Below are 55,747 nucleotides of genomic sequence, written 5' to 3' on the forward strand. Positions count from 1 at the left end.
CCCCGGCTCAGGCCCCCGCGGCGGCCCGGCCGGCCTCCAGCCGCGCGACCGGAACCCGGAAGGGGGAGCAGGACACGTAGTCGAGCCCCACCCGGTGGAAGAACCGCACCGAGTCCGGGTCCCCGCCGTGCTCCCCGCAGACGCCGAGCTTGAGGTCGCCGCGGGCGGCCCGGCCCGCCCGCGCCGCCGTCTCGACCAGCGCCCCCACGCCCTCCACGTCGATCGTCTCGAAGGGCGAGACCTGGAAGACGCCCTTCTCCAGGTAGGTGGCGAAGAACCCGGCCTCCACGTCGTCCCTGGAGAAGCCCCACACGGTCTGGGTCAGGTCGTTGGTGCCGAAGGAGAAGAAGTCGGCCGCGGTGGCGACCCGGCCCGCGGTCAGGGCGGCCCGCGGCAGTTCGATCATCGTGCCGATCGGGATGCGCAGCGCCAGCCCCCGCGCGCGGGCGACGCCGGCGACGGTCTCCTCGGCCTCCGCCCTGACCAGCTCCAGCTCCCGCACGGTGCCCACCAGCGGAATCATGATCTCCGGCAGGGGGGTGCCCCCGGCGAGCGCGCGGTCCGCGGCGGCCTCGGCCACGGCCCGCACCTGCATGGCGAACAGGCCGGGCACCACCAGGCCCAGGCGGACCCCGCGCAGCCCGAGCATCGGGTTCTGCTCGTGCAGCCGCCGCACGGCCGCCAGCAGGCGCGCGTCCGCCCGCCCCGCGGCGTCGCCCGCGCCCCCGGCGTCCCCCGCCCCGGCGCCCTCTCCGGCGCTCCCGGCGTGCCCGGCCTCTCGCGCCCCGCGCAGGGCGACGCGCACCGAAAGGTCGGTGAGGTCGGGCAGGAACTCGTGCAGCGGCGGATCGAGCAGCCGCACGGTGACGGGCAGCCCGTCCATGGCCTCGAACAGGCCGGTGAAGTCGGCGCGTTGCAGCGGCAGCAGCTCCCGGAGCACCTCGCGCCGCTCCGCCTCCGTCTCGGCCAGGATCAACCGCTCGACCAGCGGGCGGCGTTCACCGAGGAACATGTGCTCGGTCCTGGCCAGGCCGATGCCCCGGGCGCCGAACCGCCGGGCGCGGGCGGCGTCCTGCGCGGTGTCCGCGTTGGCCCGCACGTCGAGGCGGCGCACCCGGTCGGCGATGCCCATCAGCCGGTGCACCGCTGCCACCAGTTCGCCCGCGCCCGCGCCGGCGCCCGCGCCCGCGCCCGCGCCGGGCGCCGCGGCCTGTGGCGCCCGGGACGCGGCGGCGCGCCCCGCGCTCCCGGCGCCCGCGGCCTGCCCGGCGCGCTCGAAGTACTCCATGACCTCCGAGGGCACCACCGGCACCTCGCCGCGGTAGACCCGGCCGGTGCCGCCGTCCACGGAGATCACCTCGCCCTCGCGGACGACGCCGCCCCCGGCCGTGGTCAGCCGCCGGTTCGCGGCGTCCACCTCCAGGGCCTCGGCGCCGCAGACGCAGGGCGTGCCCATGCCGCGGGCGACGACGGCCGCGTGGGAGGTCTTGCCGCCGCGGGAGGTGAGGATGCCGCGGGCGGCCAGCATGCCGCCGAGGTCGTCCGGGCTGGTCTCGCGGCGCACCAGGATCACCGCCCGGCCGGCCTCGGCCCATTGCGCGGCGGTGGCGGAGTCGAAGACGGCCGCGCCGACGGCGGCGCCGGGGGAGGCGCCGATGCCCCGGGCCAGGGGCGCGGGGGCCGCCTCCTCGTCGAAGCGGGGGAAGAGCAGCCGCGCCAGCTGACCGCCGGTGACCCGGCGCAGCGCCTCCCGCTCGTCGATCAGCCCCTCGTCGAGCAGCTGGCAGGCGATGCGGAAGGCGGCCGCCGCGGTGCGCTTGCCCACCCGGGTCTGGAGCATCCACAGCCTGCCGCGCTCGATGGTGAACTCGACGTCGCACAGGTCGCGGTAGTGGTTCTCCAGGACGGCCGTGATCCGCCGCAGCTCCGCGTGGGAGGCGGGGTCGAGACGGGCAAGCTCGCTCAGCGGCACGGTGTTGCGGACGCCGGCGACGACGTCCTCGCCCTGGGCGTTCTGCAGGTAGTCGCCGTAGATGCCCCGCTGCCCCGTGGCCGGGTCGCGGGTGAAGGCCACGCCGGTGCCCGAGTCGGGGCCGAGGTTGCCGAAGACCATGGCGCACACGGTGACGGCCGTGCCGAGGTCGTCGGGGATGCGCTCCTGGCGGCGGTAGAGCCTGGCGCGTTCGCCCTGCCAGGAGTCGAATACGGCGCGGACGGCGAGGTCGAGCTGCTCACGGGGCTCCTGCGGGAACGCGCGGCGGCCCTCGGCCCGCACGAGCTCCTGGAACTCCCCGGCGAGGTCGCGCAGGGCGGCGGCCGGGAGGGCGGCGTCCGTGGGGGCGTGGGCGGCGCGCCTGGCCCGGCTCAGGCGCTCCTCGAAGAGGCCGGAGTCCACGCCGAGCACCGTCGCGCCGAACATCTGGATCAGCCGCCGGTAGGAGTCCCAGGCGAACCGCTCGTCGCCGGCCCAGGCGGCGAGGGAGTGCACGGAGGAGTCGGTGAGGCCGACGTTGAGGACCGTCTCCATCATGCCCGGCATGGAGACGGCGGCGCCGGAGCGGACCGAGACCAGCAGCGGCGCGGCGCCCCGGCCCAGCCGCCTGCCCATCCGCTCCTCCAGGGCGGCGAGGTGCGCACTCACCTCGCCGCCGAGCGTGGCCGGTTCCGCGCCGGTGCGCAGGTACTCCCGGCAGGCCGCGGTGGTGATCGTGAAGCCGGGGGGTACCGGCAGGCCGAGTCTGGTCATCTCGGCGAGGTTGGCCCCCTTGCCGCCGAGCAGCGCCGCCTGCTCCCGGTGGCCCTCGGCGAAGTCGAAGACGTGGCGGACGGCCGCCGGGCCGGGCGGGGGAGCGGCGAGCGCCGCGCCCGCGGCGGCGGGTGAGGGTGCGGCGGCGGGGGCGGGTGAGGGGTCATGTGGGGTGAGGGAAGGGGTGGTCTGTGTCTCCGGCACGGGAACTGCTCCTCGTGTTCGGCTGCCCTGATGGACGGAGGCTATCCACCCAGGCGCTCATGTGAGCGTCCCGCGCATCATCTGTGAGCAGTCTCACCCGCCGCCCGCGTCGGCGACGCGCGGGCGCGGGGGAGGGGCCCGGGGGCTGGGCCCGGGCCGTTGGGCGGGGGCGCTCGGGTGCGGCGGCAAGCCGTGGGTGCTCAGGCGGCGGCAGCCGGGGCGCGCAGGGGGCGCAACGCCGCGGTCCAGGCCAGCAGTTCGTCCACCAGCTCCTTGACGGTGGCCTCGTGGTGGTCCTGCGGGGCGAACTCCGTGAAGTTCCGGAAGTCGGTCCTGATCGAGAGCACCACCTGCGGCCCGATGTCGGCCATCCGCAGGGTCCCGGCGATGGCGCGCAGGCCGTCGACGGCCTGGAGCGCGCCGTACGCCCCGTACCCGACGAAGCCCACCGCCTTCCCGGCCCACTCGTGCGCCAGGAAGTCGATCGCGTTCTTCAGCGCGGCGGGCGCGGCCCGGTTGTACTCGGTGGTGACGAAGACGAACGCGTCGAGTTCGCCGACCCGCGCCGCCCACCGGCTGGTGTGCGGCTTCCCGGGACCGGTCCGCCCGAGCGCCGGCTCCGGCTCGTCGAGCAGCGGCAGCTCGAAGTCGGCCAGGTCCACCAGCTCGAAGCGCGCCGCGTCGGTGTGCGCCACGGCCAGGCCGTGGAACCAGCGGGCCACCTCGGGGCCGACCCGGCCCGGCCGCGTGCTGCCGATGACGATGCCCACCCGCGGCTTCCCGCTGCCGGTCGTGTGCCGCTCGCTCATGTGAGGGTCCCCTCGTTCTCGCGTCGATCGTGCCGCCGGCCGGCGACACGTTCACGCTAGGCAGCGCCGGGAAGACGATCCATGCGTCACGCGCTCGCGTTCCGCAGTCTCCGTCTCGCCGGTGGCTCCGCGGCGAGACCGGGGCGGGAGGGGGCGCACTAGCCTGGAGGGGTGGACGTACTCAGCAGCGTGCTCGACGCGATGCGCACCGGGCGCTCCGTGTCCTACCGGGTCGAGGGCCACGCGCCCTGGGGCCGCGCCTTCCCGCCGCAGCCGGGGGTGGCCCTGCACGTCGTGGTGCGCGGCAGCTGCTGGCTGGTGCCGCCGGGCGACGCGGAGCCGGTGGCGCTCGAGGTGGGGGACGTGGCGCTGCTGCCGCACGGCCACGCGCACGGCATGGCCGACCGGCCGGGCCGTCCGCTGCTGCCCACCGGGCCCGGCGACCCCGAGGACTGCGCGCGCAACGGCGGCTCCACGATCGTGGCAGACGGCGAGGGAATCCACGAGGGAACCGGCTTCGGGGGCGGCGGTGAGGGCCGCGAGCCGAGCGGCGCCGGGGGCGGCTCCGCCGGCCGCGAGCCGTCCTCGGTGCTGCTGTGCGGGTTCTACGCGCTCGACCAGCAGCGCCGCCACCCCTTCCTCACCGGCCTGCCCCAGGTCATCCTGCTGCGCGGCCGCCTCGGCCGGCACCCGGAGCTGCGCGCGGCCGTCGACCTGCTCGCCGGCGAGCTGACCGAGCCGCGGCTCGGCGGGGACGCCCTGCTGGGGGCGCTGTTCGATGCGATGCTGCTCTACAGCCTGCGCGCCTGGTACGAGGAGTCGCGCTGCGTCGGCGGCGGCTGGGGCTCGGTGCTCGCCGACCCGGCGGTGGGCGCGGCGCTGCGCGCGATGCACGAACGGCCGGGGCGGCCGTGGACGGTGCGGGAGCTGGGCGAGGTGGCCGGCCTGTCGCGGGCGGCCTTCGCGCGCCGCTTCGGCTCGATGGTCGGGCAGTCGCCGATGGCCTATCTCACCTGGTGGCGGATGTCGCTCGCCGCCCGCCTGCTCCTCGACACGGCGGAACCGCTGAGCGTGGTGGCCGAACGCGTCGGCTACGCCTCGGAGTTCGCCTTCGCCGGCGCCTTCAGGCGCGAGTTCGGCATCCCTCCGGGGCGCTACCGGCGCGCCGGGGCCGCCGCGGTCCCGCCGCCCGCCGGGCCGCGGCCGGCCGGGGCGGCGCCCCGGGCCTCCGGTGCGGCCCGGGCCGGAACCGGCCCCGAGACCCCGGCCGTCCCGTGGCGCGAGGGTGCCCCGTGGCGCGGGGGTGCCCCGTGGGGCGAGGCGGGCCCGGGGGGCCGGCCCGGCCCGGGGCGCTAGCGGCGCGGGCCCGGGGGCGCCGGCCGCGCGGGCCGGGCCGCTAGCCGCGCAGCTCGGCGAGGACGGCGTCCGTGAACGGCGGCCAGCACTCCGCGGCCCAGGGCCCGAAGTCGCGGTCGGTGAGGGCGACGCAGGCCGCCTGGGCGTCCGGGTCCACCCACAGGAAGGTGCCCGACTGCCCGAAGTGCCCGAAGGTGCGCGGCGAGGAGGTGGCCCCGGTCCAGTGCGGCGACTTGTGGTCGCGCAGCGAGAAGCCGAGCCCCCAGTCGTTGGGGCGCTGGTGCCCGAAGCCGGGCAGCACGCCGTTGAGCCCCGGGAAGGCCACCCGCGTCGCCTCGGCCAGCGTCTCCGGCGCCAGCAGCCGCGGCCGGAGCAGCTCGGCGGCGAACCGCGCCAGGTCGGCCGCCGTGGACACGCCGTCCTTCGCCGGGGAGCCGGGCAGCCGGGTGGCGGCCATGCCCAGCGGCTCCAGCACGGCCTGCCGCAGGTACTCGGCGAAGGGCATGCCGGTGGCCTTGGCGAGGTGGTCGGCGAGCACCTCGAAGCCGGCGTTCGAGTACAGCCTGCGGGTGCCGGGCTGGGCCATCGGCCGCGGCTCGTCGTAGCCGAGGCCCGAGGCGTGCGCGAGCAGATGCCGCACCGTGGAGCCGGGCGGGCCCGCGGGCTCCTCCAGCTCGACGGCGCCCTCCTCCACGGCGATCAGCACCGCGTAGGCGCTCAGCGGCTTGGTGACCGAGGCGAGGGCGAACGGCCGCTCGATCGGTCCGCGGAAGGCGGGCTCGCCGCCCGCGGTCAGCACGGCCGCGGCAGCGGTGCCCACCGGCCAGCCGTCGATCAACTCCAGGCTTCGCATGCGCCGAGCGTATCCCGGCCCCGGCCGGTGCCCGCCGGGCCCCGGGGGCCCTTGCCTGGAGTGCACTCCAGCCTTTTAGCGTGGAGGCATGACCGTGACGGAAACCCTGGCAGCCGGCGAGGACCTGGCCCTGACGGAAGAGGAGCGATCCGCTACCGAGAGTGCCGACGACTGTGCCTCCGTGGTGCGCCCCCACCCCAGGCCCGACGGGGAGGACCAGTACACGATCAGCGAGGTGGCCGCGCACACCGGGCTGAGCGTCCACACGCTGCGCTGGTACGAGCGCATCGGGCTCATGCAGCACGTCGACCGCTCGCACACCGGGCAGCGGCGGTACTGCAACCGGGACCTGGAGTGGCTGAACCTCGTCGGCCAGCTGCGGCTGACCGGCATGGCCGTCGCCGACATGGTGCGTTACGCGGCTCTCGTCCGCGCGGGCGAGCACACCTACGCTGAACGAAGCGCACTGCTGCGCGCCACACGTGAGAGCGTGCTGCGCCGCATCGCCGAGCTGCAAGGCACGCTCGCCGTACTGGACTTCAAGATCGGCATCTACGCTGACGCCCCCGCGGCGTCGGAAAGGCTCTGAGCTCCCAGATGAGCGGCACACGCATCGACACGGTCACACTCGGCACCGACGGTCCCCGGGTGGGGGTCCAGGGACTCGGCTGCATGGGCATGAGCTTCGCCTACGGCCCAAGCGACGAGGCGGAGTCCCGCGCCACCCTGGAACGCGCCCTGGAACTCGGGGTCACCCTCTTCGACACCGCGGACTACTACGGGCAGGGGGAGAACGAGAAGCTCCTCGCCCCCTTCGTGCAGGCGCACCGCGACCGGCTGACCCTCGCCACCAAGTTCGCGCTCTCCCCCGACCCCGCGGACCCCGCCAAGCGCGTCATCCGCAACGACCGGCCCTACCTGCGCCGCTGCGTCGAGGCCAGCCTCCGGCGCCTCGGCATCGAGGTCATCGACCTGTACTACCTGCACCGCCGCGACCCGGCCGTGCCGATCGAGGACACCGTGGGCGCCATGGCGGAGCTGGTCGCCGAGGGCAAGGTGCTCCACCTCGGCCTCAGCGAGGTGACCGGGCCCGAGCTGCGCGCCGCGCACGCCGTGCACCCGATCGCGGCCGTGCAGTCCGAGTGGTCGCTGTTCTCCCGGGACGTGGAGCGCAGCGTGGTGCCGGCCGCCGTGGAGCTCGGCGTCGGCTTCGTGCCGTACTCGCCCCTCGGCCGGGGCTTCTTGACCGGGGCCTTCCCGGCCTCGACGGACGGGCTGGCCGCCGACGACCTGCGGCGTTCGATGCCGCGGTTCCAGGAGGCGAACGCCGAGCGCAACGCCGCCCTGCTGCGCCCGGTCCGCGAGATCGCCGAGGCGCACGGCGTCACGCCGGGGCAGGTGGCGCTCGCCTGGGTGCACCACCGGGCGCAGGTCCACGGCCTGGCCGTGGTCCCGATCCCCGGCACGCGCAGGCGGGCGCGCGTGGAGGAGAACGCCGGCGCCGCCGCGCTGTCCCTCGACGCGCGGGAGCTGGCGGCCCTGGAGGGCATCGCGGCCTCCGTGGCGGGCGAGCGGTCGCCCGACCTGAGCTTCGTCTCGGCCGGGCGCGAGTAACCGGGCCCCCGGGCGGTCCCCGGCCGGTCCCCGGCGCGGCTCACCCCGGCGCCCTCGCACGGCGCGCGGTGGGCCGCGCCGCCTCGTCTTCCCCCGGATCACCCCCGCCCCTTCCCGCCTCCCCACGCGCCCCCGCGCCGTTCCCCTCCCCGGTCGCCTCCCCGCGCCGTTCCGCCTCCCCGCGCCGTTCGGCCTGACCGGGTGCCCCCGCGTGCGGCGGCCTACAGCTCCGCGAGGAGTTCGGTCTTCTTCGCGGTGAACTCGTCGTCCGTCAGCAGCCCCGCCGAGTGCAGCTCGCCGAGGTGGCGGATGCGGTCGGCGATGTCCGCCGGATTGCCGCGGTGCCCCCGCGGGCGGGGCGCGCCGGCCGACTCCGCGGCCCGGACGGCCTCCAGCACCGCCGCGGCCAGCGGCAGCGACTCGTGGACCAGCCCGTAGCCGAGCCCGAAGACGACGGCCGCCGGGTCCTGGTCGGCCGGCCCCTGCCCGGGCTCGGCCTTGCCGTCCGCGCCCCGGCGGCGCAGCCGCAGATGCCCGCCCGCGATCTCCGGCGAACGCCACTCCACGTCGGCCAACTCGCCGACCGGAAAGGACTGGTCGCCCGCCTTCCACTTCGCGGAGGAGGCGCCGGTCCAAAACCAGCGGAAGGACACCACCTTGCCGTCGAAGGAGACCTTGGCGTCGAACGCCTTGAACTGCAGCGGCGCGGGCGGCGCCGCCACCAGGTAGCCCTCGGCGTCCTCCCCGGCGCGCGGGCCGAGGGCGGAGCGCAACTCGGTGGCGTAGTAGTCGGCGAGCGCCTCGCGCTCCACCGGGAGCACCAGACGGTAGGGGTCGGCGGCCTGCCGCAACTGGCCCGCGGCGGCCTCGAGCAGCGGATCGGCCCCCGGCCGCGGGACCGCGTGCAGCACCACGGTGCCCTTCCTGGGGCCGGGCGCGAGGTCGACCGTGCTCAACGCCTCATACGGGATGCGGCGCTCGCCCAGCACCTGGAACAGCTTCGGCGTGCGTATACCCCGTTCGAAGCGGATGAGCACGGAGTCGGTGTCGAACTCCCAAGTGGAGTGGATTCCGGCCAGCACATCACCCATGCGGGTCATCGTAAGCGCCTGCACTGACGAAAGGACTTCGCCCGGATGGGTGTGTTCCTGTCACAATCCGCCGATCAAGGCACAGGGGTCCAGCGGGGCGCACGACTCCACGCCGGGGGCGCACGACACCTCGTTGACCGAACCCGCGCCGATGAGCGCCATGTTGCGCAGACTGTCCGCCCCCGGCGTGAAGTACCCGCTGTGTCCCTCGGCGCCCTCGGAACTCAGCAGCCTGGCACCGAAGTCCGCGTCGTAGGGGTCGTTTCCGTGCCCGAAGGGGCCGATCTCCAGGTGCGGCACCTCGCCGATCCAGTCGTCCTCGTCCCGCATCGCCCACACCCGCGCGCCGGTTTCCAGATCGGCCACGTCCGAGGCGCGCATGCCCGGGCTGCCGGCCACCGCGATGTCGGTGACGCGCGCGGGCAGGTCGGGGGCGGCCACCCCGCAGACCACCGAACCATAGGAGTGGCAGAAGAGCGAGACCGGCGCCCGGCCCGGCAGCCCGGCGACGGCCGCGAGCAGCCGGTCGGCGCCCGCGCCCGCCAGGTGCGCGGTGGCCGCGGACATCCCGAGCCCGGGCGGCGTCTCGTAGTCGGCCCAGGCGATGACGGCCGTCGACTCCCCGGGGCCGAGCGCCTGTTCCTCCTGGTAGAGGGCCTCGGCCATGCCGGAGGGCGCGGTGTACTTGCGCTGGGTCTTCTCGAAGGTGAGGAGTTCGGTGTCCACCCCGGGAACGACCAGCGAAATCCGCCGCGCCGTCGCCAGGTCGCCGAACACCTCGGCGGCCCGGCCGCGTCCGGTGGGATCGAAGGAGAGGATCTGGCGCCCCGGCGCGAGCATCGACTCGAAGCGGTGCATGAGGCGCCCCGCCTCCCGCTGGCCCGTCGCGGACAGCCGCTCGTCGTGCATCCGCTCCCGCTCGGCATCCCTCGCCTCGGCGAGCGCGCGGCGGTTGGCGCGGTAGCGCAGGGAGACGGGCGCGCCGGGCAAATTGCCGACGACGAGCGGGTAGTCCCGCGCCAGGCCCTCGCGCTGGCCCGCGGTGAGGCCGGCGAAGAAGCCGGCGATCCGCTCCGGCGGGGCGTCGGGGGAGGGCAGCGGCCGGCCGGCGAGGGAGGCGCGTTCCCAGCGGCCGAGTTGGAGTTCGTAGACGTCGGGGCTCGCGGCGGCGCCGCTGACGATCCAGCCCGCGGTCACCAGCACGAGGAACACGACGGCGAGGGGCAGCGGAACCCGCCGGCCGGCGGCGGCGAGGCGCTCGGACGTACCTTGAGGAAACGGACGAAAGTTCAGCACTGCCGGGACATGATACGGGCCCGGTTGCCCACCCCCCTCCCGCCGCCCCCCACCTCCCCGCCCGCGCCCCGGGGCGCGAGGGCGGGCGCGCAAAGGCGAAGGGCCCCGCCCCCACGCCACGCGGGCGGGGAGGCGGGGCCCGTCAGGCTCCCGGCGGGACTAGGCGTCGCCGCCGGCGGTGCCCGGGTCGGCCGCGGCCACGTCGAGCAGCTGGTACTTGTCGACGGCCTGCTTCAGCACCGAGCGGTCGATCTTGCCCTGCTTCGCCAGCTCGGTGAGCACGGCGAGGACGATCGACTGCGCGTCGATGTGGAAGAAGCGCCGCGCCGCGCCCCTGGTGTCGGCGAAGCCGAAGCCGTCGCCGCCCAGGGACTGGTACTGCCCCGGCACCCAGCGGGCGATCTGGTCGGGAACCGAACGCATCCAGTCGGACACGGCCACGAACGGACCCTGCGCGTCCTGGAGTTTGCGCGTCACATAGGGAACGCGCTGCTCCTCCTCGGGGTGCAGCAGGTTGTGCCGCTCCACCTCGACCGCGTCCCTGCGCAGCTCGTTCCAGGAGGTGGCCGACCACACGTCCGCCGTGACCTGCCACTCCTCGGCCAGGATGCGCTGCGCCTCAAGCGCCCAGGGCACCGCGACGCCCGAGGCCATGATCTGCGCGGGCACGCCGCCCTGGCCGCCGGGGCGCAGCAGGTACAGGCCCTTGAGGATGCCCTCGACGTCCACGTTCTCCGGCTCGGCCGGCTGCTGGATCGGCTCGTTGTACACCGTCAGGTAGTAGAAGACGTCCTCGGAGTTCTCGCCGTACATCCGGCGCAGGCCGTCCTTGACGATGTGCGCGATCTCGTAGCCGTAGGCCGGGTCGTAGGCCACACAGGCCGGGTTCGTCGAGGCCAGCAGCTGCGAGTGCCCGTCGGCGTGCTGGGTGCCCTCACCGGTCAGCGTGGTGCGGCCGGCGGTCGCGCCCAGCACGAAACCGCGCGCCATCTGGTCGCCCATCTGCCAGAACTGGTCGCCGGTGCGCTGGAAGCCGAACATCGAGTAGAAGACGTACACCGGGATCAGCGGCTCGCCGTGCGTGGCGTACGCCGAGCCCGCGGCGATCAGCGAGGCGGTGCAGCCGGCCTCGGTGATGCCGTCGTGCAGCATCTGCCCGGACTCCGACTCCCGGTAGGAGAGCAGCAGCTCGCGGTCCACCGACTCGTAGGTCTGGCCCACCGGGCTGTAGATCTTCGCCGAGGGGAAGAAGGAGTCCATGCCGAAGGTGCGGTACTCGTCCGGCGCGATCAGCGCGAAGCGCTTGCCGATCTCCTTGTCCCGCATCAGGTCCTTCAGCAGCCGCACGAAGGCCATCGTCGTGGCCACCTGCTGCTGGCCCGAGCCCTTCTTGACGGCCGCGTAGGCCTTGTCGTCCGGCAGCCGCAGCGGCTTGGCCCGTACGACGCGCCGCGGCAGGTCGCCGCCGAGCGCCTGGCGCCGCTCCGCCATGTACCGCATCTCGGGAGAGTCCGCGCTCGGCAGGTAGTACGGCGGCAGGCCCTCCAGCTCGCTGTCCGGGATGGGCAGTTCGAGCCGGTCGCGGAAGGCCCTGGCGTCGGCCTTCGTCAGCTTCTTCATCTGGTGCGTGGCGTTGCGCCCCTCGAAGCTGGGCCCGAGCATCCAGCCCTTGATCGTCTGGGCCAGGATCACCGTCGGCTGCCCGCGGTGCTCCACGGCCGCCTTGTAGGCCGCGTAGACCTTGCGGGCGTCGTGCCCGCCGCGGCCCTGGCCCAGGCGCACCAGGTCCGCGTCGCTCAGGCCCTCGGCCATCGCGCGCAGCCGCGGGTCGTCGCCGAAGAGGTGCTCGCGGATGTACGCCCCGCTCTCGGTGGCGTAGGTCTGGAACTGGCCGTCGGGCGTGCGGGTCAGCTTGTCGACCAGCGCGCCCTCCCGGTCCTGGGCCAGCAGCGGGTCCCAGGAGGCGTCCCACACCAGCTTGATCACGTTCCAGCCGGCGCCGCGGAAGATGCCCTCAAGCTCCTGGACGATCTTGCCGTTGCCGCGCACGGGGCCGTCGAGGCGCTGGAGGTTGCAGTTGACCACGAAGGTCAGGTTGTCCAGGCCCTCCCGCGCCGCGATCGACAGCTGGCCGAGCGACTCGGGCTCGTCCATCTCGCCGTCGCCGAGGAAGGCCCACACCCGGGACTTGGAGGTGTCGGCGATGCCGCGCGCGTGCAGGTAGCGGTTCATCCGCGCCTGGTAGATCGCGCTGATCGGGCCCAGACCCATGGAGACGGTGGGGAACTCCCAGAAGTCGGGCATCATCCGCGGGTGCGGATAGCTGGAGAGGCCGTGGGGCGCCTTCGACTTCTCCTGGCGGAAGGCGTCGAGGTGCTCCTCGGTCAGCCGCCCGTGCAGGAAGGCGCGGGCGTAGACGCCCGGCGAGGCGTGTCCCTGGAAGAACACCTGGTCGCCGCCGTCGCCCTCGTCCTTGCCGCGGAAGAAGTGGTTGAAGCCCACGTCGTAGAGCGTCGCCGAGGAGCCGAAGGTGGCGATGTGGCCGCCCACGCCGATCCCCGGGCGCTGGGCGCGGGAGACCATCACGGCCGCGTTCCAGCGGGTCGCGTTGAGGATCTTGCGTTCGAGCTCCTCGTCGCCCGGGTAGCTCGGCTCGTCCTTGGTCGCGATGCTGTTGACGTAGTCCGTGCTGCGCATCTCGGGCACGGCGACCCGCTGCTCACGGGCGCGCTCGATCAGGCGGAGCATGAGATAGCGGGCCCGCTCCCGGCCTCGCTCGTCGACGGCTGCGTCGAGCGAGTCGAGCCACTCCTGAGTCTCCTCAGGATCGAGGTCCGGGACCTGGCTGGGAAGGCCGCCAATGATGATCGGGTTGCGATCTGATCCGGAAGCCACGCTGTTCCTTCACTGTGAGTTGTCTGCTCTGCTGTGTCGCGCCGCCTCCATCGTGGACCGCTGACGGCGAAACGTCATCTCTACTGGGCGGTAATACGCAGGCATCGCTGCTCACCGCTCGCTCACCGCTACTCGCTGTTCCTCAGCGCTCTCCTCACCGCCGCTCACCGCTCCTCACCGGCGCCGCCCGCCCGGCACCCGCCCAGGGGCCGGGCAGGGGAGCGCGCGCAGGCCGCCGGGGCGCCCGCGGGCGTGGCCCCGGCGCCTGCCACTGTCCCGGCATGACCTTCTGTGTCCCTAAGGCCACGCGTCCGTGACGGCCCCGCTGTGGGCCGACAGGCCAGCGTACGCCCCCGGCCCCGGCCACCCGCGAACGCCCGTTCGCCGGTGCTATGGCGCAGATCACGCGGCCCTGGCGCCGGGCGTACCGGGGCGGCGCGCGGGCCGGCCGGGGGGCGGGAAGGGCGGCAGGGGGCGCGGCGGCGGCGCGGCGCGGGCGGGGGTGGGAGGACGCCGGGTGGCGGGGGTGGGAGGACGCTGGGTGGCGGGGGTGGGAGGACGCCGGGTGGAGAGGGTGGGAGAAGACAGGGCCAAGACGTCAACGTTTGGGCGGGCGCGTCGGCCGGGTACTTGCGCGATCCGCCCCGCCCGTGTGGACTACGGCCCAAGCCGCGCGCACGCGCGCGCCCATCCATGACGTATCCGACTTAAGGACAGGAGCTATCCGTGAGCGCGACCGCGGACCACGCGGAGGAGCGGACCAACCCCGCCGCGAAGCTGGGTTTCCAGCCCGGGCAGGTGGTCCAGGAGCTCGGCTACGACGAGGACGCCGAGCAGGAACTCCGCGAGGGAATCGAGGCCATCACGGGCCAGGAGCTCGTCGACGAGAGCTATGACGACGTGGCCGACGCGGTGGTGCTGTGGTTCCGCGAGGACGACGGCGATCTGACCGACGCGCTGGTGGACGCCACCGCAATGATCGACCCGGGAGCCCCGGTGTGGCTGCTGACCCCGAAGACCGGCCGTGAGGGCTACGTCGAGCCGAGCGAGATCGGCGAGGCGGCCCAGACCGCGGGCCTCGCCCAGACCAGCACCGTCAACGCGGGCCGGGACTGGTCGGGCAGCCGCCTGGTGACCCCCAAGACGGCGGGCAAGAAGTAAGGGCGCCACGGCCCGGGGGCGCATTGCCATGGGACCGGAGGACCGCGCCCGGGGGGCCCGGCCGCGCCGGGGCGGCCCCGCGGGGCGGGCGCCGCCGAAGGCGCAGGCCCAGGCGCGGTCCCCGGTCCCTCGGGGGGCGGCCGGCCGGTCGGCCGGGGGCACGTCGTACGCTGGGTTGCGTCGGTTTTTTTACCTCCCATAGGGAAACGGATTACGCGCCCATGGTGATCGAGCGGTGAGCGGCCCGGCCGGGCCTGGCAGCCAGGCGCCCGATTTCGCACTCAGGGACCAGCACGGGCAGGCCGTGAGCCTGTCCGGCTTCCGTGGCCGCAGGCACGTGCTGCTGGTCTTCTACCCCTTTGCCTTCACCGGCGTGTGCACCGGGGAGCTCGGCGCGCTGCGCGACCGGCGGGCCGAGTTCGTCAACGAGGACGTGCAGCTCCTGGCCGTGTCCAGCGACTCGATGTTCTCGCTGCGCGTCTTCGCAGATCAGGAGGGGTTCGACTTTCCCCTGCTGTCGGATTTCTGGCCACACGGGGAGGTTTCCCGGTCCTACGGCGTTTTCGATGACGAGAAGGGCTGTGCGCGCCGCGGCACCTTCGTCATCGACAAGGAGGGGCAGATCAGGTGGGCGGCCGTCGGAGAGTTCGCCGAGGCCCGCGATCCGAACGATTACGTCACGGCCCTGAAGGCGCTGTGAGACGCGCCCCGATCCGGGGTAGCGGATCGGGACCGGGGGCGCGCCCGCGCGCCCGCACCGCGCAGGGGACCGGGGCGGCCACGCCCCGCAGGAAAGGAGTGGAGATTCCGTGGGAGGAGTCAGCCTCAGCAAGGGCGGCAACGTCTCGCTGACCAAGCAGGCCCCCAATCTGACCGCCGTCACGGTGGGCCTCGGCTGGCAGGCCAGGACCACGACGGGCGCCGACTTCGACCTCGACGCCAGCGCCCTGCTCACCGACGACCGGGGGCGTGTCCTGAGCGACGAGCACTTCGTCTTCTTCAACAACCTCAAGTCTCCCGACGGCACCGTCGAGCACATGGGCGACGAGCTCGTCGGGTCCACGGGACCGGCCGCCGACGGCGCGGCCGGCCAGGACGAGGAGGAGATCAAGGTCGACCTCGCGGCGATGGCGCCCGAGGTGGCCAAGGTCGTCTTCCCGGTGTCCATCTACGACGCGGAGTCCAGGCAGCAGAACTTCGGCCAGGTCTCCGACGCCTACATCCGCATCATCAACCAGGCCGACGGCAGGGAGCTGGCCCGCTACGACCTGACCGAGGACGCCTCGACGGAGACCGCGATGGTCTTCGGCGAGCTGTACCGGCACGGCGGCGAGTGGAAATTCCGCGCCATCGGCCAGGGGTACGCCTCGGGTCTGCGTGGGATCGCCCTTGACTACGGGGTCAATGTCTGACATGTCCGCCTGCATATCCGCGGCCCCGCGCGGGAGACGGGACTTCTTGTGCTACTGAAAACCTTTGGCTGGTCCATGGCCATCACGGTCGTCGGCCTGGCCGCGGCCCTGCTCCTGTGGGGATGGGAGGGGTTCGCCGTGGTGGCGATCCTCTCCGTCCTCGAAATCTCGCTCTCCTTCGACAACGCGGTGGTCAACGCCGGCGTGCTGAAGCGGATGAACGAGTTCTGGCAGCGCATCTTCCTGACCGTCGGCGTCCTCATCGCCGTCTTCGGCATGCGCCTGGTCTTCCCGGTCGTCATCGTCGCGATCACCGCCGACGTCGGCCCCTTCAAGGCGGTCGACCTCGCCATCGACGACCCCGACCGGTACTCGCAGCTGGTCACCGACGCCCACCCGGCGATCGCCGCCTTCGGCGGGATGTTCCTGCTGATGATCTTCCTCGACTTCGTCTTCGAGGAGCGCGAGACGATGTGGCTGAAGTGGCTGGAGCGCCCGCTGGCCAAGCTCGGCCGCATCGACGCCTTCTCCGTCGGCGTCGCGCTGGCCGCCCTGCTGGTGACCGCCACCACCGTCGCCCACCAGGCCTACCAGCACGGCGGCGCGCACGTCGACAAGACGCAGACCGTGCTGGAGTCCGGCCTCGCCGGCCTGCTCACCTACCTCGTGGTCAACGGACTCTCCGGCTACTTCGAGAACCGCCTCGAAGAGGACGAGGAACGGATGGCGGAGGCCGAGGAGGCCGCCGCGCGCGCCGGCAAGAAGAACAAGCTGGTCGGCCTCACCGGCCGGGCCGCGTTCTTCCTGTTCCTCTACCTGGAGGTCCTGGACGCCTCCTTCTCGTTCGACGGCGTCATCGGCGCCTTCGCCATCACGAACGAGATCTTCTGGATGGCGCTCGGCCTGGGCATCGGCGCGCTCTACGTCCGCTCGCTCACCATCTACCTGGTGCGCCAGGGCACCCTGGACGACTACCGCTACCTGGAGCACGGCGCCCACTACGCGATCGGCGCGCTCGCCGTCATGCTGCTGATGAGCATCCGCTGGCACCTGCCTGAGGTGGTCACCGGCCTGGTCGGCGTGGGCCTGATCGCGGCGGCGTTCTGGTCCTCGGTGCGGCACAACCGCCTGGACGCCGAGAGAGAGGCCCAGGAGAACTCCTCGCGGGACTCCTCGGTGAGCTCCAAGGCGTGAGCCGGGGCGCGTGTCCACGATGTGAGCCGGGGGTGTGAGCGCCCCCGGCGAGCGGGAAACCTTACGTGGCGGGGCGGTTACGGCCGCCCCGCCACGTGCGGCCGGGACACGGCACGGTCCGCGCGCACTCGGTGACGGTCGGCGTTCGGCGGGCGGCGGCGCCCGCGGTGAAGGGGTGGGGTTCAGCCATGGCGTCCCTGTGGTCGTACTGGCGGCACGGCGGCATGCCCAAGCAGAAGTTCGACACGGTGGGCGGCATGTCCACCTACGCCTCCGAGCTCACCAAACGGAACCCGACGGCCGCCCTCACCGCGGACGGCGCGGACACCGGCACCCTGCGCATCGACCTGACCTGGCGGATGCGCGCGAGCAGCGACTTCGACCGGGCCGCCCGCCCCAGCCTGTGGCGGCACCCGCTGAGCGTCTTCAAGCCGGCCGAGGTCCAGGGCCACTCCCAGGGGCTGGCCAACGTCGACTTCGACCTGGCCTGCCTGTACGAGCTGAAGAGCGGCGCCAAGGGCGTCGTGCAGTCCCTCGGCGGGCTCGTCGGCGACTTCAACGACCCGCCGTACCTCAAGCTCAGCGGCGACGACAGGTTCGGCAGCGCCTCCGGCGAGAGCATCTACGTCAACCTCGACAAGAAGGACGAGTTCAAGCGGCTGCTCGTCTTCGTCTACGTCTACGACGGGGTGCCCGCCTTCGCCAGGGCGGACGTGGTCGTCACGCTGGTGGCCGCCGACGGCAAGAACATCGAGATCGGGCTCACCGACCGCAGCACGCAGGCGCGTTCCTGCGCGGTGGCGCTGATCGAGCCGCACAAGGGGCACCTGGTCGCCAGGCGGGAGGTCAGGTACGTGTACGGCTTCCAGTCCGAGATCGACCGGCTCTACGGGTGGGGGATGTCCTGGGGGCGGGGCAGGAAGCCGAGCCGGCTGCGGGCCTGAGCGCCTCCGCGCCCCCCGGCGGCCGGTGGCCGCGCGGCCCCGCTTCCCGCCGTCTGCGTACGGTTCGGGTTGCGCCAGGAGCAGCGACAGCACCGTGCGCAACCCGCAACGCCGAGGGCCGAGTTGAGAACTGCGACGTCGAGGCCGCCGCGCCGGGCCGGGGCCGGTACGTGACCGGCCTGGGCCTCTCCTTCGGCTGAGGCCCCGGGCCCGGGCGGCCCGTGTGCGGGCCTCCGGCCTGCCCGGCCCGCCCGGTTCAGGGGCGCGTGGGCAGGAACTGGGGGCCCTGCGGGGGCAGCGTGAAGCCGGGATCGGGCTGCGGGGCCGCGAGGGCCCCGGCCGGGGCCGCCTCCGGGACGGCGGGTGGTTCGGCGTCCGGGGGCGGGGCCGGGACGGCGGGCGGCGCGGCCGGGCGGGGCGGCGCGGCGGGGGCCCCGGCCGCGCGGATGCCGAAGTCCGCGGCCAGCGCGACGAGTCCGCCGGCGTACCCCTGCCCCACGGCGCGGAACTCCCAGCCCTCGTCCCGCCGCACGCACTCCCCGCACACCACGGCCGTCTCGCCCGCCGCCGGCCGCAGCGGCAGCACGGCCAGCGCGGAGACCCCCGGCCCGCCGGTCGCGTCCCGCAGCAGCAGCCGCGGCGCGCTCTGCGCCACGGGGAAGCCGTCCGCCCCGTCCACGGAGGCCGCGAGCACCACCCGGGTCACCTCCGCGTCCAGCCGGGCCAGATCCACGTGCACGGTGTCCCGCTCGCCCGCCGGGTCCTGCCGCTTGGCCAGCTTCCGCACCAGGCCCGTGGGGTGCCGCGGCTGGTTGTAGAAGACGAAGTCGCCCTCGGAGCGCACGCGCCCCTCCGCGTCGAGCAGCAACGCGGACAGGTCCAGGCCGGGCGCCCCCGCCGCCGTGTCCGTGCGTGCCCAGCGGAGCACGGCGCGTACGGCGTCGGGGAGATGAATTGTTGCCCCCTTGTCCAATGCGCGTGTCATATCAGGAATCCTGCCTGTCGCCATACTTCCGAAACAATGTCGCCCTTACGATTGCTCGCGGGGAGCCATGGCCAAAGCTGCCGCGGCGGCGGGCTCTCCCGGGGCCCGGCGGGGCACCGGGACCGCCGGCCGGGCGGCCCGCGCGACCGATCGGCCGCCGGCCCGGGACCGGGCGGCCGGCGATCGTCACCGGCCACGCCACCGACCACCGCAGCCCGCAGCACGGGGGGAAGCACCATGCGGCACTACGGCCACCTCTCGCCGGAGCAACGGCAGGCCCTGTTCCACCAGGAGCCCGCCGAGTTCGGCCCCTCCTCGCCGGTGAGGACGCTGGGGGTCGCCCTCGGCGCCACCCTGTACAGCCCCGCCACCCGGCCCGCGCTCGCCGCCGACATCCGCAAGCAGGCCGCCGCGGGCGTGGTGTCCATGGTGCTGTGCCTGGAGGACTCCATCAGCGACGCCGAGGTTCCCGGCGCCGAGGACAACCTGGTGAGGCAGTTCCACGAGCTGCTCGGCCGCGGCTCGCCCCCGGCGGGCGGCGGGCCGGGCGGCGGGGGCGGCGCGGCCGGCCGGGCGGCGGGCGAGGCGGCCGGGGAGCTGCCGCTGCTGTTCATCCGCGTCCGGGAACCCGCCCAGATCGGCAGCCTGGTGCGGCGGCTCGGCCCCGCGGTGCGGCTGCTGACCGGCTTCGTCTTCCCCAAGTTCACCGCCGCCTCGGGGCCCGGCTTCCTGGAGGCCCTCACCGGCGCGGAAGTGCTGTGCGGGCAGCGCCTGCTCGCGATGCCGGTGCTGGAGTCGCCCGAGCTGCTGCACCTGGAGACGCGGGCCGGGGCCCTGCGCGCGGTGGCCCGCGTCGTGGACAAGTACCGCCACCGCATACCCGCCCTCCGGCTCGGCGTCACGGACTTCTGCTCCGCCTACGGCCTGCGCCGCGGGCCCGACATGACCGCCTACGACGTGCACCTGGTCGCCGGCGTCATCGCCGACGTGGTCAACGTCTTCGGCCGGGCCGACGGCAGCGGCCTGACGATCACCGGGCCGGTGTGGGAGTACTTCCCGGTGCACGAGCGGATGTTCAAGCCGCAGCTGCGCAACAGCCCCTTCAGCGGGCGCGCCGAGGAGCTGCGCAGCCGGCTCATCGAGCACGACATGGACGGGCTGCTGCAGGAGATCGAGCTGGACCGGGCGAACGGCCTGCTGGGCAAGACCTGCATCCACCCCTCGCACGTGGCGCCCGTGCACGCCCTGTCCGTGGTCACCCACGAGGAGTTCAGCGACGCCGCCGACATCCTCGGCACCGGCCCGGGCGGCGGGGTGCTGCGCTCGGCGTACACCAACAAGATGAACGAGGTGAAGCCGCACCGGGCCTGGGCGGAGAAGACCATGCTGCGCGCCGAGGTCTTCGGCGCGGCCCGGGACGGCGTCGACTTCGTCGACCTGCTCGCGGCGGGCCTCGCGTGAGCCGCGGGGAGGCCCGGGAGGGCGCCGCGCCGCAGCCGGGGACGCCGCCGGCGGCCTGGCCGGGGGAGTGGGTCACCGAGCGGCTCGGCGTCGAGCTGCGCGGCGAGGGGGCGCGCGAACTGCTCGGCCTCGCGCTGCGCCGCAACCCCAAACGCGCCCACCTGCTGGTGTCCGGCGTGCTCGGCAAGCACGTGCCGCGCGACCCGCGCCTGGTGTACCGGACCGGCGTCGAACTCGGCCGCAGGACGGCCGCCCTGCTGGGCGGGGCGGCGGGCGTGGTGGTCCTCGGCTACGCGGAGACCGCCACCGGCCTCGGCCACAGCGTGGCCGACGGCCTGGACGCGCCCTGCGTGCACTCCACCCGCCGCCCGGTGCCCGGGGTGCTCCCGTTCGGCGGCTTCGAGGAGGAGCACAGCCACCACACCTCGCACCTGCTGCTCCCCGCCGACCCCGCGCTGCTCGCCGGGGACGGGCCGCTCGTGCTGGTCGACGACGAACTGTCCACCGGCAGGACCGTGCGCAACACCATCGCGGCCCTGCACCGGGTCGCGCCGCGCCGCCGCTACGTGGTGGCCACCCTGGTCGACATGCGCGGGGAGGCGGACGTGGCCGGGTTCGGGAAGTTCGCCGCCGAACTCGGGGCGCGCGTCGAGGTGGTCGCCCTCGCCCGGGGCGGCGTGCGCCTCCCCGCCGACGTCCTGGCCCGCGGCGCCGCCCTGGTGGCCGCCCTCGACTCCGCTGCCCCGCCCGCCCCTTCGCCCGCCCCTTCGCCCGCCGCGGTTCCGGCGGCGGCCGGGGCGGCGCCGGGGGCGGCGGGAGAGCCGGGGGCGCCGGGGGCGGCGCCCGGAGGGGCATCCGCCGCGCGGCGCCTCGTGCTCGACTGGCCGGCGGGCGTGCCGGACGGCGGCCGCCACGGCTTCACCCCCTCGCACCGCCGGCGCCTTGAGGCGGCGCTCCCCGGCCTCGCCCGGCGGCTCGCCGCCGCGCTGCCCGAGACGGCCCGCGACATCCTCGTCCTCGGCACCGAGGAGCTGATGTACGCCCCGCTGCGCCTGGCCGCCGCCCTCGCCGAACTCCCCGGGCGGCGCGTCCGCTTCTCCACCACCACCCGCTCCCCGGTCCTCGCCGTGGACGAGCCCGGCTACGCGATCCGCAGCGCCCTCACCTTCCCCGCCCACGACGCGCCCGCCGACGGGCCGGGCCCGCGCTACGCCTACAACATCGCGGGACGCCCCTGGGACGCCGTGCTCCTGCTCACCGACTCGGCCGGGGACACCCCCGCGCTGCACGCCCCCGGCGGCCTCCTGGACCGGCTGGCCGGCCTCACCCCCCACCTGGGCTACGCCGTCATACCCGACCGCCGCCTCGCCGACCCGCTGCGCGGCCCCGCGTTCTCCTCCTACGCGCCCGAGGACGTCGGCTGGCTGCTCCAGGACCTCTCCGAGGTCACCCTGGAGGCCCCCACCGAGGAGCGGGAGGAGGCCATCCAGTCCGGCGGCGCGCACTACGCCGAGTCGCTGCCCGTGGAGTACCAGCCGAGCCCCGAGTACCAGCGCCTCTTCCACGCCGCCCTGGAGTCCGCCGCGGCCCGCGTGGCCCGCGCGGTCGGCACGGTCACCGAACTCGTCCTCGCCGAGCGCACCCGCGCCACGAGCCGCCCCGTCCTGGTCTCGCTCGCCCGCGCCGGCACCCCCGTCGGCGTGCTGATGCGCCGCTGGGCCGCCCACGCGCACGGCCTCGACCTGCCGCACTACGCGATCTCCATCGTCCGCGGCCAGGGCATCGACACCGCCGCCCTGCGCTGGCTGGCCGCCCACCACGACCCGGCGGACGTCGTCTTCGTCGACGGCTGGACCGGCAAGGGCGCCATCACCAGGGAACTGACCGCGGCGCTCGCCCCCTTCCCCGCCTTCGACCCCTCCCTCGCGGTCCTCGCCGACCCCGGCCGCTGCGTGACCACCTACGGCACCCGCGAGGACTTCCTGATCCCCTCCGCCTGCCTCAACTCCACCGTCTCCGGGCTGATATCCCGCACGGTGCTGCGCGCCGACCTGGTGGGCCCCGACGACTTCCACGGCGCCAAGCACTACCGCGAACTGGCCCACGCCGACCTGTCCGCCCACTTCCTCGACACCGTCCAGGCCCACTTCGCCGACCCGGCGCTGGCCGCGGGCGCCGCCGCGGACGCCGCCGCCCTGGCCCGGGCCGACCGCACCCCCACCTGGGAGGGCCGGCGGGCCGTCGAACGGATCAGCGCGGAGTACGGCATCGGCGACCCCAACCTGGTCAAGCCCGGCGTCGGCGAGACCACCCGGGTCCTGCTGCGCCGCGTGCCCTGGCGGGTCCTCGCCAGGCGCGGCGCCGGCGCCGACCTCGACCACATCAGGCTCCTGGCCGCGCAGCGCGGCGTGCCCGTGGAGGAGGTCGACGGGCTGCCCTACAGTTGCGTCGGCCTGATCCACCCCCGGTACACCAAGGGCGCCACCGGCGCCGACGGCAAGGCCGCGGGCGGGCCGCCGCCCGGCCCCGAGGACGGAGGGTCCCCGCGTTGATCCGCACCCTGGTCGCCAGCGACCTGGACCGCACCCTCGTGTACTCGGCCGCCGCGCTGGAGCTCGACGTGCCGGACGCGCGCGCGCCGCGGCTGCTGTGCGTGGAGGTCTACCAGGGGCGCCCCCTGTCGTACCTCACCGAGGCCGCGGCCGCGCTGCTCGCCGAACTCGCCGCGCACCCGGGCGCGTTGTTCGTGCCCACCACCACCCGCACCCGGGAGCAGTACCGCCGGGTGCGGCTGCCCGGGCCCCCGCCGCGGTACGCGATCTGCGCCAACGGCGGGCACCTGCTGGTGGACGGCGAGACCGACCACGACTGGCACGCCGCCGTGCGGCGCGCCCTGGCCGCCGACTGCGCCCCCCTGGAGGAGGTGCGCGCCCACCTGCGGCGCGGCGCGGACCCGGCCTGGCTGCTGAAGGAGCGGGAGGCGGAGTCGCTGTTCGCCTACCTCGTCGTGGACCGCTCCCTGCTGCCGGAGACCTGGATGAAGGAACTCGCCGCCTGGGCCGCGCCCCGCGGCTGGACGGTCTCCCTCCAGGGCCGCAAGCTGTACGCGGTGCCCCGCCCGCTCACCAAGTCGGCCGCCGTGGCCGAACTCGTCCGCCGCACCGGCGCGGGCCAGGTCCTCGCCGCCGGGGACTCGCTCCTCGACGCCGACCTGCTGCTGGCCGCCGACCGCGCCTGGCGGCCGGGCCACGGCGAACTCGCCGCCGGCGGCTGGACCGCCCCGCACGTCACCCCCCTCGCCTCCCGCGGGGTCAGAAGCGGCGAGGAGATCCTCGGCGCGTTTCTCGGCGGCCTGCCTCCGGCCGGCGGGACGGTGGGCGGCCCGGGGCCTGTCCCCGGCTGAACTCCTGCTGCCGCCGCTCCGACAGCTCCCGCCGCCTGGCGGCCTCCACCTCGTACTCGGGGTTGCGCGCCCGGAAGTACGGGTTGTCGTGCGGCAGCCGCCCGCTGACCCGCCCGTACATGCCGAAGACGAGCAGCAGCAGTCCCACCACGAAGCTGAAGATCACGTTCGCGATGCGGAAGTTGAGGAAGTTCAGCGGCGTGCGGATGACCGCCAGATTGACGAAGCCGCTCAGCAGGAACAGCAGGCCGACGATCAGGTTCAGGTTGGAGGCGAAGTTCCCGCCCTTGATCATCCCGGAGAACAGGACGAGGCCGACCAGGATCGAGAGCCAGCTCAGCGCCCCGTCGGTGTGCAGCCCGACCACGGTGTCGTCGCCGTTCGACCAGAAGCCGATCGAGGAGAACACGCCCAGCAGGCCGAAGACCACGAGACAGATCCCGACCAGCGCCGCACCCACCCGGTAGACCCGGCTCAGCCGCTGGTCGGTGGGCAGCGACTCGTCCAGCCGCGCCTGTGAGAAGAGACCACGCGGGGTGTTCCGCGGCAGCCGCGGCTCCCCGCGCGCGAACGGACTTTCGTGCGCATGGCTCATGCACCCCCGCGTACCCCCGCGAAACGGTGCCAATCGCGTGCGCGGCCTGCCTCCGGCGTTGCGCGGTCCGCCTCCGGCGTTGCGCGGCCCCGGCCTCCGGCGTTGCCCGCCGGGCGGGTGCGGCCCCGGCCTCCGGCGTGGCGTGGTCCGGCGCCCGGCGCCCGGCGCCCGGCGCAGCGTTGGGCGGCCCCGGCGCCCGGCGTGGCGCGGTCCGGCGCCCGGCGTTGCGCGGTCCGGCGCCCGGCGTGTCGCCCGCCGGGCCGGGCGCGGTACGGCCCCCCGGGGGTGCGTTCCCGTGCCTCAGCGGCCGGCGCGGATGTCCTCGACCACCGCGGCCACCGCGTTCCGTACCGCCTCGGTTTCGTTCAGGAACAGCCAGTAGTCGGGGTTGCGCCCGCCGCCCTCCAGGTCGGCGACCGCGCGTTCGAGCCGTGCCACGGCGGCGTCCAGCGGCCTGGCGTGCCGCGGCTCGGGAACGGAGCGGCCGCTCATCGCCAGCCGTTGCGCGTCCCTGATGACGAAACGCGTCCGCTCGATCTCCTTCTTCGGGTCGAAGGACACCTCGTTCAGCCGCCGCAGCCGCTCCCCGGCCGCGGACACCGCCTCGTCGGTGCGGCCGAGCAGCGCGTGCACCGTGGACAGCCGGGCCGTCGCGTCGGCGAACCGCTGCTCCTGCCTGGCCTGCCGCGCCTCCCGCAGCGCCTCCTGCGCCTGCCTGACCGACTCGGCCGCCTGCTCGGGCACCCGCTGGAGGTCCTGCCAGCAGGCCACGCTGAACCGGCGCCGCAGCTCGCTGAGCACCGGCTCCACCTGCCCGGCGCGCGTCGTGATGGCCTCGGCCCTGGTCCGCAGCGAGGACAGCCGCCGGTCGATCTCGGCCGCCCGCTCCGGCAGCCGCCGCACCTCGGCCGCGATGGCCTCCGCCCGGCTCCGCACCTGCTCGGCGCGCCGGATCGTCGGCTGCACGCCGTGCCGGCCCGCGCCCTCGTTCAGCAGCCGCAACTCCGGGCCGAGCGCCGCGAGCGCCGCCGCGGGCTCCTCCGCCGTCAGGCCCGCCGCCCGCGCCTCGTCCAGCGCCGCCGTCGCCTCCCGCAGCGCCTGCCTGGCCCGCTCCGCGGCCGGGGCCACCTGCGCCAGCTGGGTCTCGGCCCGCTGCTGGAGCGGGCCCAGGCCCCGGCCGAAGCGCTCCAGCTCCTCCTTGGCCTTCAGCAGGTCGTTCCGCGCCGCGATCAGGGCGTGCCTGGCGCGGTTGGCCGCGTCGCCGTCCAGGTGGGCGCTGTCCAGGTCGTGCGCGTCCATCGCGGCGATGTACGACGCGCTGACCTCGTCCACCCGCCGCCCGAGCGCCGCGAACTCGGCCGCGGCCCGCGCCGCCTGCGGCGAGTCGTCCGCCGCGCCGATCGTCTCCAGGGTGATCCGCAGGTCGCGCTGCGTGGTGTCCAGCTCGTAGAACGCGGCGGCCGCGGCATCCTTCGCCTCCTGGGCCGCGGCCCGCAGGTCCTCGGTCCTGCCCCGCCGCCACGGCCGGGTGCCGCCCCCGGCGAACGCCCCGGGCAGGGCCCCGGGCAGCACGGCCCGCGCCAGCACGAACACGGACAGCGGCGGCAGCACCACATGGGCGGCGAGTTCCTTCGCGAGGCGCCTGGCTGTCACGTGTACCTCTCTCCCCGTCGTCTCCCCGCCGTTTCCCACCGTCTCCCGCGGTGTTCCCCACCCGCGGGCCCGGCCGGCCCCTGTGCTGGCCATTGTCCCACCCACCCCACGTTTACGGCCCGGGACGGGGGGCCAGGTAAGCTTTGGCCCCACTCTCGGGGTGCATAGCTCAGTGGTAGAGCGCCGCCCTTACAAGGCGGATGTCGGCGGTTCGAACCCGTCTGCACCCACCCTCCTGGACCAGCCGAAAGGCCCCGTCCAGCCTCTCCCCGCGGCGGGGGCTACGGCAACGCCTCGATGGCGTCGATGATCAACGCCCGGGCGTCGGCCCCGTAGACCGCGAGTGCCCGCAGCTCCTGGAACGCCTTCAGGTAGAGAGCCACCTCGGACGGCTGGGTGACGGTCACCCTGGCGGTCAGCAACTCGACGGCGACGACGATGTCGTCGTAGACGTGGAACGCCTCGTGCGGCCGGATGGGACGGTCCGGGAGACCGGCCGGGATGATGCCGAGCGACACCGCGGGGAGCGCCCCCGCGGTCAGCAGGTGGCCCAGCTGCGCAGCCATGGCCGCAGAGTCCCCCAGCTGGTACCTGAGCACGGCCTCCTCGATGAGGAGGGTGACGCGGTGCCCGGGCTCGTGGATGACGCGGGAGCGTTCGACGCGGGCCGCCGCGGCGGCGGGGGCGTCGTCCGGCGCGCCGTGGAACCGGGCGACGCCGGCGAGCAGCGCCGTGGCGTAGCCCTCGGTCTGCAGGAGCCCGGGGATGACCCGCGAGGAATAGACGCGGAACAGCCGCGTCTGCCGGAAGAGGTCGGTGTAGCTCTCCTGCAACCGGCGCAGCCCGGTACGCATGGTGCGCCGCCACTCGGTGTACAGCGACTGGGCGTTGCGCGACGCTGCGACGAGGTCGGGCACGTGGTCTTCGGCCCCACATGCTCGGCACCACAACCGGATGTCCTCGGCGGAGGGGCTGGTGCGCGCGTTTTCGATACGGGATGTCTTCGCGTAGTGCCAGCCGCACCGGCCGGCCAGCTCGACGACCGTCAGCCCGGCGTCGAGCCGCAGTTCCTTGAGCCGGCGGCCGACGGCTTCGCGGGCAGCTTGTGCTGCCGAGGAAGGCGAGGGGGGCATGAGCTGGCCGGTCCGGCGGTCAGTGGAGTGCGTAGGCGTGGTGCGGGACGGCACGCTCCCACACCGACTCGAAGGCGGTTGAGCAGAGTTCGGCCACCGCAGGCTCGTCGACAAGTTCGTGCCCGGTGACCGCCCCGTCACCGCTGAAGTGCCCGAACCGCACGAGCCGGTGGTCGAACAGCCAGAAGTCGGTGCCCGGCAGCGCGAGGGCGGCGGCCTGCCGCCTGGGCAGCCAGCGAACGTCCTCGCCGGCGGCGAGGTTGGCGGGGGTGCCGGCGTGCTCGAAGCGGACGTACTCGCTGGCCGGTTCGGACACGATGCGGGCGCGCCGGACGGTGACGCCGCGGGCGACGGCCCTCCGCACGATGCGCGACCAGCCCTGCCAGTACGCGGAGTCCGGATCGGTGTTCCGCCGCCCGCTCGCCCGCCAGGCCGCGAGCTGCTCGTTCTCGGGCGCGACCGCGTACACGTCGCGCATCTCCAGGTGCACCGCGGAGCGTGTGGCCGACGCTATGAGGTCAGCGATCGGCGGCACGTTCGAGTTCATCGAGGGCCTTCCTGAGGAGGGGGGCCATGCGGGCCGGAACCCGGACGATCGTCTCGTGGCCGGGTACGCGGGGCGCATGGCCCGGCGCGGTACCCCCCTCGGTGTAGCAGCGCGCCTCTTCCTCGGGGGTGGCTGTCCACCCCTGGATGAAAAGCTCCTTCTTCTCCGTGTCCGCCCACACGGTCGGGCTGTCGCCCTGCTCGCTGGTGGGGTCGACACCGATGAACCTTAACGACATGGCGGCCTCCCTCGGTCGGCCTTTGCAGGTCTGTGCGGCACTCTTCTCCGCCTGGCGGGTCGTGGTCAAGAGGGCGTGGCGTGTGTACGGGGGACATGAGTTCGCCTGCAAAAGGGTGCACATGGGTGGCTGGGCGCCGCGACTGCTCCCTACCTTCCTTGGCACGACTTCTTCCGGCCGTGGAGGCGCGCATGTCCCGCAGCAGTGCATTGCCGTCGGTGCAGGCACAGGCACCCCTCATCCCCTCGCGCGGGGCGCCTGTTTCGGCCGCGGGCCGCTTCGTCTCCCCGCCGTGCGCCGAGCACCGGTGCGAGAACTGCCGCCAGGCCGAGCCGCGTCCGCCGGAGCCGGAGAACGGGATCGCGTTCGACCCCTGCACCCACGACTGCCACACCCGGTGGCCCGTCGCGGGGGGCGGCGGCCGGTGATCCCGCGTTGCATCTGGTGGCGCCGCACCCCCGGCGAGGAGGGCGGCGTCCCCGTGGCAGGCACACGAGACAGAGGAAACGAAACATGGCCCGGCAACTCCAGGGGCACGACTCGACGGGTCGGCCCGTGATCGTCAACTCCGAAGCCCAGCCCCTCGCCGGCATGATGTTCGCGGGCCTCACCCCCGCGACCCGGCCGACGCCGACCGGCGCGCTGCCGTGCCCGTACTGCGGGCACGACACCCTGCCCAAGCCGGGCGGTGGCTGGAACTGCCCGAACTGCGGCGCCGAGAACGCCTGACCGCCACCCGGCCGCCGGGCTCACCCCCGGCCCGGCGGCCGGTCCTCGCGGACGAGTTCGGCACGGTTCAGAGCAGGCGCCGGTGGAACATGTCCACGACCCACGGCGGCCGTTCGGGGGCGAAAGGGTTACGTGCCATCGTCCTTCCCTTCCTTCCCTTCCTTCCCTTCCTTCCCTTCCTTCCCGTCGTTCTTCTTCTCCCGGCTTCTCCCGGCTTCTCCCGGGGTGGCTCTCCGGCTCCGCTCTCACGGGCGGGCGTCCTGCGGCCGATGCACCCAATCGCAGCGGATGCGGGTGAGGAGGCGGAAGCCGAGGGCGGTGAGGAGGCGGAGTTCGTCGGCGTCGTCCGGATCCGGTCCCGAAGAGGCCAGGAGACGGTCGACGCGGGCCAGGTGCAACCAGTCGGCGGCGTGGGCGACGAGCGCCGTGGCGGTGGGTTCGTAGGGGAGTGCGGGGTCGGTAACGTGCAGGTTTCCGATGTCGGCCCAGTCGGCGTGGGGGGTGAAGCGGCCGGTGCCATGGAGGGTCGTGTCGATCTCGATGTAGCCGGCCTCGCCTCCGTCGGCCTGGTCGGCGGTCAGGCGCGTGCCGTTGATGCCGACGGAGCGGCGGATGGTCATACCGACGCCGGCGAGGAGTTCGGGCGGGCTTGGCCGGCTCCTCCCTGGGCGCCCGGCGGCTTCCCGCCCTGTGACAGGCCGAGCGCGAACGGTGAGTGCCCGTCCTATGCTGGCAGTGACCGGCCGACAGCAGGAGGGGCTCGTCGTGCATGACGCCAACTCGCCGGGGGACCGGCTGCGAGACACCCGCCTCACCCGGGGATTCACCCAGCAACGGCTGGCCGAGGAGGCGGGCCTCAGCCTGGGCGTGGTCAAGAAGATCGAAAGGGGCGGCACGGCGCGGCTGGAGACGTATCACGCTCTCGCCCGCGCGCTGGGCGTCCGCACCAGCAGGCTGTTCGAGTCCGGTACCCCACACCGCGAGCGGCGCGACGACGGGGACAACCAGCCGCTGCTGGCCCTGCGCCGGGCCATCGCCCCGGCCGTGACGGCCGAGGGGCCCCTGGGGTTGCCTGACCCGGAAGAGGGTGAACCCGACCTGGCGCGGATGTGGCGCACCTCGGACGGGCTGGCCACGGCGTACGCCCGCGACGACTACGGCACCGTCGCCGAGTTGCTGCCCGCGCTCGTGCGCTCGGCGCATGTGGCGGTGCGGCACTTCGACGACGGGCCCCAGCGGGTCGACTCGCTGCGGCTGCGGTCGCGGGTGTTGCAGATGGCGGGCAGGTACCTGGTGCAGGTGCGCGCCTACGACCTGGCGCAGACGGCGCTGCGCGACGCCGTGCAGGACGCGGCTGCGGCCGGGGACGGGGGCGGGGTGGCCGCGGCGGTGTACCAGCAGGGCTGGCTGCTGATCAGGCAGGGCCGCCTCGATGAGGCGGAGGCCGTGTCCGTGGCCACCGCCGACGCCTCAGAGCCGCGTCTGTCGAAGGCGTCCCGGGCCGCGCTGGGGGCGTGGGGGAAGCTCCTGGTGCACGGAAGCAGCGCGGCGGCCAGGAACAACCGCCCCGCCGAGGCACGGGAGATGCTGCGCCTGGCGCGTGCCGCCGGGGTCGCGCTCGGGGGCGCGCAGGCGGTGGACGAGGGCGCGTGGGGACGGTTCGACTGGCGGACGGTCGCGTACCAGGCGATCGAGAACCACATGACGACCGGCAACCCGGGCATGGCGCTCGCGTTGACCCGGCGGATGCCGCCCCCGCCGCCGGGCGCAACCTTCGGGCGGCGGCACATGCTGACGGTGGCCCAGGCCCACGCGGCGCTGCGCCAGGGCGAGGAGGCCATCGGCATCCTGCTCGCCCTGTCCCGGATGTCCCCGGAGTGGCTGCGGCACCAGCGTCTCGCGGGGGACGTGTTCCGGGAGGCGGGGCGCAGGAGGAAGCGCGCGCTGTCCCGCGACGAACGGGAGTTGGCAACGCTCCTGGGCGTGACGTAAGGGGCACGTTCCGTATCCCCACCGGGCACCCCGAGCCATCACGCGGCCACGTTCCGTGTCTGCGGACCATCCGCGGTGGGGAGAGCGCGGGATCGATTCGGGAGGGAGGCCGCCATCCACCGAAGTCCTCCGCACGGTCCCCGAGTACAGGCGCAGCACAACGGCCCCGTCAACGGCATGTGCCCGGCGGGGCCGTTCGCTGTTTACCCCGGAAGACCGGAGGTAGCGTCCTGAATGCCTAGTTCAGAACGGAGTTCAGCATGCCACATCACGCTGACGACCACACCGGCGCACGGATCGCCGACTACCGCAAGCTGCGCCACCTCACCCAAGCGGGTTTGGCGCAACGCGCATTCGTCTCCCGGGGCACCATCGCGAAGATCGAAGCCGGGCTCTCGCCCGCCAGCCCGGCCGTCGTCGCCGCCGTCGCCCGTGCGCTCGAAGTCGATGTTGCCGTGCTCAACGGACAGCCCTACCTCGCCGAGATGCGTCAGGACCAGCTCGACCGCATGATCGCGCCGCTGACCCATGCCCTCGACAGGTACGACCTCGGACCCGATCCGAGCATCCGGCCCAGGCCGCTTCGGCAGGTGTCGGCCGAGGTCGACGAACTGTGTAAAGCGGCCTGTGCCACCGAATACACCCGGACAGGCGACCGCTTGCCGGCGCTGCTGTCCGAGCTGACCACGCTCATCAGCGGCCTGCCGGATGGGGAGGACCGCCGTCGGGCGGCGGCACAACTCGCATGGTGCTACTGGGTGGCCTACGAGTTCGCCTATCGGCTGGGCCTTCATCACCTCGCCACGATCGCCCTCGAACGCATGGGCTTCATGGGCGAGCAGGCTCAAGATCCCCTGATTCTGGCGATCAGGCTTCAGCGCCGATCGAGCATGTTGCTGCGTCACAGCGACTCCCCGATGGCGCTCCGCGTCCTGGACCGCGCCCACCAGCTGGTGGCCCAGCATGACGCGCCCCGTTCGGTGCCTGCGCTCGCGGTCTCCGGGAGCCTCCACCTGGCCGGGGCGATCGCCACGGCGCAGGCAAAGAACGCCGAGGACGTCAAGGAGCGGATGAAGGAGGCCCGGCGCGTCGCCGAGCGGATCGGCAGGGACGTACCGCGGGAGTACTGGGCGTCGTTCGGGCCGACCAGCGTCGCCCACTTCGACGTCGCGACGGCGGTCGAACTGGGGCAACTCGGCGAGGCAATGAAGCTCGCGCGGAAGGTACGGTTTCCCGCCGACCACCCCAGGATGCGCGTCGGCCGCTACCACATGGAGCTCGCCCGGGCCTACTCGCAGATGGGCCGGTCGGAGGCGGCGCAGAAGGAGCTGTTCCGGGCCCGTGAGGCGGCACCGCAACAGGCGCGGTATCACCCGCTGATGCGGGAGACCGTCGGCGTGCTGGTCCGCCGGTCCCGCGCGGTCCCGGGCACCCTTGCATCGCTGGCGGCTTGGGTCGGGATGTAGGCGCGGCGCGCGGCGACCCCCTGGTGTTCCCTGTTACGGGAACACCACGGACTGTTGCACCCCGGACGATGTGACGGTCAGCACACGACCTGTCACAGGAGTTCGACCATGACGACGACCACACTGCCCGCGTGGATGCCGCCTGTTGGCGGGGGCGTGCTTGTTTTACCGTGCGGCCGGGACTTCGACGCCGTGCGCGTGGCCGGTCTCACCGCGCTTCAGGCGGTGGGCCGTTTTCCCGCGGGTCCGCCGCCGCTCATCGAGGATCAGGAACAGCACGTCGCCTCCTGGCTGCTCCCTCCTGGCGCGGCGGCAACCTGGCTGATGCCTGGCACCGATGCGCTCGGCCAGGGCGCCAACCTGGCGGTGCCACCGGCGAGATGGTGCTCCGGGCCGTGGACGGGCGGCCCTGCGGTGCGGTGGCTGGTGCCCCCGGCCGGGGACTGCCTGGGCGATCCCGCGGTGCTGCGTTCGGTCCTCGACGCGGTTCTCCGGGGCTGCGGGGTGCGCGATGCCTGAGGAACCCCTTGCCGACGGCCCGCCGCGGCCCTACGTCTCCCCGCAGTGCGCGGGGAGACGGTGTGAGGACTGCCGGCAGGCCGAGGCGCGTCCGCCGGAACCGCACCTCGGCATCGCCTTCGATCCCTGTACGCATGACTGCCACTCGCCGTGGCGCGGGTGGGAGGGCGGCCGGTGAGGGGCGGGGCGGCGGGAGCGGCTGCCGGGGCCGAGGGCCGGGCGGTGCGGTCGCGCCGGGGCCCGGCCGCGTCGGCAGGATCTGTCCCAACGCCGCTGGTCTGGGGGCCGAAGAGGCTGCCCGTGCCGTGGGCCGTGCGGTGGAGCGGGGAGCCGGTCGTCACGGACGGGGCCCTGACCGTACGCCGGGACGGCCGGGGGCTCGCCTACCGCGGCGAGGCCGCCGGGGACCGCGACCGGCAGGGGGTGTTGTGGGCCCGGGTGCTGGACGGGCCGGGCAGCGGGCGGCCGGACTTCCGGGCCATGCACCCGGCCAGGCAGCGGCGCGCCATGCTCGAAAGGCTCTGCCAGGTCTGCGGTCACCCCGCCGACCGCAACGGCAAGGGCTGGCTGTTCGCGCTGCGCCGCCCGGGGCCGGACGAGGAGGGCCCGGGCTGGCCGGAGGGGCTGCTGTGCACCAAGCCGCCGGTGTGTGAGCCGTGCGCCCACCTCGCCGCCCGGCTGTGCCCGCACCTGGGCGAGCCCGCGTTCGTCCGGGTGCGCAAGCCCCGGGTGTGGGGCGTGTTCGGGGGCTTTCTGACCCCGGGGCCCGGCGGGCGCCTGGTCGCGGGGGAGGACGGCGACCTGCCCTACGGCCACCCGCAGGCGGGATGGTTTCTCGCGAACCAGCTCGTCGTCGAACTCACCCGCTGCAGCCGCCTGCCGGGCTTGCCGTAGCGGGAACGGCGGAGCGGGGAACGGGGGAGCGGGGAACGGGGGCGGGGAACGGGGGCGGGGAACGGCCGGTCCCCGCGCCCGGTGCCCGGGGCGGGGCGGCTCGTCCGCCGTGCGTGTCGGCTTGTGCCGGGGGCCGGGCGGGGGTCCGATGGGCGGATGGGCGAGGAAGAACTCAAGGCGCGGTACGTGCGCTGGATCGACGAGCTGTGGAACGGCCCCGCGGACCCGGAACGGCTGGCCGCCGTGGCCGGAACGCTGGTGACCGGGGACTTCGTGGGGCACTGGCCGGGCCGGGTGGTCGAGGGGCCCGACGGTATCGCCGCGCTGATCGCGGAGACCAAGGGCATGTTCTCGGCGCTGAGCTTCGAGATCGAGGTTCCGCCGTTCGCCGAGGGGGAGTTCGTCGCCGCCAGGTGGACCGGCCGCGGCCTCTCGGCCACGGGGGCGACGCGGTTCTTCGGGAACGACATCCTGCGCGCCCGCGACGGGCGGTTCGCCGAGTACTGGGTCGCCTCGGCGACGGTCTGAAGCGGGCGCCCGCGGCCCGGGCCCCGCGGCGGTTGCGCGGCCGGGCCCCCGCGCCCGGGCCCGTTCCGTGGTGCGCCCCCGCGCCCGCGCCGCGCCGCGCCGGGCCGCGCCCCCGCGGCGCGCTCCGTTCTCCGCGTACCGCCGCGCGCCCCGCGCCCGCGCCGCGCCCTCCACCCGCCCCACCCCCCCCATAACCACTCGTTATCAGCGCAGGTCTTGGACGGCGGGGTGGGGGCGGGCGGAGGGTGGAGGCGTCCGGTTCGGAGTGGCCGAACCGGGGGCTCGGGAGGGCGAGATGGTGAACGGGACGGGCGGCCGTCAGGAACGGCGGGTGTGGCTGGTCACGGGGGCAGGCAGCGGGTTCGGGCGGGCCTTCGTGGAGGCCGCGGTCGCGGCGGGGGACCTGGTGGTGGCCACGGCGCGGCGGGTCGCGTCGCTCGGCGACCTGGCCGCCGCGCACCCCGGGCGCGTGGAGGCGCTGCCGCTGGACGTGACCGACCAGGCGGCCGTGGAGGCGTTGGTGAAGGAGGTCGTGGCCCGGCACGGCCGGATCGACGTGCTGGTCAACAACGCGGGCCGCGGGCACGTGGGCGCGGCCGAGGAGACCACGGACGCGGAGCTGCGGGACCTGTTCGAGGTGCACGTCTTCGGCCCGGCCGCCCTGGTGCGCGCCGTGCTGCCGCACATGCGGGAGCGGCGCTCGGGCGCGATCGTGCAACTCAGCAGCATGGGCGGGCAGATGTCCTTCGCCGGGTTCTCCGCGTACAGCGCGACCAAGTTCGCGCTTGAGGGGTTCTCCGAGGCGCTGGCGCAGGAGGTGGCGCCACTGGGGATCAAGGTGCTGGTGGTGGAGCCGGGCGCGTTCCGCACCGGCCTGTTCGGCGGCACCCGCGCGAGCGCGGAAATCGCCGACTACGCCGCCACCGTCGGCCCGACCCGGCGGATGGTCGAGGCGGGCGACGGCGACCAGCCGGGCGACCCGGCCAAGGCCGCCGCGGTGGTGCTGGCCGCCCTGGAGGCGGAACGCACCCCCCTGCGGCTGCCCCTGGGCGCGGACGCCATCGAGGCCATCACCGGCCACCACGAGGCGTTCCGCGCGGAACTCGCCGTCTGGGAGGAACGCGCCCGCGCGACCACCCTGGACGAGTGAACCCCGCCTGGGCCCGGCCGGCGCCGGCGCGGAACGGCGGCATCGCGCCGGCGCGGACCGGCGCGGAACGGTGGGGCAGCACCGGCGCGGGCCGGTGGGGTCGCGCCGGCGCGGAGCTGCGGGGACCTGCGCGGACCGGCGCGGACCGGCGCGGACCTGCGGGGCCGGTCAGGCGGGGAGGTGGGCGACGACCGTGAAGATCGTCACCGCGGCCAGGAAGGGGCGTTCGGACAGCGAGGCGAACCAGTCGCGGCCGCGCCGCTCGTCGAGGAGGCCCTGCTCGATGGCGCGCAGCGTGTTCCGTCCCAGGCCGAGGAGCCGGTCGGCGGCCGTGACCTCGCGCAGCACCGGGGTCGTCGTGGTGACGGACTCCACGCGGAAGCCCGCCTCCTCGGCCAGCCGCGGCAGCCGCCGCCCGATGGTCGCGTTGCGGACGGCGACGGTGGCGGTGAAGCGGGTGAACGCCCGGGCGGTGTCCAGGTCGTCCGAGTCCACGACGAGGGTGTCCCAGTCCGGCTCGGCGAGGCCGATCACCGCGCCGGGGCGCCCCACCCGGCGCAGTTCCGCGAGCACGCGCGGGGGGTCCGCGACGTGCATGAGCACCCGGTCGACGCGCGCCCGGTCCACCTCGCCGTCCGCCACGGGCAGCGCGTGCGCGTCGCCCTCGCGCAGCGTGACGCGAGGGTCGCCCGCGGTCAGGCGCCGCGCCGCCTCCAGCATGCCCGGCTCGCGGTCCACGCCGATGACCCGGCCGTCCGCCCCGACCCCGGCCAGCAGCGCGGGCAGGTCGGTGCCCGGGCCGCAGCCGACGTCGAGCGCCGTCTGCCCCGGGGCGAGTTCGAGGCCCGCGAGCAACTCCGACTTGTACGCGCGCCCTGCTTCGGCGACCTCACCCATGGGGGCGACCTGGTCGGGGCGCCGCGTCCCCAGCACCTCGTTCATGCCCTCCAGTCAACCAGGGCCCGGGGACTGCTCGTTGGCATGGCACGGTGGGCTGCCTCACATGGCAGGGCCCCCGTCGGGGTGCCCCGTCAGCGTGGCCGTCAGCTCGGGGGACGCGGCGCGTCGGCGGGCTCGGGTTCCGGATCGGGCGGGCCGGTGACGACGGCCGTCAGGCGGGTGCCGGGGGCGAACGCGCCTTCGGCGGCGAGCAGTTGGAGGCAGCGCAGCGTCTTCGCCACGTACCTGCGTTCCGGCGCAAGGCCGTGGCGGGCCTCGAAGTCCCGGGCGAACGCCTCCAGTTCGGGCGGCACCCGGCCGTAGCCGCCGCCGTGGTGGCCGTGGTCGACGCGCCAGTTGCCGAATGTGCGGCCGAAGCCCTCGGCGTGCAGCCGCGCCACCTCGCACTCCAGGTGACCTGGCGCGTTGAGGGCGGCCACGCCGAGGGCGCGCGCCCCGGGCGGCAGGCCGGCGGCGAGGCCGGCGAGGGTGCCGCCGGTGCCCACGGCGCAGGCCACCACGTCGCGCGGGCCGAGATCGGGGAGTTGCGCGGCGAGTTCGGCGGCGGTGCCCGCGGCGCCCCGGGCGGCGAGCCCGTTGGAGCCGCCCTCGGGCAGGAGGAGGCACTCGCCGAAGCGGCGGGTCAGCAGGCGCCGGGTCTCCGGCTCCGCCAGGCTGTGACGCAGCCGCCGGTACGTGGCGCGGGTCACGAAGACGAGCTCCATGCCCTGTGCCTCCGCCCCGGCCAGCGACCAGTTCCGGGGCCTGCCGGCCAGCTCCTCGCCACGTATCAGGGCGATGCTCTCGAAACCCCAGGCGGCGCAGGCGGCGGCGACGGCGCGTACATGGTTGGAGTACGCGCCCCCGAAGGTCAGCACGCGCCGGAGGCCGAGCCGGTGTGCGGCGCGCAGGTTGGGCAGCAGCTTGCGCCACTTGTTGCCGGGAACGGCCGGGTTGACCAGATCGTCGCGCTTGAGGAACAGCTCAAGACCGGCGCGGGCGAAGGCGGGATCGGCGAGCGGCTCCAGCGGGGAGGGCAGGCGGACGGGGCCAGGCAGCGGCGGAAGGCCCGCCGCGGGTGGGCGCCGGGAGCCACGGGAGAGGTCCATCGGCACGAGTGTACGAATCAGACTCGAACGCCGCTCGGGCCGCACCAGGTGGTCAGCGCCTCGGGCAGCCCGGTGGCCGGGGCGGCGTCCGTCCAGGCGACGTGGCCGTCGGGGCGGATCAGCAGGGCCGTGGGCAGGGCGACCTCGCCGGCGCCCGGGACCTCCACCCGCTCCCGCGGGCACCGGGCGCGCACCAGGCGCACCCGATCCCCCCAGCCGCGGGCGGCGCGCGCGGGCGCGGAGTCCCCACCGGGCGCAGGCGCCTCGCCGGGCGCCGGGTCCACGCCGGGCGTGGGCGCCCCGCCGGGCGCCGGGTTCGCGCCGGGCGCGTGGTCCGCGCCGAGGAGGAGCAGCACGGGGCGTGCCTCCTGGAGCAGCGCGTAGACCCGGGTGGCGCCCCGTTCGGTCGTGAGGCCGAGGTCCGGCATCCGGCGGCCGAGCAGGGGGTGGCCCTCGCCCAGGGGGTAGCGGATGTCGAGCGCGCTGATCATGCCGCTCAGCCGGCTCATGGGCGCCTCGTCGGCGAGGAGGCCGGCGAGGACCTCGCGCAGCGCGGTGGTGTGGGGGCCGGGCCTGCCGAGGGCGGTCTGGGCCCTGGTGTTGTCCAGCACCCGGCGGGCGACGGGGTGGCGTTCCGCCTGGTAGGTGTCCAGGAGGCGCTCGGGGGCCAGGCCGCGGGCGACCAGGGCGAGCTTCCAGCCGAGGTTGACGGCGTCCTGCACGCCGAGGTTGAGGCCCTGGCCGCCGGCCGGGAAGTGGATGTGCGCCGCGTCGCCCGCGAGCAGCACCCGCCCGGCGCGGTAGGCGGCGGCCTGCCGGGCGGCGTCGTTGAACCGGGAGGTCCAGCGGGGGCTGTGCATGCCGAAGTCGGTGCCCGCGACCCGGAGCGCGGCCTCGCGCAGCTCGGCCAGGCCCGCGGGCGCGCCGCGGTCGGTGACCCGGTCGTACTCGGTGACGGTGACGCGGTACCAGCCGGGCCTGAAGCCGAAGACGGAGAACCGGCCCTGCTCCCGGCGCTCCTCGGCGATCCACTCGGCGGGCGGCTCGGACAGCTCCACGTCCCCGATCAGCGAGCTGAGCGTGGCGGGGGTGCCGGGGAAGTCGATCCCGGCCAGCCTGCGGACCGTGCTGCGCCCGCCGTCGCAGCCGACGAGGTAGTCGGCGGCCAGGAGTTCGGTGCCGTCCGGGCCGCGCACCTCGGCCACCACGCCGTTCGCGTCCTGCCGCAGGCCCACGATCTCCGCGGACCAGCGCACCCGCACGCCCAGGCCGGCGAGCCGGTCCTCCAGCAGCCGCTCCACCTCGGCCTGGAGGATCAGCAGCGAGTGCGGGTGGCGGGTGGCCAGGCCGGAGAAGTCGAGCGGCAGCGCGGAGAAGTGGGCGAGTTGCCTGGCGGTGCCGGTGGCGAGGAAGGGTTCGAGCGCGCCGCGCTGGTCGAGGACTTCGAGGGTGCGCGGGTGCAGGCCGCCCGCCCTGGACTCGCCGGTGCGGCCCGGCAGCCGGTCCAGGACCCGCACCTCCACCCCGGCCAGCCGCAGTTCGGCGGCCAGCATCAGTCCGGTGGGCCCGCCGCCCGCGATCAGCACCCTCGCCATCGTCCTCAGCTCCTTCGTGTCCGGCCCGGGCCGGATACCTAACGCTGTTAGAGAACAACCGTACGGCGTTAGGGAAGCACTAACGCTGTTAGGGTGTCAACCGTGGCGGAGAACGGGAGCAGGGGCGGCCGGAGGCTGAGCCCCGAGACGATCGCGCGGGCCGCGCTCGGCCTGCTGAACGAGGGCGGCCTCGACGGCCTGACCATGCGCGAACTGGCCAAGCGGCTCGACGTGCGGGCGGCCACGCTGTACTGGCACCTGAGGAACAAGCGGGAGCTGCTCGACGCGATGGCCGCCCTCATGTTCGAGGAGGCGGTCGCGGGCGTGGAGGGACCAAGGCGCGGCGAGGACTGGCAGGAGTGGGCCGCCGCCCTGGCCACCCGGCTGCGCCGGACCATGCTGCGCTACCGGGACGGGGCCCGGGTGTTCGCCGGCACCTCCGTGGGCGGCCCGACCACGTTCCGGGTGATCGAACTGATCCTGCGCACCCTCCAGGACGCCGGGTACGCGCCGGAGCGCGCCGCGCGGCTGTTTCCCGTGCTCCTGCACTACACCGTCGGGTTCACCATCGAGGAGCAGGCCAGGCAGGGGCTCGACTACCCGGAGGGCGAGAGCCCCTACGAGCCGGACCGCGCCCGGGACGCCGTCGACCCCGGGCGCTTTCCGCTGGTCGCCGGGGTGCTGGGCGAGCTCTTCGACGGCGATGCGGACGCGGGGTTCGCCCGCGGTCTTCGCGTCGTGCTGGCCGGCCTCGCGGCCGAACTCCCCGAGGCGGCCGAACTCCCCGAACTCCCCGAGGGCGCCCGGCCGGACGACGCGAGCGTGCGCGGGCGGCCGGCGACCTGACGCGCCGGGCGCGCATCGCCGCGTGCGCGCGGCGGGCGCCACCGCGCGCCGGGCGCGCAGGCCCGCGCGCAACCGGCCAGGCGCGCACCCTCCGCCCCCCACGCCTCCGCCCCAGCAGCGTTCCCGCGCCCTCCCGGCCCGTGCCCGCGCCGGCCGGGTGCCCGTGCCCGCGCCGGCCGGGTGCCGTGCCCGTCGGCCGGGGCTGTCCGGCCGCTCTCCTACACTGCACAACCGCCGCGACCTGAGAGGAACCACCCATGCGCCCGCAACGTTTCCAGCAGTTCGCCCTCGACACCTACCAGGCGGCGGGACTGGCCGCCGAGCCGTGGGAGGAGAAGACGAAGCGGCCCCTGGGGATCGTCGTCACCCTGCCGGGCGGCTCCCGGCTCTGGCACGCGATCAACGCCCAGGCCCGCGACGGCGACACGTACGACCAGCCCGAGGAGCCGGTGGAGAAGGACGCGCCCGAGCCGGTGCCCGTGCCGGAACTCGGCGCCAGGATCCGCATCGCCGACGCCGAGCACTACCTGTCCGCGCTGCTGAACAACGCCGGCAACCGCGAACTGGCCGGCGTGTACTGCTACTCCGACCGCGAGCAGCCGGGCAGCACCCGCGGCTTCGGCCTCCACTTCCACAGCGGGGCGCGGATCTTCGTGCCCTTCGTCCGGGCGGCCCGCGCCGGGCAGTCGCCGGGCAAGGACTTCGACCTGCCCCAGGAGATCTGAGCCCGGGACGGCGGTGCCCGCGGGACTTTCCGCGGGTTCGCCACACACCTCTGGCCCCTCCTGCCACACTGACGGCCATGGCTCAACTCGACGGCGCCCCCGCCCGGGCCGAGGACCTCCAGGCCCTGGCCCTCACCAACTACGGCCACTTCACCTCCCTACGCGTGGACGAGGGCCGGGTGCGGGGCCTGGCCCTGCACCTGGAGCGGCTGGTGCGGGACTGCCACGTCGCCTTCGGCGTCGCCCTCGACCCCGACCGGGTGCGTGAGCTGGCGGCCAGGGCGGCGCACGGCCGCGGCGGCTCCTTCCTGCTGCGCGTCACCGTCTACGACCCGGCCCTTGGCGCCGGCGATCCGGCCGGGGAGCCGCGGCCGCGGGTCCTGATCACCACGCGCGAGGCCCCTCCCGCCGACCCGCCGCCGCTGCGGGTGGAGTGCCGCACCTTCGTGCGCGAGCTGCCGGCCGTCAAGCACGTGGGCCTGTTCGGCGCCCTGCACGAACGGCGGGCCGCGCGGCGCAACGGCTTCGACGACGCGCTGTTCGCCGACCAGTCGGGGCTGATCCACGAGGGCGCCACCTGGAACGCCGGCTTCGTCGACGCGGAGGGCAACGTGGTGTGGCCGAAGGCCGAGGTGCTGCCCGGCGTCACCATGGGCCTGCTGCAGGAGGCCCACGACTACACGGTCGCGCCCGTCACCACCCGCCTGGACGGCATCCGGGGCGCGTTCGCCACCAACGCGGCCTTCGGCATCCGCCCGATCCGCGCCATCGGTGCCGCCCAACTGGCCGAGGACCTCCCGGCCTTCGCCACCCTGCGCGCCGCCTACGCCTCCCACCCCACCGAACCCCTGGCCTGACCCACCCCACACCCCCGGCCCGCCCGGCCCCCGCCACCGGGCGACCGGGAAAACCACGGCGCGCGGGCGGGAACCGCGGTGTTAGCGTGGGGGTGTGAAGCGTGCCGCGATGACGACGACGCCGGAGAGTGTCCCGGCGCGCTGACAGTTGCCTGAAACCAACGAGCCCCGGGGCGAGCGCCCCGGGGCTTGTCGCTGCGTGGTTCTCGCCCCCTACGCGAGGAGACCACGATGCCCGACCACAGGAAACTCGGCCGTGAGCTCGGCCTGTTCGGCACCGACCCGCTGATCGGCGCGGGACTGCCCTACTGGCTGCCCGACGGGGCGGCCGTCCGGCACGCGCTGGAGGAGTACGTGCGCGCCGCCGAGCGCGCCGCAGGTTACCGGCACGTGTACTCGCCCGTGCTCGGCAAGCGCGAGCTGTACGAGATCTCCGGGCACTGGGCGCACTACAGCGAGGACATGTTCCCGCCCATGAACCTGGGCGGGGAGCAGCTCGTGCTGCGTCCCAGCCTGTGCCCCCACCATGCCGTGATCTACCGGTCCAGGTCCCGAAGTCACCGGGAACTGCCGCTGCGGATCGCAGAGTTGGGGCCGATGTACCGCTCGGAGCTGTCCGGGGTCCTCGGCGGGCTCACCCGGGTCCGGGCGATCCAGCTCAACGACGCCCACATCTTCTGCACCGTGGACCAGGTCGCGGACGAGGCGCGCGGCGCCCTGGAGCTGATCGGGCGCGCCTACCGGGCCATGGACATCAGCCCCGTCCGCCACCGGCTCTCCCTGCCCGGCGCGGGCGGGAAGTACGCGGCGGCTCCCGAGGACTGGCGGCGGGCCACCGGCATGCTGCGCGGGGTCCTGGAGGAACTCGGGCTCCCCTACGAGGAGGGCGCGGGCGAGGCCGCGTTCTACGGGCCCAAGATCGACGTGCAGGTCGCCGACGCCGCCGGGCGTGAATCCACCCTGTCCACCGTGCAGGTCGACTTCCTCCAGCCGGAACGCTTCCGCCTCGCCTACGTCGGCCCCGACGGCCGGCGCCACCGCCCGGTGATGGTGCACCGCAGCGTCGTCGGCAGCGTGGAGCGCGCGGTCGCGCACCTGCTTGAGGCGCACGGCGGCGCCTTCCCGCCCTGGCTCGCGCCCCTCCAGGTGGCCGTGCTGCCGGTCGGCGATGCCGAGGAGCCGCAGGCCCTGGCGCTGGCCGCGCGCTGCGCCGAACTCGGCCTGCGCGCCGAGGTGTTCGGTGCTGAGCGCGGCAGCCTCGGCGCCCGGGTGCGGGAGGCCAGGCTGGTCCCGTACCAGGCGGTGATCGGGCCGCGGGAGGCGGCGGCGGGGCAGGTCGCGCTGCGGCTGCGCGACGGCCGCCGCCTCGCCCCGCGCCCCGCGGGCGAGGTCCTCGACCGGGTGCGCGCGCTGGCCGGGGCCCACCGGCCCTGGCTGTGGGAGGACGGCGACGAGGTGGCGGGGAGGGCGGGCCGGGAGCCGGGGCAGTCCTGAAGGCCGCCGGGGGAGGCGGGAGCGGCTGCGCCGGGGGAGGCGGGATCGGCCGCGCCGGGGGCGGCCGGGCGGCCGGGCGGGCGGCCGGGCGTGACGTGGCTCACCCTTGACCTGGAGTCGGCTCCAGGTTGCAGGCTTGAGCCATGACCAGCGCACACGCCCTCCCCCGGCGGGAGCGGACGCTCACCATCGGCCAGGTCGCCGAGCGCACCGGGCTCTCGCCCGACACCCTGCGCTACTACGAGAAGGCGGGACTGATCCAGCGGATCGGCCGCACGGGGGGCAACCAGCGCCGGTACGCCGCGGCCGACCTGGTGTGGCTGGAGTTCCTGCTCCGGCTGCGCGAGACCGGCATGCCGATCGCCGACATGCAGCGCTACGCCGGGCTCAGGGCCGCCGGGGACGCGACCGTCGCCGACCGGCTGGCGCTGCTGCGCGCGCACCGGGCCGTGCTCGCCGACCGGATGCGCGCCCTGGAGCGCAACGCCCAGGCCCTCGACGAGAAGATCAGCCACTACGCACAGCTGCTCGCCCGGCAGCAGGAAACGGACCCCTCATGAGCACCACCCCCGCCACCGCCCGCACCGACGCCGACGCCGCCACTCCCGCGACGGGGCCCGCCACCTGGTCCGCCACCACCGAGGCCACCGCCACCACCGAGGCCGGCGGCCCCGCCGCCACCGCCGCCGGCGGCCCCGCCGCCACCGCCGCCGGCGCCCGCCGCGCGCGTTACGAGCGGGGCATGGCCGTCCTCTCCCGGGTCGACGGGGAGGCGGGCCGGCGGGTCGTGGACGCGCTCGCCGAGGTCTCGCCCGAGCTCGGCCACCAGATCGTGGCCTGGGCCTTCGGCGAGATCTACGACCGTCCCGCGCTCGCCCCCCGCGAACGGCAGCTGGTCACCCTCGGCGCCCTCACGGCGCTCGGCGGCTGCGAACCGCAGCTCGACGTCCACGTCAACGCCGCCCTCAACGTGGGCCTCACCCCGGAGGAGATCGTCGAGGCACTGCTGCACTCCGCCGTCTACTGCGGCATACCGAGGGCGCTGAACGCCACCCTCGCCGCCAGGAAGGTCTTCGCCGAACGCGGCCTGCTGCCCGTGGCCCCGGCCGAGTCCGCCGAGCCCGCGGCGCCCGCCGAGTCCGCCGAGCCCGCGGCGCCCGCGGCGCGCTGACCCGCGCGCCGAGCCCGCCGCGCGCTGCACCACGCCGCCCCGCGTCCCGCCCGCGCCCCGCGTCCGCCCCCACGCCGAACCCGCCCTCCGCGCCGCCCCGCGCGCCGCCCCGCGCGCCGCCCGGCGCGCCGCCCGGCGCGCCGAACCCGCCCGCGCCCCGAGCCCCCCGCGCGCCGGGGCCGCGTGGCACACTCCCCGCATGCCGCACCCCGACGCCCTGCGCCTGGCCCGCCGCTACCTCGCCACCGCCGACCGGCTGCTGCCCGGCCGGATCGGCGGCTTCTACCTGGTGGGCTCGGCCGCGCTCGGCGCGTGGCGCCCGGGCCGCAGCGACGTGGACTTCGTCGCCGTGACGGAGGGGGAGTTCGGCGATCCCGAGCTGCGGCGGCTGCGGCTGCTGCACCCGGTGGGCAACGCCACGGCCGTGGCGCGGGCGGTGCTGCGGGCCAGGCCGGGCGTCCCCGGCACGATGAACGGCGCCTTCGTCCCCGCCGCCGAACTCGGCAGGCCCGTCACCGAGATCCGCCCGATCGCCTCGCACACGGGGCACTCCTTCCGCCGCGGCGCCGCCTTCGACGTGAACCCGGTGATGTGGCAGGTGCTGCGGGAGCGGGGCGTGGCGCTGCGCGGCCCCGAGCCTGCGGCCCTCGGCCTCGACCCGGAGCCGGGGCGGCTGCGGGAGTGGAACCTCGGCAACCTGCGCGGCTACTGGCGCCGTTGGGGCGAGTGGGCGCTCATGTACGGACTCCCGGGCGAACGGGCGGGCGAGCGCGCGGGCGCCTTGGCGGGCCGCAGGGGCCGGGGGCCGCGGCTCCCGGCCCGCCTCCTGGCCGGCCACGCCACGGTCTGGGGCACCCTGGGGCCGCCCCGCCTGCACCACACCCTCGCCACCGGCGAGGTGATCTCCAAGGAGGCGGCGGGGGAGTACGCCCTCGGCGCCCTCCCCGGCCGCTGGCACCCGCTGATCCGCCTCGCGCTGGCCCGGCGCCGCGGCGAGCCGGAACCGGCCGGGCTCGGGCCTGAACTCGCCGACCCGGCCCGGCGCATCCGGCACACCGGCGCGTTCGTCCTGGAGGTGATCGCCGACGCGGAACGCCGCTGAGCCGCCCGCCCCGGCCCGGGAAGGCGCGTGCCCCGGGCGCGTGCCCCGGGCGCGCGCGCCCGGGGGCGTCAGCCCAGGACCGTCAGCAGGCGGTCCGCGAACTCGGCCGGGTGTTCCGCCGCGCCGACGTGGCCGCCGGGGAACTCCGCCGGCTCCGGGCCCAGACGTTCCGCGAGCGCGGCGATCGGGCCGTACCGCGGGACCTGCGCGCGCGAGTCGTGCCCCGCCGCGGGGACCAGCTTGCCGGCCAGGGGCCGCAGCGCGGCGAGGCCGGGCATGGCGGAGGCGAAGGGGTACAGCACGTGCCCGGGAACAGCGGCATGTTGGCGTGCCTGCGCGGGATCCCCTCCACGATGGCCCGGCGGTTCGCCCGCGCCGCCCTCCCCGCCCCCGAGGCCCGCGGCGAACCTGGCCGTCGCCGCCAGGCTCTGGCTTTCGCTGTCCAGTGCGGTGGGGCCGCGCGGGGCGGCCGAGGCGGGGGGTGTGTCGGGGGCCGCAGGGGCTTCGCCCTGACAGTGGTTCGAACTGCGGTTAGGCTTGCGGGAGTTGATCGACAAGTCGCGTGGTGGAGTGGAGTGGCGTGGTGGGCAGCAAAGACGACGACTCCTGGGCCGGTTCCTCCGGGATCGACCTGCGGACGGATCAGCCGCACTCGGCGCGGATGTACGACTACCTGCTGGGCGGCAAGGACCACTACACGGTCGACGGCGAGGCGGCCGAGAAGGCCCTCGGCTCCTTCCCCATGCTGCGGATCGCGGCCAGGGAGAACCGCAAGTTCCTCGGGCGCGCGGTGCGTTACCTGGTGGAGGAGATCGGCATCCGCCAGTTCCTCGACCTCGGTTCCGGCCTGCCCACGGCGGAGAACGTCCACCAGGTCGCCCAGCGCAGCGACCCCGGCGCCCGCGTCGTCTACGTGGACAACGACCCCATCGTCCTGGTCCACGGCTCGGCGCTGCTGGCCACCGACGAGCGCACCGCGGTCGTGCAGGGCGACATCCGCGACCCCGGGGCCGTGCTCGCCCACCCCAAGACCCGCGAGCTGATCGACTTCTCGGAGCCCGTCGGCGTCCTGGCGGTGGCCGTGCTGCACTTCGTCGGCGACGAGGAGGACCCGGCCGGGATCGTGCGCACGCTGCGCGAGGCCGTCCCCGCGGGGAGTCACTTCATCCTCTCGCACGCCACCGCGGACATCGCGCCCGAGGCCGCGATGGGCGTCCAGCGCGCCTACCGCTCCCAGGGCGTGCCGCTGACGCTGCGCACCCGCGCGCAGTTCTCCGCCTTCTTCGCGGGGCTCGAACTCGTCGAGCCGGGCGTGCAGGTCGTCTCCGACTGGCGGGCCACCGAGCCCGAGTCGGAACGCCCCTCGCACGCCGACGTCTCCTGGTACGGGGGCATCGGCCGCCTCGCGTAGCGGCGGCCGGGGGAGCGGGGGCGCGGGGCCGCGGGCGCCGGCGCGCTCCGGCGGGCGCTGGGCCCGTTACGCGCCCCGCCGCGTCCTCACGCATCCCGTACGCGCCCGGTGCGCGTCCTTGTCACCCATGCCGTACGCGCCCGGCGCGCGTCTCCCCGTGCGCGGGTCGCCGCGCGCCCGCGCCCGCCCCGGGAGTCGTCCCCGGCGGCGGGCACTGTGACGACCGTCACCGGCGCCGCCGCCGCATTCCACGGCGGGTGAGGCTCGGGCCCACGTTACTATTCCACTCGGAATAATTCGTTCGGGCTGATGCTGATCCCAGGAGTTCCCCATTCACAGCCACACGTCCCTCTGCGTCGCCTGCCTGGCCCTCCTCGTGGAGCGTCCGATGCACCCCTACGAGCTGTACTCCTTGCTCAAGGAGCGGCGCGAGGACAGCATCGTCAAGGTCAACCCCGGCTCGCTCTACCGCACCGTCGAACGGCTCGCCGCCGACGGCCTGGCGGAGCCCGTGGGCACCGAACGCTCGGGCAACCGCCCCGAGCGGACGACCTACGCGATCACCGAGGCGGGCCGGGAGGCGCTGCAGGAGGCCGTCAGCACGATGCTCGGGGCGCCGGTCAACGAGTACCCGCAATTCCCCGTGGCGCTCAGCGAGGCGCACAACCTGCCGTTGGCGCAGGTCCTGCGGCACCTCGCGTGCCGGGCGGAACAGCTGGCCGCGCAGATCGAGACGAAGGACGAACTGCTCGCGGCGGTCAGGTCCAGGGACGTTCCCGAGGCCTACTGGTTCGCCGTGGACTACCTGCGCACCGTGCAGGCCGCGGAACTCGACTGGATTCGCACCCTCATCACCCGACTTGAGAGCAAGGAGATTCCGTGGCCCTCGGAGACCACAAACCCGTAAGTCCCTGGCCGGCGCTGTGGGCGCTGGTACTGGGCTTCTTCATGATCCTTGTCGACTCGACCATCGTCTCGGTCGCCATGCCCGCGATCATGGAAGGTCTCGACGCGGACGTCAACGCCGTCGTCTGGGTGACCAGCGCCTACCTGCTCGCCTACGCCGTGCCGCTGCTGGTCACCGGCCGGCTCGGCGACCGCTTCGGCCCCAAGAACCTCTACCTGGGCGGCCTGGCCCTCTTCACCCTCGCCTCGCTGTGGTGCGGCCTCACCGGCAGCATCGAGCAGCTGATCACCGCCCGCGTCTTCCAGGGCCTCGGCGCCGCGCTGATGACGCCGCAGACCATGGCCGTCATCACCCGCACCTTCCCGGCCGACCAGCGCGGCCGGGCGATGAGCCTGTGGGGCGCCGTCGCCGGCATCGCCACCCTGGTCGGCCCGATCCTGGGCGGCACCCTCGTCGACACCCTCGGCTGGGAGTGGATCTTCTTCATCAACGTGCCGGTCGGCATCGTCGGCTTCGTGCTCGCCGCGCGGCTGGTGCCCGTCCTGGAGACCCACCCGCACCGCTTCGACCTCCTCGGCGTCGTCCTCAGCGGCGTCGGCATGTTCCTGCTGGTCTTCGGCATCCAGGAGGGCCAGACCTACGACTGGGGCACCATCAACGGCCCCATCTCCGTCTGGGGCCTGATCATCGCGGGCGTCGTGGTGCTCGCCGGGTTCCTGTACTGGCAGGCCCGCAACACGGGCGAGCCGCTGATCCCGCTCAGCCTGTTCCGGGACCGCAACTTCAGCCTGGCCAACGTGGCCATCACCACCGTCGGCTTCTCGATCACCGCCATGGCCTTCCCGCTGATGCTGTGGGCCCAGCTGGTGCGCGGCTACAGCCCGACCCAGTCGGCGCTGCTGCTGGTGCCGATGGCGCTGATATCCGGCGGCCTCGCGCCCTGGGTCGGCACGCTCACCGACCGCCTGCACCCGCGGCGGCTGACCGGCATCGGCCTGGCCGCCTTCCCTGCCTCCCTGCTGTGGCTGAGCCTGGTGGCCAACCCCGACACCCCGGTCTGGCAGGTCCTGCTGCCGATCGCGCTGCTCGGCGTGGCCAACGCCTTCATGTGGGCGCCGCTGGGCACCACCGCCACCCGCAACCTGCCGATGCACCAGGCGGGCGCGGGCGCCGGCATCTACAACACCACCCGGCAGATCGGCGCCGTCCTCGGCAGCGCGAGCATCTCGGCGCTGATGGAGAACCGGCTGGCCGCCCAGCTGCCCAGCGGCGGCGACGCGGGCGGCTTCTCCGGGGAGCCCATGGCGGGCGGCAGCGAGCGACTGCCCGACTTCCTGCAGGGCCCGTTCAGCGACGCGATGTCGCAGTCGATGCTGCTGCCCGCGGCCGTGCTGCTCATCGGGCTCGCCGCGGTGCTGTGCTTCACCGCCCCCTCCCCGCGCGGCGCCCGTCCGGCCGCCCCGCAGGACCGGGAGCCGGCCGCCGCACAGCGGAAGTGAGGAACGGCCCGCCGCATCGCGGGGGGCCGGGAAGCGCGTGAGAGACGCGCGAGGACAGCGCGTGGCAGACGCGTGAGGGATGCTGCGGGCTCGCGTGCCCGGCGGTCACGCCACCGGCGCGGGGGCCCGACGCAGCAGCCGCACCGCGAAGACGCCCGCGGCCAGCAGGGCGAGCAGGGAGAGCCCCGTGCTGAACCAGCTCGCGCCGAGCAGCTGGCCCCCGAGGTAGCCCACGCCCACGCTGTAGCCGGTCCACACCACGGCCGCGAGCGCCGACCAGGGCAGGAACTCGCGCTTGCGGCGGCGGGTGACCCCGGCGCCGAGGCTGACCACGGCGCGCCCCGCGGGCGCGAATCTCGCCAGCACCACGAGCGGGCCGCCGCCCCGCGTCAGCGCCAGGTCAAGGCGCTGCGCCGCGGCGGACAGCCGCCGGGAGCGCACGATGGAGTCGCCGAAGCGGCGGCCGCCGTGCAGGGCGGCGGAGTAGGCGAGCATGTCGCCGACGATGGAGGCCGTGGTGGCGCACACCACCAGCAGGAACAGCTGCGGCAGGTGGGGATTCGGGCTCGGCGCGGGCAGCCCCGCGACGTCCGCGGCGGTGCCGGCCGCGGCGGTGGCCGCGGTCACCACCAGGGCGCCGCTCGGCAGCAGGGGGACGAAAACGTCGAGCAGAATGGACACCGCGACGATCACGTAGATCCAGGGGGCGTAAAGAAGCGTCCCCAAGGTGTCCTGCACTGTCTTCCCCGTTCCCCTGCCGGCCCTTGCCGGGCGCTTCCGCGGCGGCGCCCGTTCGCGTGTCCGCAAGAGACGCGCGGTTGACTGTCCTGGTTCCGCCGTAAAGCGTACGCCCGGGCCCTTGAGCCCATGCACGCGGGTGCCTGTGGCGGACGTCTCAAAGGCGGCCACGCGCCGCCCTCCGGCGCCTGCTGCCACGTGCCGGCGAGGTGCCGACCGGAGCAGTATGCGCCGGGCCGCGGGCGGACGGGAGGGGCCCTTGGTACCGTCGACGGTACCCGAGTCATCCCCACGGCGTAATCCGCTCGGCCGATCGGGCCGGGGCGGGCCTCCTGTAGAGTGACCGGGACTGAAGGGGAGTAGCCCCCGCCGGACCGTCGACATACTGGCCGGCCGCCTCGGGCGGCGGGCCCGGCGCCCGGAGCGGACGCCGCGCGCGTCCGCCGGCGAGACCTTCGGCCGCAGTGTTGTTGAGCGCTGCCGTGCCGAGGTTTCGCGATCCTTGTGAACTCCCCGGGCGGTGGCCCGAGTTGAGGGACCCACGAGGGATCAGCGTGTTCAGTATCAGCGTCGCCGCCGTCGTCTTCGGCGTCATCTTCCTGGCCGAACTCCCCGACAAGACCGCGCTGGCCGGTCTCGTCCTCGGCACCCGCTACCGCGCGAGTTACGTCTTCGCCGGGGTGGCCGCGGCCTTCGTGCTGCACGTGGCGCTCGCGGTGGCCGCGGGCAGCGTGCTCACCCTGCTGCCGCGGCGGCCCCTGCAGGCCGTGGTCGCCGTGCTCTTCCTGGCCGGGGCCGTGCTGTTGTTCCGGGAGGCGCGCAAGAGCGAGGAGGAGGGCGAGGAAGAGGTGAAGGCGCCCGCCGACCCGTCGTTCTGGCGGGTGGCGGGCAGCGGCTTCATGCTCATCCTCGTCGCCGAGTTCGGCGACATCACCCAGATCATGACCGCCAACCTGGCCGCCCGCTACGAGGACCCGGTGTCCGTCGCCATCGGCGCCGTCCTCGCGCTGTGGGCGGTGGCGGGCCTGGGCATCGCGGGCGGGCGCGCCCTCATGCGGCGCGTCCCGCTGCGCCTGATCACGCGGGTGGCCGCGGTGGTGATGCTGGCCCTGGCCGGGTTCAGCACCTACGAGGCGATCGCGGGCTGAGCGCGCGGCCCGCCGGGGCGGGCCGGGGCGGGCCGGGAGGCGTGCCGGGCCGGGGCGGGCCGGGACCCCGGGGCGGGGCCCGGCGCCCCTGGCTAGCGGCGGGTGGCCGGGCGGCGCTGCCGCTCGCGGCCGGCCCGGCCGGCCGGAAGGGCGGGGCCCGGCGGCGGGGTTGCGGCGCCTTCGATGCGGGCGGCGACCGCCATCACGGCCAGGCCCAGGGTCACGAGCGCGGCGCCCACGTACAGCGGCGCGGTGTAGCCGAGGCCCGCGCCGATCGCGAGGCCGCCGAGCCAGGCGCCCAGCGCGTTGCCGACGTTGGAGGCCGAGACGTTGGCGCCGGCGGCGAGCGGCGCGCCGCCCGCGGCGTCCGTGACCCGGGTGAGCATGCCGGGGACGGCGGCGAAGCCGAACCCGCCCATCAGGAAGACCAGCACCACCGACGCGGCCCGCCCCTCGGCCAGCAGCCCGAACGCCGCGAGCGTGGCGGCGAGTCCGGCCAGGACGGCGAGCAGCGTGCGGTCGCGGTCGCGGTCGGCTGCCCGGCCCCCGGCGAGGTTGCCGGTCACCAGGCCGCCGCCGTAGACGACGAGCAGCCAGGCGACGTCGGTGTCAAAGAAGCCGGTGACCTCGGTGAAGGTGTACGCGAGGTAGCTGAAGGCCCCGAACATGCCGCCGTAGCCGAGGCCGGTGGCGGCCAGGGTCAGCCAGACCTGCCAGGAGCGGAAGGCCCGCAGCTGGGGGCGCAGCCGGGCCGCCCGGTGCGCCGGGTCCACCTCGCCCGCCCAGGCCGGGACGCACAGCAGCAGCGCGGCCAGGGCCAGCACGCCGAAGGCGGTGATCGCCCAGAACGTGGCGCGCCAGCCCCAGCGTTCGCCGACCAGGGCGCCGAAGGGCACGCCCAGCACGTTGGCGACCGTCAGCCCGGAGAACATCACGGCGACGGCGCGCGAGGCGCGCTCCGGGGGCACCAGGCGGCGGGCGACGAGCGAGCCGATGCCGAAGAAGGAACCGTGGCACAGGGCGGCCACGACGCGGCCGAGCAGGGCCACGGCGTAGGAGGGGGCCAGGGCGGACAGCAGGTTGCCGAGGACGAAGAGGGCCACGAGGCCGACGAGGGCGGTCTTGCGGTGCAGGCGGGTGGTGGCGGCGGTCAGCGCGATCGCGCCGATCGCGACGCTCAGGGCGTACCCCGAGATCAGCCACCCGGCCGCGGCCTCGGAGACGTCCAGGTCGCGGCCCACCTGGGGCAGCAGGCCCGCGATCACGAACTCGGTCAGGCCGATGCCGAAGCTGCCGAGGGCGAGCGCCACCAGCGCCGCCGGCATCCGGCGCGCGGCCTGGCCGCGTCCGATGTTCACGCAAACATCATGGGCCGGGCCGCCCGGACCGGGCAAGGCCGGGGGGTGCGGCCCCCCTCGCCCGGCCCCCGCGCGGCCTGCCCCTCCCGCGCGCGGCCGGCCGCACAAACAGAACGGGCCTTCTGTTAGGGTGAGTTGGCGTAAGCAGAACGGAAATTCTCTTTGGGGGCCCTTCGGGGTCTCTGGGGTCCCTGTGGGGTCTCTTCGGGGGGTGTGATGCCGCGGCTCACCGACGCGCGCAGGGAACTCAGGCGCGCCCAGATCGCCGAGGCCGCCGTGCGCTGCTTCGGCCGCAACGGCCTGGAGAGCACCTCGATCGCCGACATCACCGCCGAGTCCGGCCTCTCGGCCGGCTCCATCTACGCGCACTACCGCAACAAGGCCGACCTGGTGCGGGCCGCCGCCCGCGAGGTGCTGGCCAGGCGCGCCGACGTCCTCGGCGCGTACGCCGCGCAGGAGATCCCGCCCGCCCCGGACGAACTGCTCGCCCGCCTCGTCGCCGCGATCGACCCCGCCGAGGCCAGGGTCGGCGTGCAGACCTGGGGCGAGGCCACCACCGACCCCGCGATGTGCGCCATCGTCACCGACCTGACCGACCGGATGCGCGCGCTGCTGCACGACTGCGTCACGGCCTGGCTGACCAGGGCCGAGGGGATCGAGCCTGCCGCCGCCCGGGAGCAGGCCGCCTCGATCGCCCACCGGCTCATGGCGCTCTACCAGGCGGAGCTGCTGTACGCCGCCCTGCGCCCGCCGGCCCCATCCGCCCCGCCGACCTCGGAGGACACCCCATGAAGGCCATCGTCTACCGCGACAACGGCGGCCCCGACGTGCTGCGGCTGGTCGACCGCGACCCGCCCGCGCCAGGACCCGGCGAGGTACGCGTCCGGATCGCCGTCTCCGGGGTCAACCCGACCGACTGGCAGGCCCGTTCCGGCGTCGGCCACCCCAAGCAGTTCCCCGAGGTCACCCCGCACCTCGACGGCGCGGGAACGATCGACGCCGTCGGCGAGGGGGTCGCGAGCGGCCGGATCGGCGAGCGGGTCTGGCTGTTCATGGCCGCCGCCGGGCGGCCCACCGGCACCGCGGCCGAGTTCGCCGTCGTGCCCGGGGAGCGGGCCGTGCCGCTGCCCGCCGGGGCCGGCTTCGACCTCGGCGCCTCGCTCGGCGTTCCCGCGCTCACCGCGCACCGCGCGCTCACCGTCGCCGAGGACGGGCCGCGGCGGCTCGGGCCCGGGGCGCTCAAGGGCCGGGTGGTGCTCGCCGCGGGCGGGGCCGGGGCGGTCGGGCACGCGGTGATCCAGCTGGCCCGGTGGGCGGGCGCCACGGTGCTCACCACGGTCAGCGGCCCGGCCAAGGCGCGCCTGGCCGCCGCGGCCGGGGCCCACCACGTGGTCAACTACCGCGAGGGCGACCCGGCGGCCGGGATCCGCCGCCTCGCCCCCGACGGCGTCGACCTCGTCGCCGAGGTGGCGCTCGGCGCGAACCTGGGGCTCGACCTGGCCGTGCTGCGGGCGCGGGGCACCATCGCGACCTACGCCAACGAGGGGGGCGGGCCGGTCGAACTCGACGTGCTGCGGCACCTGGTGCTGAACACCCGCCTGCAGTTCCTGGTTCTCTACACGGCGGGCCCCGAGGCCCGCGCGGCGGCCGTCGCGGACGTGGCCGCCGCGGTCCGCGACGGGGCGCTGCCGGTCGGTGAGGAGCACGGCCTGCCGCTGCTGCGCTTTCCGCTGGACCGCACCGCCGAGGCCCACCGGGCGGTGGAGGGCGGCGCGGTCGGCAAGGTCCTGGTGGACGTCGCCGGGGCCTGACCCGCGCCCCGGCCCCGCCGGGCGGCCCGCCCGGTGCGGCCGGGCCCGCGCGCCGGGTGGGCCGGGGCCTTCCCGCGGTGCCGGGCCTGGGACGGCCGGGTCAGCCCGGGACGTCCAGCCGCTGGGTGCCCACGACGGACAGCAGCCGCAGGGCCTCCTCGGCGGGGGAGCCGGGGGTGGCGGTGTACAGGATGAGCCGCTGGTCGCGGTCGGCGATGTCCAGCACGTCGCAGTTGACGGCGACGCGGCCGACGAGCGGATGGTGGAAGGTCTTGCAGAGCACGGGCCCCGCCGTCACGTTGTGCGAGTCCCACAGCTCGGCGAACTCCTCGCTGCCGGCGCGCAGTTCGGCGACCAGGGCGGCCACCTCCGGATCGCGCGGGTAGCGGGCCGCGGTGGCCCGCAGCTGCCTGGCCGCGGAGCGGGCGAAGGCGTCCGCGTCCCCCTCCGCGATGCCGTACAGCCGCCCGCCCCCTGGGGCGGGCCCGAGGAAGGCGCGGCGGATCAGGTTGCGCTCCCGCCGGGGCAGCGCGGAGAAGTCCTCCAGGAGGGCGGCGGCCAGCGGGTTCCACGCGAGGACCTCGTAGGTGGCCGAAACCACGAGGGCCGCCGTCTGCGGCAGGCGTTCCAGCAGGTCGGCGATGCTCGGCCGGATCTCGCGCGAGGGCCCTGGCGGGGGTCCTGGCGGGGCGCCCGCGAGGTGGTGCAGGTGCGCGCGTTCCGCGTCCGTCAGGCGCAGGGCGCGGGCGAGCTGGGCCAGCACCTCCCGGGAGGGGCGCGGGGCGCGGGCCTGTTCGAGCCGCGTGTAGTACTCGGTCGAGATGTACGCCAGGTGCGCCACCTCCTCCCGGCGCAGCCCCGGGGTGCGGCGGCGCGGCCCGGCGGGCAGCCCCAGGTCGGCCGGGGTGAGCCGTTCGCGCCTGCTGCGCAGGAAGGCCGCCAGTTCCCTTCTGTCCATGCCGCAAGTGTGCGCGGCGCCCGCCGCGCCGGCCAGGTACCGCCGGTGCCTGGCTGGGCGGCGCGGGTGCGCGCAGGCTCGGCGGCATGGAGAACACACAGCTCGAAGGCGCATCCCGGCCGGCCCCCGCGGGCCTGCTCGCCGGAAAGGTGGCCCTGGTCACCGGGGCCGGGCGCGGGATCGGGGCGGCCGCGGCGCGGCTGTTCGCCCGGGAGGGGGCGCGGGTGCTGCTCGCGGCCCGCACGGAGGGGCAACTGGCCGCGGTGGCCCGGGAGATCGAGGAGGCGGGCGGCCGGGCCGCCCACGTGGCCTGTGACCTGGCGGACCCGGACGCGGTGCGGGCGGCGGTGGAGCGGGCCGTGGAGCTGTACGGCCGGCTGGACGTCGCGTTCAACAACGGCGCCACGGGGGTGCCGCCCGGTCCGCTCGACCTGGTCGAGGAGGCGGACTTCGACCGGGTCTACGCCGTCAACCTCAAGGGCGTGTGGGTGGCGATGGCCGCCGAGGTGGCCGCCATCCGGGCCACCGCGGGCCGCGGCGCCCTCGTCAACACCTCAAGCGTCGGGAGCCTGATGGGCAACCCGGAGCTGCCCGCGTACGGGGCGATGAAGCGCGCGGTCAACAGCCTCACCGCCTCCGCCGCCGTCACCTACGGCCCCGAGGGCATCCGGGTCAACGCCATCGCGCCCGGCACGACGCTCACCGAGATGCTGCGGGAGTGGGACGAGCGCTCCCCCGGGGTGATCGACCGGCTGAACGAGCGGACCCCGCTGCGCCGGGCCGCCGCCCCCGAGGAGATCGCGGAGGCCGCCGCCTGGCTGCTGAGCGACCGGGCCTCCTACGTGACCGGGGAGGTGCTCCGGGTGGACGGCGGCATGCTGTCCTGACCCGCGGCCCGGCCGGCCGGGCCGCGGGGGGCAGGCGGTTCAGGGGCGGGGCGGGGCGCCGAGGAAGTCGAGGACGGCCGCGCTCGCCTCCTCGCGGAACTCCTCGAAGTAGGCGTGGCGGGCCCCGGGCAGCAGGAGCGCCCTGGCGTCGGGGATGCGTGCGGCCAGCAGCGCGGCGTTCGCGGTGGGGTTGAAGCGGTCGTCCGTGCCGTGCACGACCAGGGTGGGGGCCTTGATGCCGGGCAGGACGTCCCAGGCGTCGTGGTGGTGGCTGGCGATGAGGTGGTGGCGGCGGGCGTGCGGGGGCATCAGCGGGTCGCCGAG

The 55,747-nt window shown here is 75.1% G+C and carries 52 protein-coding genes, 1 tRNA gene and 1 pseudogene (1 of these 54 cut by a window edge); 33 read left to right on the top strand and 21 right to left on the bottom strand.

The features are described 5' to 3' along the window. Window positions 1-7: 7 nt before the first annotated feature. Window positions 8-2,779 carry a pyruvate, phosphate dikinase gene (gene ppdK / locus D7294_RS04955; protein ID WP_241562142.1) on the bottom strand — a complete coding sequence of 924 codons (2,772 nt, stop codon included), beginning with the start codon at window positions 2,777-2,779 and terminating at the stop codon, window positions 8-10. A gap of 371 nt (window positions 2,780-3,150) precedes the next feature. Beyond that, complete coding sequence (locus D7294_RS04960; protein WP_120675871.1) at window positions 3,151-3,759, bottom strand: NADPH-dependent FMN reductase; 609 nt, start codon at window positions 3,757-3,759, stop codon at window positions 3,151-3,153. Window positions 3,760-3,930: 171 nt separating this feature from the next. Between D7294_RS04960 and D7294_RS33615 the strand changes: the two are divergent. After that, window positions 3,931-4,932 (top strand): annotated as a pseudogene (locus tag D7294_RS33615) (AraC family transcriptional regulator); the annotation flags it as partial. 223 nt (window positions 4,933-5,155) lie between these two features. On the opposite strand, the gene D7294_RS04970 reads toward D7294_RS33615, so the two are convergent. Next, the gene (locus D7294_RS04970) at window positions 5,156-5,968 is read right to left on the bottom strand and encodes a serine hydrolase domain-containing protein (RefSeq protein ID WP_120675875.1); all 813 of its coding nucleotides are present in this window, start codon (window positions 5,966-5,968) and stop codon (window positions 5,156-5,158) included. Between the two features lie 88 nt (window positions 5,969-6,056). Between D7294_RS04970 and D7294_RS04975 the strand changes: the two genes are divergently transcribed. After that, window positions 6,057-6,557, top strand: a complete 501-nt coding sequence (locus D7294_RS04975) for a MerR family transcriptional regulator (RefSeq protein WP_120675877.1) — start codon at window positions 6,057-6,059, stop codon at window positions 6,555-6,557. Window positions 6,558-6,565: 8 nt separating this feature from the next. After that, window positions 6,566-7,582 (top strand): aldo/keto reductase, encoded by a 1,017-nt coding sequence (locus D7294_RS04980; protein ID WP_120675879.1) that lies wholly within the window; start codon window positions 6,566-6,568, stop codon window positions 7,580-7,582. 221 nt (window positions 7,583-7,803) lie between these two features. Here D7294_RS04980 and D7294_RS04985 read toward each other — a convergent pair whose 3' ends face one another. From D7294_RS04985 to aceE, 3 genes are all read right to left on the bottom strand, one after another. Then, entirely contained in the window at window positions 7,804-8,673 is an 870-nt protein-coding gene (locus D7294_RS04985; protein WP_120676233.1) for a DUF4429 domain-containing protein, read from the bottom strand. 60 nt (window positions 8,674-8,733) lie between these two features. Then, on the bottom strand, window positions 8,734-9,885 hold the full coding sequence (locus tag D7294_RS04990; RefSeq protein ID WP_241562106.1) for an alpha/beta hydrolase: 1,152 nt from the start codon (window positions 9,883-9,885) through the stop codon (window positions 8,734-8,736). Between the two features lie 243 nt (window positions 9,886-10,128). Continuing rightward, the gene (gene aceE, locus D7294_RS04995; protein WP_120675881.1) at window positions 10,129-12,864 is read right to left on the bottom strand and encodes a pyruvate dehydrogenase (acetyl-transferring), homodimeric type; all 2,736 of its coding nucleotides are present in this window, start codon (window positions 12,862-12,864) and stop codon (window positions 10,129-10,131) included. 726 nt (window positions 12,865-13,590) lie between these two features. Between aceE and D7294_RS05005 the strand changes: the two genes are divergently transcribed. The 5 genes from D7294_RS05005 (at window position 13,591) to D7294_RS05025 (ending at window position 17,575) form a co-directional block, all read left to right on the top strand. Further along, the gene (locus tag D7294_RS05005; protein WP_120675885.1) at window positions 13,591-14,025 is read left to right on the top strand and encodes a DUF3052 domain-containing protein; all 435 of its coding nucleotides are present in this window, start codon (window positions 13,591-13,593) and stop codon (window positions 14,023-14,025) included. 235 nt (window positions 14,026-14,260) lie between these two features. Further along, complete coding sequence (locus D7294_RS05010; protein WP_120675887.1) at window positions 14,261-14,725, top strand: peroxiredoxin; 465 nt, start codon at window positions 14,261-14,263, stop codon at window positions 14,723-14,725. A 109-nt stretch (window positions 14,726-14,834) separates the two neighbouring features. Then, window positions 14,835-15,437, top strand: coding sequence for a TerD family protein (locus tag D7294_RS05015; protein ID WP_120675889.1), 603 nt, complete (start codon window positions 14,835-14,837; stop codon window positions 15,435-15,437). 48 nt (window positions 15,438-15,485) lie between these two features. Further along, window positions 15,486-16,631, top strand: a complete 1,146-nt coding sequence (locus tag D7294_RS05020; RefSeq protein WP_120675891.1) for a DUF475 domain-containing protein — start codon at window positions 15,486-15,488, stop codon at window positions 16,629-16,631. 188 nt (window positions 16,632-16,819) lie between these two features. Beyond that, window positions 16,820-17,575 (top strand): Tellurium resistance, encoded by a 756-nt coding sequence (locus D7294_RS05025; RefSeq protein WP_120675893.1) that lies wholly within the window; start codon window positions 16,820-16,822, stop codon window positions 17,573-17,575. A gap of 256 nt (window positions 17,576-17,831) precedes the next feature. Here D7294_RS05025 and D7294_RS05030 read toward each other — a convergent pair whose 3' ends face one another. Continuing rightward, the gene (locus D7294_RS05030) at window positions 17,832-18,560 is read right to left on the bottom strand and encodes a TerD family protein (RefSeq protein ID WP_120675895.1); all 729 of its coding nucleotides are present in this window, start codon (window positions 18,558-18,560) and stop codon (window positions 17,832-17,834) included. Between the two features lie 237 nt (window positions 18,561-18,797). Here D7294_RS05030 and D7294_RS05035 point away from each other — a divergent pair, with 237 nt between their 5' ends. The 3 genes from D7294_RS05035 to D7294_RS05045 are packed head-to-tail and all read left to right on the top strand — an operon-like array spanning window position 18,798 to window position 23,424. Further along, window positions 18,798-20,021 (top strand): HpcH/HpaI aldolase/citrate lyase family protein, encoded by a 1,224-nt coding sequence (locus tag D7294_RS05035; RefSeq protein ID WP_120675897.1) that lies wholly within the window; start codon window positions 18,798-18,800, stop codon window positions 20,019-20,021. After that, window positions 20,018-22,573, top strand: coding sequence for a phosphoribosyltransferase (locus tag D7294_RS05040; protein ID WP_120675899.1), 2,556 nt, complete (start codon window positions 20,018-20,020; stop codon window positions 22,571-22,573). Before D7294_RS05035 ends, D7294_RS05040 begins: the two co-directional genes overlap by 4 nt. Further along, window positions 22,573-23,424 (top strand): HAD family hydrolase, encoded by an 852-nt coding sequence (locus D7294_RS05045; RefSeq protein WP_120676237.1) that lies wholly within the window; start codon window positions 22,573-22,575, stop codon window positions 23,422-23,424. Before D7294_RS05040 ends, D7294_RS05045 begins: the two co-directional genes overlap by 1 nt. On the opposite strand, the gene D7294_RS05050 is transcribed toward D7294_RS05045, so the two are convergent. Both D7294_RS05050 and D7294_RS05055 read right to left on the bottom strand, forming a co-directional pair. Next, window positions 23,333-24,019, bottom strand: a complete 687-nt coding sequence (locus tag D7294_RS05050; protein ID WP_120675901.1) for a DUF4383 domain-containing protein — start codon at window positions 24,017-24,019, stop codon at window positions 23,333-23,335. The genes D7294_RS05045 and D7294_RS05050 overlap by 92 nt on opposite strands. A gap of 300 nt (window positions 24,020-24,319) precedes the next feature. Continuing rightward, complete coding sequence (locus D7294_RS05055) at window positions 24,320-25,672, bottom strand: coiled-coil domain-containing protein (RefSeq protein ID WP_241562107.1); 1,353 nt, start codon at window positions 25,670-25,672, stop codon at window positions 24,320-24,322. Window positions 25,673-25,830: 158 nt separating this feature from the next. Here D7294_RS05055 and D7294_RS05060 point away from each other — a divergent pair. Then, window positions 25,831-25,902, top strand: a tRNA-Val gene (locus tag D7294_RS05060). Between the two features lie 51 nt (window positions 25,903-25,953). On the opposite strand, the gene D7294_RS05065 is transcribed toward D7294_RS05060, so the two are convergent. Genes D7294_RS05065 through D7294_RS05075 form a run of 3 tightly spaced genes read right to left on the bottom strand, consistent with a single transcriptional unit; the run spans window position 25,954 to window position 27,590 of the window. Further along, window positions 25,954-26,805 carry a helix-turn-helix domain-containing protein gene (locus D7294_RS05065; RefSeq protein ID WP_120675903.1) on the bottom strand — a complete coding sequence of 284 codons (852 nt, stop codon included), beginning with the start codon at window positions 26,803-26,805 and terminating at the stop codon, window positions 25,954-25,956. A gap of 19 nt (window positions 26,806-26,824) precedes the next feature. Then, complete coding sequence (locus D7294_RS05070; protein ID WP_120675905.1) at window positions 26,825-27,352, bottom strand: DUF6879 family protein; 528 nt, start codon at window positions 27,350-27,352, stop codon at window positions 26,825-26,827. Further along, the gene (locus D7294_RS05075; RefSeq protein WP_120676241.1) at window positions 27,324-27,590 is read right to left on the bottom strand and encodes a hypothetical protein; all 267 of its coding nucleotides are present in this window, start codon (window positions 27,588-27,590) and stop codon (window positions 27,324-27,326) included. Before D7294_RS05075 ends, D7294_RS05070 begins: the two co-directional genes overlap by 29 nt. Window positions 27,591-28,103: 513 nt before the next feature. Here D7294_RS05075 and D7294_RS05080 point away from each other — a divergent pair. Further along, on the top strand, window positions 28,104-28,319 hold the full coding sequence (locus D7294_RS05080) for a hypothetical protein (RefSeq protein ID WP_120675907.1): 216 nt from the start codon (window positions 28,104-28,106) through the stop codon (window positions 28,317-28,319). A gap of 245 nt (window positions 28,320-28,564) precedes the next feature. On the opposite strand, the gene D7294_RS05085 is transcribed toward D7294_RS05080, so the two are convergent. Then, on the bottom strand, window positions 28,565-28,939 hold the full coding sequence (locus D7294_RS05085; protein ID WP_120675909.1) for a hypothetical protein: 375 nt from the start codon (window positions 28,937-28,939) through the stop codon (window positions 28,565-28,567). Between the two features lie 115 nt (window positions 28,940-29,054). Here D7294_RS05085 and D7294_RS05090 point away from each other — a divergent pair, with 115 nt between their 5' ends. The 6 genes from D7294_RS05090 (at window position 29,055) to D7294_RS05115 (ending at window position 34,868) form a co-directional block, all read left to right on the top strand. Beyond that, window positions 29,055-30,311, top strand: coding sequence for a helix-turn-helix domain-containing protein (locus D7294_RS05090; protein ID WP_241562108.1), 1,257 nt, complete (start codon window positions 29,055-29,057; stop codon window positions 30,309-30,311). A gap of 260 nt (window positions 30,312-30,571) precedes the next feature. After that, window positions 30,572-31,777, top strand: coding sequence for a helix-turn-helix domain-containing protein (locus tag D7294_RS05095; protein WP_120675911.1), 1,206 nt, complete (start codon window positions 30,572-30,574; stop codon window positions 31,775-31,777). Window positions 31,778-31,885: 108 nt separating this feature from the next. Continuing rightward, the gene (locus tag D7294_RS05100; RefSeq protein ID WP_120675913.1) at window positions 31,886-32,296 is read left to right on the top strand and encodes a hypothetical protein; all 411 of its coding nucleotides are present in this window, start codon (window positions 31,886-31,888) and stop codon (window positions 32,294-32,296) included. A gap of 300 nt (window positions 32,297-32,596) precedes the next feature. After that, the gene (locus D7294_RS05105) at window positions 32,597-33,190 is read left to right on the top strand and encodes a hypothetical protein (protein WP_241562109.1); all 594 of its coding nucleotides are present in this window, start codon (window positions 32,597-32,599) and stop codon (window positions 33,188-33,190) included. 156 nt (window positions 33,191-33,346) lie between these two features. Then, entirely contained in the window at window positions 33,347-33,718 is a 372-nt protein-coding gene (locus D7294_RS05110) for an ester cyclase (RefSeq protein WP_120675915.1), read from the top strand. Window positions 33,719-34,013: 295 nt separating this feature from the next. Continuing rightward, window positions 34,014-34,868: an oxidoreductase gene (locus D7294_RS05115; RefSeq protein WP_120675917.1), complete on the top strand. Its 855-nt coding sequence runs from the start codon at window positions 34,014-34,016 to the stop codon at window positions 34,866-34,868. A gap of 168 nt (window positions 34,869-35,036) precedes the next feature. Here D7294_RS05115 and D7294_RS05120 read toward each other — a convergent pair whose 3' ends face one another. From D7294_RS05120 to D7294_RS05130, 3 genes are all read right to left on the bottom strand, one after another. Further along, window positions 35,037-35,810 carry a methyltransferase domain-containing protein gene (locus tag D7294_RS05120; RefSeq protein ID WP_120675919.1) on the bottom strand — a complete coding sequence of 258 codons (774 nt, stop codon included), beginning with the start codon at window positions 35,808-35,810 and terminating at the stop codon, window positions 35,037-35,039. A gap of 101 nt (window positions 35,811-35,911) precedes the next feature. Next, window positions 35,912-36,916, bottom strand: a complete 1,005-nt coding sequence (locus D7294_RS05125; protein WP_120675921.1) for a 1-aminocyclopropane-1-carboxylate deaminase/D-cysteine desulfhydrase — start codon at window positions 36,914-36,916, stop codon at window positions 35,912-35,914. Between the two features lie 17 nt (window positions 36,917-36,933). Beyond that, window positions 36,934-38,511 carry an FAD-dependent monooxygenase gene (locus D7294_RS05130; RefSeq protein ID WP_120675924.1) on the bottom strand — a complete coding sequence of 526 codons (1,578 nt, stop codon included), beginning with the start codon at window positions 38,509-38,511 and terminating at the stop codon, window positions 36,934-36,936. Window positions 38,512-38,613: 102 nt separating this feature from the next. On the opposite strand from D7294_RS05130, the gene D7294_RS05135 reads away from it, so the two are divergent. The 7 genes from D7294_RS05135 (at window position 38,614) to D7294_RS05165 (ending at window position 44,706) form a co-directional block, all read left to right on the top strand. Further along, the gene (locus tag D7294_RS05135; protein WP_206619462.1) at window positions 38,614-39,357 is read left to right on the top strand and encodes a TetR/AcrR family transcriptional regulator C-terminal domain-containing protein; all 744 of its coding nucleotides are present in this window, start codon (window positions 38,614-38,616) and stop codon (window positions 39,355-39,357) included. 257 nt (window positions 39,358-39,614) lie between these two features. After that, a complete protein-coding gene (locus tag D7294_RS05140; protein WP_120675926.1) occupies window positions 39,615-40,082 on the top strand; it encodes a hypothetical protein in 468 nt (155 codons plus the stop codon). A 77-nt stretch (window positions 40,083-40,159) separates the two neighbouring features. After that, window positions 40,160-40,939, top strand: a complete 780-nt coding sequence (locus D7294_RS05145) for an aminotransferase class IV (protein ID WP_120675928.1) — start codon at window positions 40,160-40,162, stop codon at window positions 40,937-40,939. A 195-nt stretch (window positions 40,940-41,134) separates the two neighbouring features. Then, the gene (thrS, locus tag D7294_RS05150; RefSeq protein ID WP_338325613.1) at window positions 41,135-42,433 is read left to right on the top strand and encodes a threonine--tRNA ligase; all 1,299 of its coding nucleotides are present in this window, start codon (window positions 41,135-41,137) and stop codon (window positions 42,431-42,433) included. 143 nt (window positions 42,434-42,576) lie between these two features. After that, window positions 42,577-42,993, top strand: a complete 417-nt coding sequence (locus D7294_RS05155; RefSeq protein ID WP_120675931.1) for a MerR family transcriptional regulator — start codon at window positions 42,577-42,579, stop codon at window positions 42,991-42,993. A 182-nt stretch (window positions 42,994-43,175) separates the two neighbouring features. After that, complete coding sequence (locus D7294_RS05160) at window positions 43,176-43,604, top strand: carboxymuconolactone decarboxylase family protein (protein ID WP_174248278.1); 429 nt, start codon at window positions 43,176-43,178, stop codon at window positions 43,602-43,604. Between the two features lie 199 nt (window positions 43,605-43,803). Continuing rightward, complete coding sequence (locus D7294_RS05165) at window positions 43,804-44,706, top strand: aminoglycoside adenylyltransferase domain-containing protein (protein ID WP_120675935.1); 903 nt, start codon at window positions 43,804-43,806, stop codon at window positions 44,704-44,706. 68 nt (window positions 44,707-44,774) lie between these two features. Here the strand turns inward: D7294_RS05165 and D7294_RS05170 are convergent, their stop codons facing one another. Further along, window positions 44,775-45,008 (bottom strand): hypothetical protein, encoded by a 234-nt coding sequence (locus D7294_RS05170; protein WP_120675938.1) that lies wholly within the window; start codon window positions 45,006-45,008, stop codon window positions 44,775-44,777. A gap of 278 nt (window positions 45,009-45,286) precedes the next feature. Here D7294_RS05170 and D7294_RS05175 point away from each other — a divergent pair, with 278 nt between their 5' ends. The 3 genes from D7294_RS05175 (at window position 45,287) to D7294_RS05185 (ending at window position 48,523) form a co-directional block, all read left to right on the top strand. Further along, on the top strand, window positions 45,287-46,117 hold the full coding sequence (locus D7294_RS05175) for an SAM-dependent methyltransferase (protein ID WP_422070654.1): 831 nt from the start codon (window positions 45,287-45,289) through the stop codon (window positions 46,115-46,117). Between the two features lie 376 nt (window positions 46,118-46,493). Further along, on the top strand, window positions 46,494-47,024 hold the full coding sequence (locus D7294_RS05180; protein ID WP_277751066.1) for a PadR family transcriptional regulator: 531 nt from the start codon (window positions 46,494-46,496) through the stop codon (window positions 47,022-47,024). Then, window positions 46,997-48,523 carry a DHA2 family efflux MFS transporter permease subunit gene (locus tag D7294_RS05185; protein ID WP_241562110.1) on the top strand — a complete coding sequence of 509 codons (1,527 nt, stop codon included), beginning with the start codon at window positions 46,997-46,999 and terminating at the stop codon, window positions 48,521-48,523. The genes D7294_RS05180 and D7294_RS05185 overlap by 28 nt, the downstream gene beginning before the upstream one ends. Before the next feature lie 105 nt (window positions 48,524-48,628). On the opposite strand, the gene D7294_RS05190 is transcribed toward D7294_RS05185, so the two are convergent. Further along, on the bottom strand, window positions 48,629-49,249 hold the full coding sequence (locus tag D7294_RS05190) for a DedA family protein (protein ID WP_422070655.1): 621 nt from the start codon (window positions 49,247-49,249) through the stop codon (window positions 48,629-48,631). A 566-nt stretch (window positions 49,250-49,815) separates the two neighbouring features. Between D7294_RS05190 and D7294_RS05195 the strand changes: the two genes are divergently transcribed. Further along, a complete protein-coding gene (locus tag D7294_RS05195; protein WP_120675944.1) occupies window positions 49,816-50,409 on the top strand; it encodes a TMEM165/GDT1 family protein in 594 nt (197 codons plus the stop codon). Between the two features lie 92 nt (window positions 50,410-50,501). Here the strand turns inward: D7294_RS05195 and D7294_RS05200 are convergent, their stop codons facing one another. Then, window positions 50,502-51,734, bottom strand: coding sequence for an MFS transporter (locus D7294_RS05200; RefSeq protein ID WP_120676251.1), 1,233 nt, complete (start codon window positions 51,732-51,734; stop codon window positions 50,502-50,504). Window positions 51,735-51,983: 249 nt separating this feature from the next. Between D7294_RS05200 and D7294_RS05205 the strand changes: the two genes are divergently transcribed. Both D7294_RS05205 and D7294_RS05210 read left to right on the top strand, forming a co-directional pair. Further along, window positions 51,984-52,559 carry a TetR/AcrR family transcriptional regulator gene (locus D7294_RS05205; protein ID WP_120675946.1) on the top strand — a complete coding sequence of 192 codons (576 nt, stop codon included), beginning with the start codon at window positions 51,984-51,986 and terminating at the stop codon, window positions 52,557-52,559. Further along, a complete protein-coding gene (locus D7294_RS05210; RefSeq protein ID WP_120675948.1) occupies window positions 52,556-53,578 on the top strand; it encodes an NADPH:quinone reductase in 1,023 nt (340 codons plus the stop codon). Before D7294_RS05205 ends, D7294_RS05210 begins: the two co-directional genes overlap by 4 nt. 100 nt (window positions 53,579-53,678) lie before the next feature. Here the strand turns inward: D7294_RS05210 and D7294_RS05215 are convergent, their stop codons facing one another. Then, the gene (locus tag D7294_RS05215; RefSeq protein ID WP_120675950.1) at window positions 53,679-54,536 is read right to left on the bottom strand and encodes a helix-turn-helix transcriptional regulator; all 858 of its coding nucleotides are present in this window, start codon (window positions 54,534-54,536) and stop codon (window positions 53,679-53,681) included. Window positions 54,537-54,622: 86 nt separating this feature from the next. Here D7294_RS05215 and D7294_RS05220 point away from each other — a divergent pair, with 86 nt between their 5' ends. Beyond that, window positions 54,623-55,423: an SDR family NAD(P)-dependent oxidoreductase gene (locus D7294_RS05220; RefSeq protein ID WP_120675952.1), complete on the top strand. Its 801-nt coding sequence runs from the start codon at window positions 54,623-54,625 to the stop codon at window positions 55,421-55,423. A gap of 39 nt (window positions 55,424-55,462) precedes the next feature. Here the strand turns inward: D7294_RS05220 and D7294_RS05225 are convergent, their stop codons facing one another. Beyond that, on the bottom strand, window positions 55,463-55,747 hold the end of the coding sequence (locus D7294_RS05225; RefSeq protein WP_120675954.1) for an alpha/beta fold hydrolase. Its footprint extends 504 nt past the window's final position; the window shows 285 of its 789 coding nt (coding positions 505-789); the start codon falls outside the window, past its right edge — the gene reads right to left on this strand; its stop codon occupies window positions 55,463-55,465.

The sequence above is a fragment of the Streptomyces hoynatensis genome, from assembly GCF_003626535.1.
Taxonomy (GTDB): Bacteria; Actinomycetota; Actinomycetes; order Streptomycetales; family Streptomycetaceae; genus Streptomyces; species Streptomyces hoynatensis.

Excerpts from the sequence above, each read along its gene's own strand:
- D7294_RS04960 (WP_120675871.1), bottom strand. The coding sequence starts at position 3,759 with ATGAGCGAGCGGCACACGACCGGCAGCGGGAAGCCGCGGGTGGGCATC.
- D7294_RS04970 (WP_120675875.1), bottom strand. The coding sequence starts at position 5,968 with ATGCGAAGCCTGGAGTTGATCGACGGCTGGCCGGTGGGCACCGCTGCC.
- D7294_RS04975 (WP_120675877.1), top strand. The coding sequence starts at position 6,057 with ATGACCGTGACGGAAACCCTGGCAGCCGGCGAGGACCTGGCCCTGACG.
- D7294_RS04980 (WP_120675879.1), top strand. The coding sequence starts at position 6,566 with ATGAGCGGCACACGCATCGACACGGTCACACTCGGCACCGACGGTCCC.
- D7294_RS04985 (WP_120676233.1), bottom strand. The coding sequence starts at position 8,673 with ATGGGTGATGTGCTGGCCGGAATCCACTCCACTTGGGAGTTCGACACC.
- D7294_RS05025 (WP_120675893.1), top strand. The coding sequence starts at position 16,820 with ATGGCGTCCCTGTGGTCGTACTGGCGGCACGGCGGCATGCCCAAGCAG.
- D7294_RS05030 (WP_120675895.1), bottom strand. The coding sequence starts at position 18,560 with ATGACACGCGCATTGGACAAGGGGGCAACAATTCATCTCCCCGACGCC.
- D7294_RS05035 (WP_120675897.1), top strand. The coding sequence starts at position 18,798 with ATGCGGCACTACGGCCACCTCTCGCCGGAGCAACGGCAGGCCCTGTTC.
- D7294_RS05050 (WP_120675901.1), bottom strand. The coding sequence starts at position 24,019 with ATGAGCCATGCGCACGAAAGTCCGTTCGCGCGCGGGGAGCCGCGGCTG.
- D7294_RS05065 (WP_120675903.1), bottom strand. The coding sequence starts at position 26,805 with ATGCCCCCCTCGCCTTCCTCGGCAGCACAAGCTGCCCGCGAAGCCGTC.
- D7294_RS05070 (WP_120675905.1), bottom strand. The coding sequence starts at position 27,352 with ATGAACTCGAACGTGCCGCCGATCGCTGACCTCATAGCGTCGGCCACA.
- D7294_RS05075 (WP_120676241.1), bottom strand. The coding sequence starts at position 27,590 with ATGTCGTTAAGGTTCATCGGTGTCGACCCCACCAGCGAGCAGGGCGAC.
- D7294_RS05080 (WP_120675907.1), top strand. The coding sequence starts at position 28,104 with ATGGCCCGGCAACTCCAGGGGCACGACTCGACGGGTCGGCCCGTGATC.
- D7294_RS05085 (WP_120675909.1), bottom strand. The coding sequence starts at position 28,939 with ATGACCATCCGCCGCTCCGTCGGCATCAACGGCACGCGCCTGACCGCC.
- D7294_RS05095 (WP_120675911.1), top strand. The coding sequence starts at position 30,572 with ATGCCACATCACGCTGACGACCACACCGGCGCACGGATCGCCGACTAC.
- D7294_RS05100 (WP_120675913.1), top strand. The coding sequence starts at position 31,886 with ATGACGACGACCACACTGCCCGCGTGGATGCCGCCTGTTGGCGGGGGC.
- D7294_RS05110 (WP_120675915.1), top strand. The coding sequence starts at position 33,347 with ATGGGCGAGGAAGAACTCAAGGCGCGGTACGTGCGCTGGATCGACGAG.
- D7294_RS05115 (WP_120675917.1), top strand. The coding sequence starts at position 34,014 with ATGGTGAACGGGACGGGCGGCCGTCAGGAACGGCGGGTGTGGCTGGTC.
- D7294_RS05120 (WP_120675919.1), bottom strand. The coding sequence starts at position 35,810 with ATGAACGAGGTGCTGGGGACGCGGCGCCCCGACCAGGTCGCCCCCATG.
- D7294_RS05125 (WP_120675921.1), bottom strand. The coding sequence starts at position 36,916 with ATGGACCTCTCCCGTGGCTCCCGGCGCCCACCCGCGGCGGGCCTTCCG.
- D7294_RS05130 (WP_120675924.1), bottom strand. The coding sequence starts at position 38,511 with ATGGCGAGGGTGCTGATCGCGGGCGGCGGGCCCACCGGACTGATGCTG.
- D7294_RS05140 (WP_120675926.1), top strand. The coding sequence starts at position 39,615 with ATGCGCCCGCAACGTTTCCAGCAGTTCGCCCTCGACACCTACCAGGCG.
- D7294_RS05145 (WP_120675928.1), top strand. The coding sequence starts at position 40,160 with ATGGCTCAACTCGACGGCGCCCCCGCCCGGGCCGAGGACCTCCAGGCC.
- D7294_RS05155 (WP_120675931.1), top strand. The coding sequence starts at position 42,577 with ATGACCAGCGCACACGCCCTCCCCCGGCGGGAGCGGACGCTCACCATC.
- D7294_RS05160 (WP_174248278.1), top strand. The coding sequence starts at position 43,176 with ATGGCCGTCCTCTCCCGGGTCGACGGGGAGGCGGGCCGGCGGGTCGTG.
- D7294_RS05165 (WP_120675935.1), top strand. The coding sequence starts at position 43,804 with ATGCCGCACCCCGACGCCCTGCGCCTGGCCCGCCGCTACCTCGCCACC.
- D7294_RS05200 (WP_120676251.1), bottom strand. The coding sequence starts at position 51,734 with ATGCCGGCGGCGCTGGTGGCGCTCGCCCTCGGCAGCTTCGGCATCGGC.
- D7294_RS05205 (WP_120675946.1), top strand. The coding sequence starts at position 51,984 with ATGCCGCGGCTCACCGACGCGCGCAGGGAACTCAGGCGCGCCCAGATC.
- D7294_RS05210 (WP_120675948.1), top strand. The coding sequence starts at position 52,556 with ATGAAGGCCATCGTCTACCGCGACAACGGCGGCCCCGACGTGCTGCGG.
- D7294_RS05215 (WP_120675950.1), bottom strand. The coding sequence starts at position 54,536 with ATGGACAGAAGGGAACTGGCGGCCTTCCTGCGCAGCAGGCGCGAACGG.
- D7294_RS05220 (WP_120675952.1), top strand. The coding sequence starts at position 54,623 with ATGGAGAACACACAGCTCGAAGGCGCATCCCGGCCGGCCCCCGCGGGC.